A 57,671-nucleotide genomic window follows, 5' to 3' on the forward strand; every position below is an offset into this window, starting at 1 on the left:
CGAAAAAGCCCCCCGGGGCGTGTTGCGCAAATATATCCGCACCGTGGGCTCCGCCAGTGAGGGGTGCATCACCGATTCATAAGCAAGACTATGTTCACGAAGGAAGAACCAGTCCAACTTCTGCAGGAAAAAGCCCCCCAGACCATGTCGGGAGCGGAAATGACGCTGCGTGCGCTGCTGGCTGAAGGTGTAGACACTGTTTTTGGCTATCCGGGCGGGGCTATTATCCCCATCTACGATGCGCTTTTTGACTTCAAAGAGGAGCTAAATCATGTGCTGGTGCGCCACGAGCAGGGCGGTATTCACGCAGCCCAGGGCTATGCGCGCGCCTCCGGCAAAGTAGGGGTGGTGTTTGCCACCAGCGGGCCCGGCGCTACCAATCTGGTCACGGGCCTGGCTGATGCGCTTATCGACAGCACGCCCTTGGTGTGCATTACCGGCCAGGTATTCGCGCATTTGCTGGGTACTGATGCCTTCCAGGAAACCGATATTATTAACATTACGACTCCGGTTACCAAGTGGAATTATCAGGTAACGGAGGCGAGTCAGCTACCGGAGGCGTTGGCCAAAGCGTTCTACATTGCCCGTAGTGGCCGTCCCGGCCCGGTGTTGATTGACATCACCAAAAATGCTCAGCAGCAGAAGTTTGGCTTCTCGGAGTACACGCCCTGTACGCACATCCGCAGCTACCGGCCCGCGCCTATTGTACGCCCCGAATATGTGACTAGGGCTGCTGCGCTAATCAACCAAGCCAAGCGGCCCTTCGTGCTCTGGGGTCAGGGGGTAATATTGGGAGCAGCCGAGCAGGAATTCTGCGCTTTTATTGAAAAAAGCGGCATCCCGGCCGCCTGGACTATCCTGGGCGCTGGCGCTCTGCCTACTGATCATCCGCTAAACGTGGGAATGCTGGGTATGCACGGTAATTACGGCCCCAACATGCTGACCAACGAGTGCGACGTACTCATTGCCATCGGTATGCGCTTCGACGACCGGGTAACCGGCCGCCTCGACAAATATGCCAAGCAGGCCCAGGTAGTTCACCTCGACATCGACCCCACGGAGATTGACAAAAACGTGACTACCACCGTGCCGGTGTGGGGCGATTGTAAAGAAACCCTACCGCTGCTTACAGAGCTGATTGAAACGAAAAGCCACCCGGAATGGCGGCAGCGCTTTGAGCAGTTCCAGACCGAAGAAGTAGCCGCCGTTATTCAGGACGAGCTTTTTCCGACGTCGGATGAGTTGACCATGGGCGAAGTTATCCAGCAGCTAAATGAACTAACTCAGGGCGACGCCATTGTGGTGACGGATGTGGGCCAGCACCAGATGATTGCCTGCCGCTACGCCCGGTTCAACCATTCGCGCAGCAACATTACCAGCGGCGGGCTGGGCACGATGGGGTTTGCCTTACCCGCAGCCATCGGAGCCAAATTTGGTCGCCCCGACCGTCCGGTGGTCGCCATTATTGGCGATGGTGGTATCCAAATGACGATTCAGGAGCTGGGCACCATTATGCAGACCGGCGTGGACGTCAAAATCATCATCCTCAACAACCAGTTTTTAGGCATGGTGCGGCAGTGGCAGGAGCTGTTCAACGACCGGCGCTACTCCTTTGTGAACATCGCCAGCCCCGACTATGTGACCGTGGCCAGTGGCTACAGCATCAGCGGCAAACGCGTTTCGGAGCGCGCAGAGTTGAAAAGCAGCCTCCAGGAAATGCTGCAGCATTCTGGCTCATTTCTGCTAGAAGTAATGGTGACAAAGGAGAACAACATTTTCCCCATGGTGCCGCAAGGCTGTAGCGTCAGCGAAATCCGACTGCGGTAAGCCTAGCGCTGCAATCGTTAAAAGAACGTGTCATGCAGAGCACAGCGAAGCATCTCGCGTGCTGATGCTGGATTACTACTCCCACTAAACACGCGAGATGCTTCGGCTCTGCCTCTGCATGACGTTCGATAATTGAGTAAAAACAAAAGCTATGAGTGAGCAACCCATCGACCGGCAGGAATACAACATCACGGCTTACACCGAGAATCAGATCGGCTTGCTCAACCGCATTGCCATCATCTTCTCGCGCCGCAAAATCAACATTGAAAGCCTGAACACCTCGCCCTCCGAAATCGATGGGATTCACCGTTTCAACATCGTAATTCACGAAACAGAAGACGTGGTGCGCAAGATTGCCAAGCAGATTGAGAAGCAGGTGGAAGTGCTCAAAGTGTATTTCAACACCAACCAGGAAGTGATTTGGCAGGAGATGGCCCTATACAAAGTACCCACTGATATTATTGCTGAAAAAGCCTCCGTGGAGCGCCTATTGCGCGAATACGGTGCCCGCGCCGTTGTGATTCGCCGGGACTATACAGTATTCGAAACCACCGGCCACCGCGAGGAAACCGACAACCTGATTAAAGTGCTGCAGCCTTACGGCCTGATTGAGTTTGTGCGCAGCGCCCGCATCGCCATCATCAAGCACAGCGACGGCTTCAACCGCAAGTTGCGCGAATTCGAGCGCACCGAGCCGGGCTCAGAAGTCATTGAGAACGAGTTTCTCAACGACCGTGACAAGGTCTTTACGATGTAAAAGGGCAGTCATGCAGAGCGGAGCGAAGCATCTCGCTCGCGGTCGTGGAATTACTGACCTGACATCAGCCCGCGAGATGCTTCTGCTCCGCCTCTGCATGACGTTCAAAAAAGCCCCCCAGCCCATAGCAAAACAACTTTAATCATAAAACTCTAACTCCAACAACATGGCAACCATCAATTTTGGCGGCGTAGACGAGACCGTAATTACCCGCGACGAATATCCGCTGTTCAAGGCGCAAGCCTACTTGAAGGACGAAGTAATTGCCGTGATTGGATACGGGGTGCAGGGCCCGGGCCAGGCGCTAAACCTGCGCGACAATGGCTTCAACGTCATCATCGGGCAGCGCCAAGACTCGCCTTCCTGGGAGAAAGCCCTGCAAGATGGGTGGGTAGAAGGCGAAACGCTATTCTCTATTGAGGAAGCGGCGGAGCGCGGCACCATCATCGCCAACCTGCTGTCGGATGCTGGCCAGATTGCGCTGTGGCCTACGCTGAAAGCCCGACTGACACCCGGCAAAACGCTGTACTTTTCCCACGGCTTCGGCATCACTTTCAACGACCAAACCAACATCATTCCGCCCGCCGACGTGGACGTGATTCTGGTAGCGCCTAAGGGTAGCGGCACTAGTCTGCGGCGGCTGTATTTGCAGGGTGGGGGGCTAAATTCGTCGTTTGCCGTGTACCAAGACGCCAGTGGTGATGCTTATGAAAAAGCTATTGCATTGGGCATAGGTGTGGGCTCCGGCTACCTGTTTGAAACCGATTTTAAGAAGGAAGTTTATTCGGATCTGACCGGGGAGCGCGGCGTGTTAATGGGTGCTCTGGCCGGCATCATCGAGGCTCAGTATCAAGTGTTGCGGCAGCGCGGCCACTCGCCCTCGGAGGCCTTCAATGAAACCGTGGAAGAACTAACGCAGAGCCTTGTACCGCTGGTGGGCGAAAACGGCATGGACTGGATGTTCAGCAACTGCTCCGTAACGGCCCAGCGCGGTGCCCTCGACTGGAAAGGCCGCTTCCGCGAAGCCACCTTGCCCGTGCTCAATGAACTCTACAACAGCGTGGCCTCCGGCAAAGAAGCCGAGCGCACTATTGAGCGCGGCTCGACGCCTAATTACCGCCAGGAACTGGAAGTGGAATTGAAGGAAGTTCGCGACTCGGAGCTGTGGCAGACCGGCGCTACTGTGCGCCAGCTTCGCTCCCTGAAAAAGACCCAAGAAGCTGATGCATAGCGAAACTATAGCCACTTCTGCCCCGGCGGTGCTGCTGAAAAATGTAGAGCAAGCTGCCCGCAACCTTCAAGGAGTGATTTATGAAACCCTCCTGCAGCAGAATCTAGGCTTGTCGGCTGTTTACGGGGCCACTATTTACCTCAAGCGGGAAGACTTGCAGGTGGTGCGCTCCTACAAGATTCGGGGCGCTTACAACAAGATTTGCACGCTAACCCGGGAGCAGGGCGCGCACGATGTAGTGTGCGCCAGTGCCGGCAACCACGCCCAGGGTGTGGCCTACGCGTGTCAGTTGCTGGGGCTGAAGGGCTATATTTTCATGCCGGCTAACACACCGGCCCAGAAGGTGAGCAAGGTGCGCCTATTCGGCAAAGATCAAGTAGAAGTCATCCTGACCGGCAATACCTTCGACGACACGTTTACGGCCGCCAAACGTTTCTGCGACGAGCGCGGTAGCACATTCGTTCACCCCTTCGACGACATGGCTATTGTGGAGGGCCAGGCCACCGTAGGCCTGGAAATTCTGCAAGCGTCGCCCGTACCCATTGATTATCTTTTTATGCCCATCGGCGGGGGCGGGCTGGCCTCGGGTGTGGGGGGCGTTTTTCGGCAGTTGAGCCCACATACCATGCTCATTGGGGTGCAGCCACAAGGTGCGCCCTCTATGCAGCAAGCTATTCAGGCCGGGCAACGTCAGGCGTTAGAGAATATCGAGAGCTTCGTAGATGGAGCCGCCGTGAAGTGCCCCGGCGCCCTCACGTTTGAGTTGTGCCGTGAGCTGCTCGATGATGTGGTGCTGGTGCCGGAAGGACAGGTGTGCGAAGATTTGCTTAAAATGTACAACGAAGAAGGCATCGTGCTGGAGCCCGCCGGTACGCTGAGCATTTCCGCCCTGCGCCAGTACGCCGCTAAAATTAAAGGTAAAACAGTGGTGTGCGTGCTCAGTGGCAGCAACAACGATATCACCCGGATGGAGGACATTAAGGAGCGCGCCATGCGTCACCAGGGCCTGAAGCACTACTTTATGGTCACCTTTAATCAGCGCCCCGGTGCGCTCCGCCGCTTCGTGAACCACGTCCTTCACCCCGACGACGACATCATCCACTTCCAGTACATCAAGAAAAACAACAAGGAAAAAGGCCCCGTTTTCGTGGGAATCGAAGTGAAAAAGCCCCACGATATTGAAGGCATTCAGTTTCGGATGGAGACTGAAGGCTTCGCTTATGAGTACCTCAACGGCAAGCAGGATTTCTTAAGCTTGCTGGTGTAAGCTTATATTGAACTAACAGTCTAAGTTTCAGAAAGAACGTCATGCAGAGCAACAGCGAAGCATCTCGCTCGCTCCGTTAGATTAGTAACCTGACATCAGCCCGCGAGATGCTTCGCTGTTGCTCTGCATGACGTTCTTTAGGGGGCATTTTTAGTATATATCCAGCAAAAAAATATAGCCGGTTTAAGCGTTGGCCATTGTATCTGGTATTAATATTAAAAATTGATAATCAATGTGTTATAAGTTGAAAAGTCGCAATTAGAAATAGTAGGCTTCTCGAAAATTCGTTTCTCCTCTCACGTTTTGCCGGTGTACTTGCAATAGCTATCCGCTAAAAGTACCCCGACCTATGGCAGCTGAGAAAATACAAATCTTCGATACCACGCTCCGCGACGGTGAGCAAGTGCCGGGCTGCAAGCTCAACCGCGACGAGAAACTCATTATTGCCGAGCAGCTCGAACGGCTCGGCGTAGACGTTATCGAGGCCGGTTTTCCCGTCTCTAGTCCTGGCGATTTTGAGGCGGTGCAGGCCATTGCAGCCCAAACCCGCGAGGCAACAGTCTGCGGCCTTTCCCGCGCCGTGGAAAACGATATCCGGGTGGCGGCTGAAGCGCTGAAGCCGGCGCGCTATCCGCGCATTCATACCGGCATCGGGACTTCCGAATCGCACATTTTGCACAAGCTTTGCAGCACCCAGGATAAAGTGCTGGAGCGTGCTGTAGCTGCCGTGAAGTTGGCCAAATCCTTTGTAGAAGACGTGGAGTTTTACGCCGAAGATGCTGGCCGCACGGCGAATGATTATTTGGCTCGCGTGTGTGAGGCGGCTATTAAGGCCGGTGCCACCGTCCTCAACATTCCTGATACCACGGGCTACTGTTTGCCCGACGAGTATGGCGCTAAGATCAAATATCTGCGTGAGAATGTGCGGGGCATCGATAAGGTCTGTTTGTCAACGCATTGCCATAACGATTTGGGGCTGGCTACGGCCAATTCCATTGCAGGCGTGCTAAATGGCGCCCGCCAGATTGAGTGCACCATCAACGGGGTAGGAGAGCGGGCCGGCAATACAGCGCTGGAAGAAGTCGTCATGATTTTGCGCCAGCATCCTTACCTGCAACTGGATACCAATATTACCTCCCAGCGTTTGGCTGATACCTCAGCCTTGGTGTCGGCGATGATGGGGATGCCGGTGCAGCCCAATAAGGCCATTGTGGGCTCCAATGCCTTCTCTCATTCCAGTGGCATTCACCAGGATGGGGTGATTAAGAATCGGGAAACCTACGAAATCATTGATCCGCGCACGGTGGGCGTGGCCGATTCTTCTATTGTGCTCACAGCCCGATCGGGTCGGGCGGCGCTGGCATACAGGCTTCAAAAATTAGGATATGAATTTGATCGGCCGGCTCTCAACAAGGCCTATGCTTGCTTTATGCAGATGGCTGATCGTCAGAAGGAAGTAGTAGATAATGATCTGCACTTATTAGTGGAACAGGAAAATTTGGTAGCAGCCAATTAACATGGGTAAAACGTTAGTTGATAAAATCTGGGATGCGCATGTGGTAAAGGCCGTGGGCGATTTGGAGGTGTTTTACATCGACCGCCATCTGATTCATGAAGTGACCAGTCCGCAGGCCTTCGACGAACTCGCGGCCCGTGGCTTGACTCTGCACAACCCCGCCCAGATAGTGGCCACCGCAGACCATAACGTGCCCACGCGCAACCAGCATTTACCTATACAGGACCCGCTTTCGCGCTCCCAGGTTGATAAATTGACTGAAAATTGTGCCAAGCATGGCGTTGAGTTATTTGGTTTAGGCCATGAATACCAAGGCATTGTGCATGTCATTGGGCCTGAGTTGGGTATTACCCAGCCCGGTATGACCATTGTTTGCGGCGATAGCCACACTTCTACTCATGGCGCTTTTGGCGCCATTGCTTTTGGTATAGGTACCAGCCAGGTGACGCAGGTAATGGCTTCGCAGTGCTTGCTGATCAGTCGGCCTAAGCGCATGCGCATTACTGTGGACGGCGAGTTGCGGCCAGGCGTCACGGCCAAAGACTTGATTTTGCATGTGATAGCCCAGCTTGGTACGGGTGGGGCCACGGGCTACTTCGTGGAATACGCGGGCAGCGCCATCCAGGCTCTGAGCATGGAAGGCCGCATGACGGTGTGCAATATGAGCATCGAAATGGGCGCCCGCGGTGGCCTCATTGCCCCCGACACTACCACGTTTGCCTATCTGAAAGGCCGCCCATTTGCCCCCAAGGCGAGCGGTGGGAGCAGGCTGTGGCGTATTGGCAAACGCTGTACTCCGACGCTGATGCCGCCTTCGATGCCGAACTACAATTCGACGCGAGGGGCATTTTGCCCATGATTACCTACGGCACAAACCCTGGTATGGGAATGGCGCTTAATGGCAACATTCCGTTGCAGGTGCTAGAAGGTGAGGCGGTTAGCTTTGATAAGTCCTTGCAGTACATGGGTTTTGCGCCCGGCGAATCATTGCTGGGCAAGCAGATCGACTACGTGTTCATTGGGAGCTGCACCAATTCGCGCATTGAGGACCTCCGCGCTGTCGCGGCCTATGTGAAGGGGAAGCACAAGGCGGCGCACGTGGAGGCCATCATTGTGCCCGGCTCCAAGCTGGTGGAAAAGCAGGCCATTGCCGAAGGCTTAGATCAGGTGTTGACTGCGGCCGGCTTTGAGCTGCGCGAACCCGGTTGCAGCGCCTGCCTAGCCATGAATGACGACAAGATTCCGGCCGGCGCTTACTGCGTCTCTACTTCAAACCGCAATTTCGAGGGGCGCCAGGGACCCGGTGCGCGCACCCTGCTGGCCAGTCCGCTGGTAGCGGCTATAACGGCCGTGGAAGGTCATATCGTGGACATTACCGAATACTTAAACTAGTCCGCGCCCATGGAAAAGTTTCAAACGCTCCGCTCAAAGGCCGTGCCGCTGCCCATCGAGAATATCGATACGGACCAGATCATTCCCGCTCGCTTTCTGAAGGCGACGACCCGCGAAGGTTTCGGTGCCAACCTGTTCAGCGACTGGCGCTATACATCCGATGGTCAGCCCAAACCGGGCTTCGTGCTGAACGATGCTCGCTATGGGGGGCAAATTCTGCTGGGGGGCAAAAACTTCGGTTGCGGCTCCAGCCGCGAGCATGCTGCCTGGGCCCTGTATGATGCTGGTTTCAAAGTGGTCATCTCCAGCTACTTCGCTGATATTTTCAAAGGTAACGCCCTGAACACCGGGCTGTTGCCGCTGCAAGTATCGGATGAAGTTCTGCAAAGACTTTTCAAGCAAGTGGAGCTTGATCCGCAGACGCAACTGATTGTGGACCTGCCGACCCAAACGCTCACAGTACCGCTGTGGGAGGAAAGCTTTGGCTTTGAATTGGACCCTTACAAAAAGGAATGCCTGATCAATGGGTACGACGACATTGATTTTCTCATCAACCAAAAAGCGGCCATTGCCGCTTACGAACAGCAGCGACCATGGGCATACTAAGAAAGCGAATTGTGGTATTGGCCGGCGACGGTATCGGTCCGGAAGTGTGCCAGGAGGGAGTGCGGGTGCTGAAAGCCATAGCCGAGCGCTTCGGCCACGAGTTCATCTTCGACCACCAACTCATGGGCGCCTGCGCCATTGATGCCACCGGCGACCCGCTGCCGGAAAAAACGCTGGCCGCTTGTTGGCAGGCCGATGCGGTGCTGCTCGGGGCCATCGGCGACCCGAAGTATGACAACAACCCCGCCGCCAAAGTACGTCCCGAGCAAGGGCTGCTGAAGCTGCGCAAGTCGCTGGGGCTCTACGCTAACATTCGCCCTGTTACGGCCTATGACCGATTAATTGAGCATTCTCCCCTCAAAAAAGACCGGATACAAGGTGCCGACATGCTCATCTTCCGGGAGCTGACGGGGGCATTTATTTCGGTGAAAAGGGTCGTGCGGAAGATGGTAGTGCTTTCGATCATTGCACTTATAATCGGGGGGAAATTGCTCGTATTGCGCACCGCGCTTTTCAGGCCGCCGAAAACCGTCGGCAGAAGCTGACTTTGGTAGATAAAGCTAACGTGCTGGAAACGTCGCGCTTATGGCGCGAAGTGGTGCAGGAAATTGCCCCCCAGTATCCCAGCGTAATGGTCGATTACCTGTTTGTGGACAACGCGGCCATGCAGCTTATCCTCAATCCGCGGCAGTTTGATGTAATGCTGACCGAGAATATGTTCGGCGATATTCTCTCCGACGAAGCCTCTGTAATTGCCGGCTCTTTGGGCCTGTTGCCTTCCGCTTCCGTCGGCGACCAGGTAGCGTTGTTTGAGCCTATTCACGGGTCATTTCCGCAGGCTAAAGGCAAAGGCATTGCCAACCCGATAGCTACTATCCTATCGGCAGCAATGATGCTGGAACACTTTGGTTTACAAGCCGAAGCCGACTGCGTGAAGGATGCTGTAGATAATGCCCTGGAAAGAGGCGTGCTCACGCCCGAACTGACTTCCGGCGTGCCGTACACCACTGAGCAAGTAGGCAGCTTCATTGCCTACGGCGTGCTGGATCTACAGGATTGTCAGCTGCATAGAAGCAATATTGAACTCGGCTTGAGCACAATTATTTAGATCATAAACTGAAAGGAATAGAAATCACAAGAACGTCATGCAGAGCGGTAGCGAAGCATCTCGCGGGCTGACGCCGGATTAGTACTCCTACTAAACACGCGAGATGCTTCGCTACCGCTCTGCATGACGTTCTTTTTAGATTTAGGTAGCCACTGTACTCAGCCAGAAGTCAAAAAAGCCCCCAGCATACTACTGACGGTATGCTGGGGGGCTTTTTCTGTATTGAAACACAGTAGTTCAGGCAAACATCGCCACCGCATTCTTACTGGGTAGCGCAGTTTTGCCAGTTAAGAAAATGTCTACTTGCCGTGCTGCTTCCCGGCCTTCCGAAATAGCCCAGACTACAAGGGATTGCCCGCGGCGCATGTCGCCGGCCACGAATACATTCGGTAGGCTGGTGCGATAAGTATCGTTGGGTGCGTGCACGTTGCCTCGGCCATCAAGCTCTACGCCAAGCTGTTCGAGCAGGCCTTGATACTGCGGTGAGGCAAATCCGAGGGCTAATAGCACCATGTCGCAAGGTATTTCGCGTTCGGAGCCTTCTATTTCGGTAAAGGCGATGCGGCGGCCGAGTACATCGGTTTCCCAGGTTACGTCGGTAACCAGTACAGCTCGTAATTGGCCTTGCTCATCGCCCAGGAAAGCTTTCGTATGAATACCCCAGTAACGATGGCAGCCTTCCTCGTGGGAGGTGCTGGTGCGGAAAACAGTGGGGTAGCTGGGCCAGGGCGCGTGTGCGGGCCGGTCGGTAGAGGGCTCGTGCATAAGGGCAAATTGGGTAACAGAACTGGCTTGCTGGCGGTTAGCGGTGCCCACGCAGTCCGAGCCTGTGTCGCCACTTCCAATCACAATTAACCGACGGTCGGTGGCCAGAATCGGCTCATTTGTGATGGGCAACTCACTTACCCGGCGGTTGTGCTGGGTCAGGTAGTCCATGGCAAAGTGAATTCCGGACAGTTCGCGGCCCGGAATGGGCAGATCGCGGGCCATAAGGGCGCCACCGGCAAGCACCACCGCGTCGAAGGTGCGGGTTAGCTCGGCGGCGGGCAGATCTTTGCCAATCTCTGTGTTGCAGCGGAACTCAATTCCATCTTCCTCAAGCAGTTGGATACGACGGTCAATTACCCATTTATCCAGCTTGAAATCAGGGATTCCGTAGCGTAAAAGCCCCCCAGGCCGGTCATCGCGCTCGAATACAGTCACGGAGTGGCCAGCCTTCGCTAGTTGAGCCGCCGCCGCTAAACCAGCCGGCCCGGAGCCGACCACCGCCACCGTTTTTCCCGACTTAAGCAGGGGCGCAGATGGCGCCACATAGCCTTTGGAGAAAGCAATTTCGATGATGTGCTTCTCAATTTCCTCGATGGCAACCGGCTCACGGTTAATGCTCAGCACGCACGCGGATTCGCACGGCGCGGGGCAGATACGCCCTGTGAATTCCGGGAAGTTGTTCGTAGAAGATAGGATCTGGTAGGCTTGCAGCCAGTCCTGCTGGTGCACGGCGTCGTTGAATTCGGGAATGATATTACCCAGCGGACAACCAGAATGACAAAACGGAATGCCGCAGTCCATGCACCGCGCCGCCTGCCGATTGAGCTGCTCATCGGTGTAAGTGCTAACAAATTCCTGGTTATGCGCTACCCGCTCCTGAGGCGCTGCCTTGGGGGGCAATTCCCGCTCAAATTCCTTAAATCCTGTGATGTGCGCCATAGCAGTTTTAATGTAGAGACGCGATACTTCGCGTCTTGGCGTTGAACAATTCGCTTTGAGCAGTTAATTAATTTCGTCTGTCATGCAGAGCGGTAGCGAAGCATCTCGCGTGTTTAGTAGGAGTACTAATCCGGCGTCAGCCCGCGAGATGCTTCGACTCCGTCTCTGCATGACAGTTACTTTGGCAACATCAGCAACGAGGAGACGCAAAATTTTGCGTCTCTACACCGTGGCGTACTGCGCGCGTTGCAGCACCTTTTTGTATTCGGAGGGGAAGACCTTGACGAACTTGCCCGCTTCTTCAACCCAGCTATCGAGCAGGTAGGCTGCTAACTGACTTTGAGTGAGTTGTACATGTTTGCGCAGCAGCGCCCGTATCTGATCCTCGTCGTCGGAATCCAGCGGGTCCAGCTCCACCATTTCAGTGTTGCAATTGTCGGGGAAGCTGCCGTCGGGGTCGTAGATCCAGGCGATGCCACCGCTCATGCCGGCGGCAAAGTTGCGGCCGGTTTTGCCCAGAATAAGTGCCCTCCCGCCCGTCATGTATTCGCAGCCGTGGTCGCCCACGCCTTCTACTACAGCCGTGGCGCCCGAATTGCGCACTGCAAAACGCTCCCCGGCCTGACCGCGCACAAACAGCTCGCCGGAAGTTGCGCCGTAGAGGGCCACGTTACCAATAATGATGTTTTGCTCGGGTACAAACTGGCTATTCAGCGACGGAAAAATGGCCAGTTGCGCGCCCGAAAGCCCTTTGCCGACGTAGTCGTTGGCTTCACCCTCAAGAGTAAGCGACACGCCCTTGACACTAAACGCCCCGAAGCTTTGCCCAGCGGAGCCGCTGAATCGGAAGTTTATGGTATTGTCGGGCAGGCCGGCGGCGTGGTAGCGCTTGGTTATTTCGTTGGACAGCAGCGTGCCAATAGTGCGGTCGATGTTGCGAACAGTGAAGGAAGCAAAGACGGGAATGCGCCCATCCAAAGCGGGTTTGGCATGCCGGAGCAACTCCCAGTCAAGAATGTTATCCAGGCCGTGGTCCTGCGTTTCGCTGTTGTATAAAGTGCCCCCCGAAGGATTGGGCGCAGGGTGCAGCAGGCCGCTTAAGTCCAGCGTGCGGGCTTTCCAGTGGCTGATGCCTTCGCGCACCTTCAGAAATTGGGTTCGGCCTACCATCTCGTTTATAGTCCGGAAGCCCAACTCCGCCATGATTTCGCGCAGCTCTTCGGCCAGGAAACGAAACAGATTCACGATATGCTCTGGCTGGCCCGTGAACAGCTTGCGCAGCTCCGGGTCTTGGGTCGCTACGCCGACGGGGCAGGTGTTCAGGTGGCATTTGCGCATCATCACGCAGCCGCCCGCAATGAGGGCAGCCGTCGCCACGCCCCATTCTTCGGCGCCTAGTAAAGCCGCAATAGCCAAGTCGCGGCCCGTTTTAAGCTGACCATCAGCTTGCAGCACCACGCGGCTACGGAGCTGATTACGGAGCAAGGTTTGGTGGGCTTCGGCTAGGCCTAGCTCCCAGGGCAGCCCGGCGTGCTTAATAGAGCTCATGGGCGAAGCGCCCGTGCCGCCATCATAACCAGCAATGAGAATGACATCGGCGTGGGCTTTGGCAACGCCGGCTGCAATGGTGCCGACGCCTGCCTTCGACACCAGCTTCACATTGATGCGGGCCGCCCGGTTGGCGTTTTTCAAGTCGAAGATCAACTGAGCTAAATCCTCAATAGAATAAATGTCGTGGTGGGGTGGGGGCGAGATCAGACCTACCCCGGGTGTGGCGTGGCGCACTTTTGCAATCCATTCATCTACCTTATGGCCAGGAAGTTGGCCGCCTTCGCCCGGTTTTGCCCCTTGAGCCATTTTGATTTGCAGCTCGTCGGCATTGGTGAGGTAGTGAGCCGTGACGCCAAAGCGGGCCGAAGCAATCTGCTTGATGCTGGAGCGCATGGAGTCGCCGTTGGGCAAAGGCTCGTAGCGCATGGCATCTTCGCCGCCCTCGCCGGTGTTGCTCTTGCCGCCAATGCGATTCATGGCAATAGCCAAGGTGCTGTGCGCCTCGTGCGAAATTGAGCCAAACGACATGGCCCCGGTCGCGAAGCGCCGCATGATGCTTTCGGCGGGCTCTACTTCCCCAAGGGCAATAGGCTCGCGGTGGTAAGCAAAATCCAGCAGGCCCCGAATGGTGAACGCACGGGCAGATGACTCATTCAGTAAGCGGGCGTAGCGCTGATACGTCTGGTAGTTGTTGGTGCGCGTAGCGTGCTGGAGCAGGTGTACGGTTTCGGGGTTAAACATATGCGCTTCGCCCCGGCGGCGCCACTGGTACACGCCCCATCGGGCAGAAGCTGCTGCTCCTCCAGCGTGGTGCTGGTGAAGCCCTGAAAGTGCTTATAGAGCGTTTCACGGGCTATTTCATCGAAGCCCAGCCCGCCAATACGCGTGACGGCCCCCGTGAAACAGTAGTCCACCACTTCCTGATTGAGGCCTAGAATCTCAAATACCTGCGCGCCGTGGTACGACTGCAAGGTGGAGATGCCCATTTTGGAGAAGATCTTGAGCAAGCCGTCACAAACCGCCTTCACATAGTTTTTAGCTAGCTGCGGATGATGCTCGGGCGAGTCAAATTGCCCCCCAGCGTGCATCGTCCGTATGGTTGATAAGGCCAAATAAGGGTTGATGGCCGTGGCGCCGAAAGCCAACAGGCAGGCAAAATGATGCACTTCCCACACGTCGCCAGCCTCAACTACCAGGCCCACCGAACCCCGGTAGCCCTTGCGGATAAGGTGGTGGTGCACCGCCGAAACCGCCAGCAGCGAAGGGATGGGGGCATGCTCCGAGTCAAGGGCGCGGTCGGAGAGGATCAGGACCTCAAAGCCGTCGCTCACCGCATCTTCGGCGTAGCGACACAGCCGATCTACGCCATTTTGTAAGGAGCCCGGCTTGCCATCGGCCTTGAAATAACTCATCAGGGTTTTGGCGTGAAACAGCCCCGTATCGATGCTGCGCAGCTTTTCCAGCTCGTGGTTGGTCAGGATGGGCTGGTGCAGGGCCACGCAGTGACAGTGCATTTTGTCCTCATCGAGGATGTTGCCGTTGTTGCCGATGAAGGTAGCCAGACTCATCACCAACCGCTCTCGAATCGGGTCGATAGGCGGGTTGGTGACCTGGGCAAAAAACTGCTTGAAGTAGCTGGATAGGTGCTGGGGCTGGTCGGAGAGCACCGCCAGCGGCACATCCACACCCATCGAGCCGATGGGCTCTTTGCCTTCCACGGCCATGGGCGTGATAATGCTGTCAATATCCTCGCGGGTGTAGCCAAACACCTGGTGGTATTTGAACACCGACTCGGCCGATAAATCGGTGAACATCTGGCGCGGCTCGGGTAGCTCTTCCAACCGAATCTGGTACTCGTTTAGCCATTGGTCGTAAGGCTGCTGACTCGCGGCCTGGGCTTTCAGCTCCTCATCCGTAATAATTTGCCCCCCAACGGTATCTACGAGCAGCATTTTGCCGGGCTGCAAGCGACCTTTCTGCACAATGGTGGCATCGGGGATAGGTAGCACGCCGGCCTCGGAAGCCACGAGTACCCGCCCATCATTCGTTACTACGTAGCGCAGGGGGCGCAAACCATTGCGGTCCAGCATGGCCCCGATCATCTTGCCATCGGTAAAGAGCAAGGCGGCCGGACCGTCCCAGGGGCCCATAAAGGTGGCGTGGAACTCGTAAAACGCCTTTTTCAGCGGGTCCATCTGCGTATTGCCGTCCCAGGCCTCGGGCACGAGCATCATCATCACGTGGGGCAAGGAGCGGCCGGAGTGAAGCAGAATCTCAGCAATGTTGTCGAGGCAGGCCGAATCCGACTGATTGTTGTCGATTACGGGTAGCAGCATGTCCATTTCCTCGTCCGAGAAATAGGGCGAGACGTAGGAGCGGAGACCGGCATAAAACCAGTTCAGATTGCCCCGCAGCGTGTTTATCTCGCCATTATGAGCCAGCAAGCGAAACGGCTGCGCCAGCTTCCACGAAGGAAAGGTATTCGTGGAAAAGCGCGAATGCACCAGTCCAAAACCTGACGTGACCCGCGGATCCGAGAGGTCGGGGAAGTAGTGGCGCACCTGATAGGTAGTCAGCTGGCCTTTATACACAATAACCCGGCAGGAAAGCGAGGCGAAGTAGAAGTCATTTTCCGCCTCCGGTACCGATTCCATAACCGTTTTCGTAATCAGCCGCCGCAGCACAAACAGCTTGCGCTCAAAGTCTTCGCTGTTCGTAATGTCGGTTGGCCGGGCCACAAAAACCTGCTCCATCACGGGCTCCGCTGCCAGGGCCGTTTGCCCGATACCCGCCGCATTCACCGGCACCGGCCGATACCCCAGCAGCTGCATACCCAAGCGCGCAACGGCCGCGTTGATGCTGGCGCGGCAAGCCTCGCGCTGGGGGGCATTTTTTGGCAAAAACACCATGCCCACTCCGTAGCAACCCGGCTCGGGCAGCCTGATATTCAGGGCCGTACACTCTTCCAGAAAAAACCAGTGCGGCACCTGTAGCATCAAGCCGGCCCCGTCGCCCGACTCGGCGTCGCAGCCGCAGGCGCCGCGATGCTCCATGTTCTCGAGCATGGTCAGGGCATCCGCAATCGTTTGGTGCGACTTATGGCCGTTGAGGGAAGTGATAAAACCAGTACCACATGCATCATGCTCGAATTCGGGGCGGTACAGGCCTTGCGGGTCAGTAGATTTCATCACCAGAAGTAGGGCGTTAGAGTTCTGTCGTGCTGAGCATGGAGCAGCAGCACAGGGTTATAAGTGAGGCAGTACCAAAAGAGAAATAGGTGCCGACTGAGGAAAAAATTTCTTCAGTCGGCACCTATTCGGTTACCACAATCGGGTGTCGCTTACGCCAGGCGGCAGAGGCCGCAACTCGGTTAAGCCCAGGATGCACCAGCCAGCTTGCAGGCCAAAAGCGCCGCCTTGCAGCACGTAGCTGATCCAGCGGGCCGTGGAGCGGCCACTGTAGGTCTCGCTTTCTGGTTCATATTCGCACAACTGCACGGCGTCGCCCACTTGATAGTTGCGGTCGTTTTCGCGCACGTCAAACGTCTTGGCCCCCGACAATGTAGCTTCGAAGCAGGCGGGCCAGATTTTGAGCTCGTGGGTGCGGGTGTGCGACAGGGAAGTAGGTTGATCGAGGGTTGCTATATGGGTAATCATGCTGATGGTCATTAGAAGTTGATGTGGAGCCGTGCAGACAAGCACAGCCCATCACGCAGACGTGGGGTCGCAGACCTGCTGGCAGGTCGTCATTTTCAACAAATACAAGTGCCCACACCTGTCACCCGACGTATACCCCAGGCCTGAGCCTGGAAGTCAAGGTTTAAAAATGGTTGCCTTTTAAATGGAAGGCTGAAAAAAGAAAAATGATGGTACAGTTACCCAGCACCATAGCAAAAGGCCGAGCCTTTCGGGTAAGCTGGTTCGCCTGCTCCCTGTTGCAGGCGGAATATTGAGCGGGCCGGGTGGGAGGGCGGCAGCAGCTCCAGAGCGTACGTTGGCTGAATATAAGAAATAAATGATTTAAAACTTCAATACTCTTACTTCAGTGCTGTTTAAATAATGAGTGAATTAGAAAACTAAAAGCCAACAACACAGGCAAGTAGCAAAGCGTGCCATCAAATAACAGATACGCAGTCCAAAACAAAAAGAACGGGCCCTGGGGGCAAAACGAGCGCCGCGGCTGAGTTATTCAGCCGCGGCGCTCGTTTTGCCCCCAGGGCGGTTTCTCTTATTGCAACCTTATAAAAGGAGGTGCCGAACGTAGCAGCAACTATTTGGACTTGGAGCGCCTGTACAGTTGAAATCCGCCTTCCAGCACTAGCTGTTGCATTCTGCGCGTCAGAAAGGCCGACTTGCCGGGCGCGGGAAAAGACTGCTTATAAGGAGAGAGGCCCCACTCATACCGAACATTCAGATCCAGGCGGCCCAGCGTAACGCCTGCCCCGGCCTGCACTGCTACCTGCCACCGCTTGGGATTTGCGTCCAAGGCGCTCATCACGGCCTGCAATTCCGGATCCGGGGAAGTAAAATTTCGCGAATTATAGAGATAGTAACCGATGCTAGGGCCCGCAAACAAGCGCAGCGGCCCAGATTGATAGCCCCCCAGCAGTCGGGCATCAAGGCGCCGGATGCGGCTATTGGCATAAGGATAGGCGCCGGTAGCGTTGGATAGTAAAACCGGAGTTTCCAGAGCCGACATATAGCCCAACTCTGGTTGCACATACCAGCCACCTGCCTGGCCAATCTTCCAGCGACCAAACAGCGTGATGCTGTTGCCCGTCTCATCGTTGGATTGATCGGCCAGCGGATCAATCAAAACGGAGTTATACCGAAAAGCATAACGATCTGCCTTGAGGCGTGCGACATTAAACCCTGCGCTAATGCCGGCAGCTTGTAGCTGCTGGGCGTAAGTGGGCGTTGCAAAGCAATACAAGCCTAGCGCTGCAAGGCTGCTGAGTGTAGCTTTTTTCATTTAGTTGAAGGAAGGATAGATCTAAGAAGAGATGATAGCGAAGACAAATCTTAAAAAAAGCCCCCCAGATATGCTGGCTGACCAACTATGCTAGCGGTATTTTATAGAAGAGCTTACCTGACCATTTAATAGTTGCAGACTAATGGCAGAAATCTCACTGCTTAGAGCCCGGCTTATCAGTAAAGTAGCGCCACAAAAAAGCCCATTCGATCATCGAATGGGCTTTTTTATACCAAGTGAAGCAGACTTATTTGCCCAGCTTAGCTTTCAGATTTTCATCCAGCGCTTCCAGAAACTCTTCGGTGTAGAGGTAGTCTCTGCCGTGCTCTACCTTGTTGCCGTGGATGCAAACAGCCAAGTCCTTGGTCATTTTGCCGCTTTCTACCGTTTCGATACAAACGGCCTCCAGAGCTTTGCAGAAGCCGATCAGCTCCTGATTGTTGTCCAGAATTCCGCGGAACTCCAGCCCGCGGGTCCAGGCAAAAATAGAGGCAATCGGATTGGTCGAGGTAGGCTTGCCGGCCTGGTGGTCGCGGTAGTGACGCGTTACGGTGCCGTGGGCGGCTTCGGCCTCCATCACGGTGCCGTCGGGCGTAACCAGGGTAGAAGTCATCAGGCCGAGCGAGCCAAAACCCTGGGCTACGGTGTCGCTTTGTACGTCGCCATCGTAGTTTTTGCAGGCCCACACAAAGTTGCCGTTCCACTTCAGCGCCGAAGCCACCATGTCATCAATCAGGCGATGCTCATAGGTGATGCCAGCGGCCGTGAACTTGGCGTTGTAATCCTGCTCGTAGATCTCCTGGAAAATGTCCTTGAAACGACCATCGTATTTCTTCAGGATGGTGTTTTTGGTTGACAGGTACAGGGGCCAGCCTTTCATCAAAGCCTGGTTGAAGCAGGCGTGCGCAAACCCCCGAATCGACTCATCGGTGTTGTACATAGCCAGCGCCACGCCGTCGCTCTTGAAGTTGAATACTTCAAAAGATTGGGTTTCGCCGCCGTCCTCTGGGGTAAACGTGATAGTGAGCTTGCCTTTTCCTTTGGTCACGAAATCGGTAGCCCGGTACTGGTCGCCGAAAGCATGACGGCCAATGCAGATGGGAGCCGTCCAGTTAGGCACCAGGCGGGGTACGTTGCTCATCACGATAGGCTCGCGGAAAACAGTGCCGTCCAGGATGTTGCGGATAGTGCCGTTCGGCGACTTCCACATCTGCTTCAGGTTAAACTCTTTCACTCGCTCCTCATCCGGCGTGATGGTGGCGCACTTAATGCCTACGCCGTATTGGCGGATAGCATTGGCGGCGTCGATGGTAACCTGGTCGCTGGTTTCATCGCGGTACTCTATTCCCAGATCGTAATACTTGATGTCGAGATCGAGATAAGGCGTGATCAACTTGTCCTTGATGAACTTCCAGATGATGCGCGTCATTTCGTCGCCATCAAGCTCCACTACCGGGTTTGCTACTTTGATTTTTGTCATTTCCTCTGGGAAAGATGGTTGATGTTTTTCCGCTTAATGTGTAGCCCGAAGATACGGGCCCAAGCTTATCTTGTTCACAGGGCTCCGACAAAATCAACTAACGCGGGCAGGATTGCCCCATCGGGTAGTGAATAGCGGGAAAGAGTGCGGATAAACTGGTCACCCGTGAGGATGAGTGTAAAAAAGCCCCCCATACTTGAATAGTGGTGGTGAAAATAATTATTGCTATTATTTGTTGATATATCAACTATATTTGTATCAAATAAAATACCTATGACCATCGATACTCCCACTCAAACTGTCCTTTACACGCTTGAACAAGCGATAAAAACGTATCGCAGGCTTTGCCAGCAGAACATTGATCGAGTAGTAGACAAGCTCACTGTAGATCAGGCCCTGATCTTAATTGTGCTGGATAAGCACCCTGCTCTTAGCCAGCAACAGATTGCCGAGCTGGTCTTCAAAGACAAGGCATCCCTGACCCGCATCATTGAGTTGTTGGTTCAAAAAGGCTTGCTAACAAGGGGGATGCACTCTGCCGACCGCCGGAAATTCGAGCTGCACCTCACGCCTCAAGGCCAGCACACTCTCGCCCAGCTAACCGATACCATTCTGCTCAATCAGCGAACGGCGCTGGCAGGCCTGAGTGAAGAGGAACTCGTTCAGTTTCACTCGACACTGCAGAAAATCATTGCCAACTGCTCCACGCCGGCCCCATGCGCCTAGCCATTATTGTACTGCTTTTTTGCCTGGGCAGCATCAGTACCAGTGTGGGGCAATTGCACCTGCGGCAGCAGTTAGCAACCTATATGCAAGCCCAACACGACGTGAACCGCTTCGCAGGGGTTGTGCTGATCACGCGTCACGATACCATTTTATTGCACCAAGCCTACGGGCTGGCCGATGCGGAGTGGGCCGTTTCTAACACTCTGGACACCAAGTTTGCCCTGGCCTCCATCACCAAGCACATCACTGCTTTGGCTGTTCTGCAGCTAGCCGAGCACGGCCGGCTCCAGCTCACGGATAAGCTGAGTACGTTTCTGCCGGGCTTCCCAAACGGCGACGCCATATCCTTGCACCAGCTGCTGACCCACACGGCCGGCCTAGCCCTGGATTTTGAAGAACTGTACCTGTACCACACGGCCGTCTCAAAAGATTCTGCCCTGGCGTTTATCCAAAAGCAGCCAGCTCAGTTTGATCCTGGCACCCGCATAGGATACAGTAACGTTGGGTACTTTTTACTGGGCCAGATCATTGAGAAAGCTTCGGGGATGTCGTACGGCGAGTATCTGCAAAAAAATATCTTCGACGTGGCTGCTATGACGAACACCGGCCTGCATAGTAATACCGCCCTCGTGCCCAGCTTGGCCCGGTCATACTGCCGGGAGGGCGAGACATTTGTCAAAAACCCTTACATCAATTGGGACCTCAACGTGGGCCACGACGGGCTGTATTCCACGGCCGGTGATCTGGCAAAACTCGACCGGGCATTGCGGGGCACGGCGCTGCTTTCGGAGGCCTCTAAATCGCTCATGGCCACTCAGCACAACAAGCGGTTTCCGGGCAACGGCTTTCTGGATCATTACGGCTACGGCGTGTTTGTCGACCCCTATTACAGCCACGGCCGCCACCTCTTGACCCACAGTGGGGGATATTTCGGAGCCATGACCACTCTGGACCGATACCCTCAGGATGGAATTTTAGTCACGGTGTTATCGAACAATCAAGCTGAATCGCACTGGATAGGCTATGGGCTGGCTGGCATCCTGTTCGGCAAAGCGGTGGAAGTACCGTACGTCCATCGCCCTATCGCCGTCGCTCCGCCCAAGCTGGCCCACTACGCCGGACACTACAAGGAAATTCGCATCCTCTACATCAATGGCCAGCTGTATCTACAGGATCAGGACACGCCATTAGTGGCTGAATCCCCTCGAAAGTTCTTTAACCAGAACATTCCTGACCGTAAGGTCGAATTCCTGACCAACAAAGCGGGGCGCGTGTATGCCCTGACGCTGACCAAAGGAGGCGTAAAAGACCCTCCCCGGAAAAAAAGCGGTTCCGCCGGACGTTAATAATGTCTGCTGTCTAAGCGCCAGCTTTATGTGGTGATAGTCGCAAACCGTCATGTGGTGCACAAACCGCTTAAACGCAAAAAGCCGCTCTGCATAATGCAGAGCGGCTTTTTATTGCCAAAAACGAGTGGTTAAGTAGTCCGTAGGGGAATCGAACCCCTGTTGGTAGAATGAAAATCTACTGTCCTAACCCCTAGACGAACGGACCAGATGATGTGCCTTACTCGTTTTTAGTGGTGCAAAGATAAGGCAAGGATAATTCAGCGCAATACGTAGCGCCAAAAAAAAAGCCCCCCAGCAGCAAATAGGCTGACTTTCAGGAAGAAATTCTTTTTGTAGGGGGCAAATTTTAAGCTTCAAGCCCGTCGGGAACGGCAAAAAACCGTAAGAAGAAAAGCAAAGCAGATGGCTTAGTGGTTGATTTGGCTATATTCCCTTAGCCCTGTACCTTCGCTGCGCGTTTCCACCAGGGCCCCTCGTGGTCTTCTTAATTCCCAAACCCCAAACCTCTCATCATGGCTAAAATTAAAGTCGCCATCAACGGCTTCGGTCGCATTGGTCGTCTCACGTTCAAGTCTCTGCTCGGCCGCGACAACGTGGAAGTTGTAGCAATCAATGACCTGACTGATAATAAGACGCTGGCTCACCTGCTTAAATATGACTCCGTACACGGCCGCTTCGATGGCACGGTGGAGTTTGATGATAACAGCCTGACTGTAAATGGCCAACGTATTCAAGCGCTGGCCGAGCGTGATCCTAAGCTATTGCCTTGGGGCGAGCTGGGCATCGACGTAGTGCTGGAGTCTACGGGCCGCTTCGTGGACGAGGCTGGCGCTGGTCAGCACCTCACTGCCGGCTGCAAAAAAGTTGTGATTTCGGCCCCTGCCACGGGCAACATTCCAACCGTAGTATTGGGCGTAAACGAAGACATCCTGACCGGCGACGAAACCATTCTGTCGAACGCCAGCTGCACTACCAACTGCCTGGCTCCTATGGCGAAGGTGTTGGACGAGGCTTTCGGCATTGAGAAAGGCTATATCACCACCGTACACGCGTATACCTCCGACCAAAACCTGCAGGACGCACCGCACAAGGATCTGCGCCGCGCCCGCGCTGCTGCATTGAGCATCATTCCGACCAGCACCGGCGCCGCTAAGGCCGTAGGTTTGGTGTTGCCCCAGCTAAAAGGCAAGCTTGATGGTATCGCCATGCGCGTGCCCGTGCCGGATGGCTCTACTACCGACCTGACCGTAATTCTGAAGCAGGAAGTAACGAAGGAGCAAATCAATGAGGCCGTACGCAAGGCCGCTGAAGGCCCCATGAAAGGCATCATCGAGTACTCTACCGATCCGTTAGTAAGCATCGACATCGTAGGCAATCCGCATTCTTGCATCTTCGACTCGCAGCTGACGGCCGCCAACGGTACGCTGGTGAAAGTGGTAGGCTGGTATGATAACGAGTTCGGCTACAGCACGCGCACCGCTGATCTGATTCAGCAGTTGGGCCAGAAAATGGCGAAATAGCTCCTGCTACATTGCTTTCTAACAGAAAAGCCCGCCCACTTTGGGTGGGCTTTTCTGTTAGAAATTTAAAGCGACTGGGGGCTTTTTCGAGTGTTTTGACCAGCATCAGCACCCGGCATTTTACCTCTCGCCGCTTCTACTTATTTCGCTACTCAACCTTGCGCTTCGCGCCGCGTTTCTATCCATCTATGCCCGCCAAGCCGCGTATCTGTTTTATCCTGAATCCTGCTTCCGGCACCAACCGTGCGCAAGATGTGCCGGCCCTGATTGAGCAACACCTCGATCATTCCGCCGTTGACCACGCCTTGCGCCTGACGGCTTATGCCGGGCACGCGGAAGAAATAGCTCGTACGGCCGCCGCTGAAGGGTTTCGTACGGTAGTGGCCGTGGGCGGCGATGGCACGGTAAACGAAGTGGGACGCGGCTTACTGGGTACGAATGCCGCCATGGGGATTCTGCCGCGAGGCTCCGGCAATGGCCTAGCAAGGCATCTGGAGGTGCCATTGGCCCTGCCAGCCGCAATCCGCCGAATGAGCCAGCCCGAGTTTCAGCGTATGGATGTGGGGCGCATCAATGGGCGTCCGTTCTTCTGCACGGCAGGGCTGGGGTTTGATGCCCACGTGAGCAAGTGCTTCGCCACGGCTGGTACTCGCGGCCTAGGTACTTATGTGCGCGTGGCGCTTCGTGAATACCGGACTTTTCAGCCCAAGCCTATAACGGTCACGCTCAACAACCGCACGCTGACCACCGATTGCTACGTGCTGGCTTTTGCCAATGCCGGGCAGTACGGCAACAACGCCTACATTGCCCCCCGCGCCGATATTCGCGACGGCCTGCTTGACGTGTGCCTGATTGATGCGCTACCGCTACGCCGAGCCGTGCGCGTGGCTCTTGGCCTGGCCCTAGGCGATTTGCCCCAGTCGGGAGCGGCAGTATATCATACCTCGCGGCACGTACTGGTAGAGGCCGTCGCGCCTATAGGCTTTCACGTAGATGGCGACTATGCGGGCGAAGCCACTAGCTTTGAAATAGAATTGCTGCCTCTAGCTTTGGAGGTAGCCGTATAGTTTAGATGGCTGAATGGGTGAGAGTTAAATAGCTTATTGCTCTGGCAACTCGTTGAACGATCAGCCATTTAACCCTCACCCATTCAGCCATTTAGCATTCAACCATTTAAAAGCATGAAAGCCGACAAAAACCGCCGCAGCCGCGAAGGCGTGGTGTACTCCACCAACTCCGACTTTTCCTACCAGCACGCCGACGAAGAATCGGTGGTAACCCTGCCGCCCCAGCAACAAAACCTGCGCGTGCACCTCGACCGCAAAAGCGGAGGCAAGCAAGTGACGCTCATCACCGGCTTCGTGGGCCAGGATGCGGACCTGCAAACCTTGGCTAAGCTGCTCAAAACCAAATGCGGAGTGGGCGGCAACGCCAAAGAAGGCGACATCCTTATCCAGGGCGATTTCCGCGATAAAGTGATGGGCGTACTGCTAGATCAGGGCTATAAAGCGAAGAAGTCTGGTGGTTAGAATAGTAGCAATAGCGAAGTCACTTTATTCACCTCAATGGAATCTGTTAACCCACGTGAATTAGCCGAAAGCGGCATTATAAACGCCGTACAGTGGCTTAAGCTGGGTGTCGAAACTATTGGGGCGTTCATTATTGCCCTTGGCATACTGGTGGCGGCCTGGTTGCTGATAAAAGCCTTGATACAGCGTCGTACGGCCAACTTTACGGCCATTCGCCTGACGCTGGCCCGCTACCTGGCCCTGGCGCTGGAGTTTCAATTGGGCGCTGATATACTATCCACGGCTATTGCCCCGAGTTGGGAGCAAATTGGGCAGCTAGGCGCCATTGCCGTCATCCGAACGGGCCTCAACTATTTCTTGACCAAGGAAATGCAGGCGGAAGAACGTCAGAGCGCCGAACAAGCCGTGACGGAGCGAGCCCACCAGCCTCCCGGCACCTAGCAAGCGCGAAAAAGGGCTGGGGGCTTTTATGCGGTCATTTTCAATAACTTCCTGGCCCGCTCCACATCCTCAGGCGTATCGATGCCGATGGTTTCCAGCTCCGTTTCCGCGGTCAGAATGCGAAAGCCGTTCTCCAGCCACCGCAGCTGCTCCAGACTTTCGGCCTGCTCCAGCGAGGAGGGCGGCAGTTTGGTAATAGCGGCCAGCACATCGGGCCGGTAGGCATACAGGCCGATGTGGCGTAGGTAGCGATGGTGTGCAAGCCATTGAACTGATTCATATTGGCGTTGATAGGGCAGGGGATGACGACTGAAATACATTGCGTAGCCCTGGGAATCAAGCACCACTTTGGGCAGATGCGGACTGAATAACTCGTCCTCGCTGAGCACTGGCTTGACTAATGTGGCAAGCTGGGGGGCTTTTTCACCCTCAAAAAGCGCTACGAGAGCATTGATTTGCGCGGGGTGAATAAAGGGCTCGTCGCCTTGAATATTGATGATACAATCGGCAGTTACGCCGAGCTGCTGGTAGGCATCGAACACGCGGTCAGTGCCGCTGGGGTGGTCGGGGTCAGTGAGCACTGCCTCGCCCCCGAAACCGTGCACGTGCTCTAGAATGCGCTCATCATCCGTGGCTACCACCACCCGGCTCAGACTAGACAGCCGCGCCTGCTCCACGACTCGTTGAATCATGGATTTGCCCCCCAGATCAACCAACGGCTTGCCGGGCAAGCGAGTGGAGGCGTAGCGGGCGGGAATAATACCAATGGCGTGGATCATAAAAAGGAGTTTGCGAAAGCTGGATACAAGCTGGGGGGCTTTTTGCAAAGAACAGCGAAAGCCCTGAGTTGCCCGTTGCTTATATGCGGAATGTGGCGTGGTAGGCCAATAAATGAAGCCCGACCACGTTAGGTATAAGTGGCTTATCGGGCATCGTTGAATCATTCAGAAATGGCCTTTTTGGGACTCAGCTGGGATTATTTTTTATCTTTCGGCGCTTTTAGATTTCCCCCTAAGCTGCCCCACCCTGAATTTGGGGCCACTCGTTTTTCGCGAACTGCTCGTATGACCCGTTTTCTGTTGCTGCTGCCTGCGTTTGTTCTCGCTGGTTTTGCCGCCACCGCCGCGCCCCGGCCCATTCTCCCGCCCGATTCCATTGGGGTTGAATACCGTAATAATAAAATGCTCATCAAGCACCGTGTGGTGGCTGGTGAAACCCTTTATGGCCTCTCGCGGCGCTATTCGGTGCCCGTCGAGCAAATTGTGGAAACCAATTCTTCGCTCAAAGGTGCCCTCGTAACGGGACAGATAGTGTTGGTGCCACGCACACGGGTAGTGCTCACAACGCCCGCGCCAACAAGCCCCGCCGCCCGACCATCAGCGCCCGCTAATACCGTTGCCGCCGCCCGCTCTCTGCCCACCGACGACAACGGAAACCGCGTGTACACGGTGCAAAAAGGCCAGACGCTCTACGCCGTGGCACGCCTGTTTCAGCTTGCTCCCGCTGACCTTGCACGCTTTAACGGCCTGCCTGCCACTACGGGCGTAAAGGTCGGACAGCGCCTGATTATCGTGCCGGCAGGCGCGAAGGCGGCCGCAACGGCAACAGCGTCGGCTACTCCTTCCCCTGCACCCGTAGAAACGCCCGCTGCTTCCGCGCCCACCTCCACACCAGCACCTGCCCCGCCAAAGCCAGTTGTGACGGCCCCGGTGCCCGCCCGAACGGCTCCTGTCGCTGCTAATACAAAAGATTCTGTGCGTACGCCGGCCCAGGAAGCGGAGGAGCGCGCCCCCGAGCGGGCTAGTGAAATCGTGCGTAGAGTAACCGAAAGCGGGCTAGCTACCAGAATTGAAGGCACGGGCACCGATAAGTATCTGGCCTTGCACAAAACAGCCGCTGTGGGTACCATTATGCAGGTGCGCAATATCATGAATGGGCAGTCGGTATACGTCCGCGTCATTGGGCAATTGCCTGATACCGGCGAAAACAGCAACATTCTGGTGCGCCTATCACCCCGCGCCGTGCAGCGTCTGTCCACGCCCGACAACCGCTTCCGCGTCGAAACTTCTTACGTGCCGTAGGGGAAGAGCTAGGAGGTATAAGCTGGAGATTGGTCGCCAGTATTCTTTCTGGCTCCTGACTCCTACCACCTAGCTCCCAGCTTCTACCTCCTAGCTCCTAACTCCTTCATTTGAATCACGCTCAGCTCCGGGAGTTTCTCGACGACCACCACGACCGCTACAACCGGCCGGCCTTCATAGCCAACGACCCGATTAGTATTCCGCACCGGTTTTCGCAGCGACAGGACGTGGAAATAAGCGGACTTTTTGCGGCTCTGTTAGCCTGGGGGCGTCGCCCGACCATCATCAGCAAGTGCCACGAGCTCATGCGACGCATGGACGATGCGCCCTACCAGTTCATTACCCAGCACTCCGATGAAGATTTGAAGAAGCTGTTGGGATTCTGCCACCGCACCTTCTGCGACACCGATCTGCTGTATTTCGTGCATTGGCTGCGCTGGTATTATGCCAGCCACGATACGTTGGAAGACGCTTTTTTGCAGGGTAACACTCAGCGCCAGCGTCTCGAAAACTTTCACACACTGTTCTTTAGCTTGCCCGATGCTCCCCAGCGGACCCGCAAGCATGTGGCAACGCCGGCTCGCGGCTCGGCCTGCAAACGGGTGAATATGTACCTGCGCTGGCTGGTGCGCCGCGACGACCGCGGCGTAGACTTCGGCCTTTGGACGCGCCTGCCCATGACCGATCTGGTCTGCCCGTGCGATGTGCACGTGGAGCGCGTTGCCCGCCGCCTGGGCCTGCTTACGCGCCGCTTAGTCGATTGGTCAGCAGCCGAAGAGCTGACCGCGCATCTGCGCGATTTTGCCCCCCACGACCCCGTAAGGTACGATTTTGCCTTGTTTGGGCTAGGCGTGGAGGAAAAGCTGTAAGCATCGGCCTCGCTCACATCTTTTATGGCTGGGCGTACAGCACGCCGCCTTTCATCACCAACTTTACCTGTCGCAGGGCCGCCACATCGCGGGTGGGGTCTCCGGCTACCGCTACCAGGTCGGCAAGCAAGCCGGGGCGGACGCTGCCGCGGTCGGCGAGATGAAAAATGCGGGCGTTGCCGCTGGTAGCCGCGCGCAATACCTCCAGCGGCTGCAGGCCATGATCCTGCACCAGCTGTTCCATTTCGCGCACATTGTCGCCGTGCGTGAATACGCCCACATCACCGCCTATCACTAACTCGACCCCGGCCTTGCGGGCTGCCTGCATGCTGGTACGCTTTTGCTGCACGCGTTCGGGTAGGGGCGAAGTGCCTCTGCGCCAGCCCTGATATTGGGAAATGGCGTCGCCGGCGGCGACCGTTGGGCAGAGAGCTACACCGCGCTGCTTCATCAGTTTAAATATTTCCGGCGTGCCATTATCGCCGTGCTCAATGGTTTCAACGCCGGCTAGTGTGGCCCGCCGCATACCTTCGGGCGTGCTGGCGTGGGCCACTACCGGGCGGCCCGCAGCTCGCGCTGTTTGCACAATCAGGTTCAGCTCGTCCTGCGAAAATGTAGGTCGGGAAGGCTCGCCCTGTCCCCAGCGATAATCGGCGTACACTTTGATGATGTCGGCGCCTTTCCCGATTTGCTCGCGTACGGCCCGCACAATACCGTCTACGCCATCGGCTTCCTGCGCACCCTGGGGGGCATTTACATCCACGGAAAGCTTGGGACCGTAGCTACCGGTGGCTACCAGCGCCAGCGTGGCCACAAGTAGGCGTGGGCCGGGTATAATGCCTTGGTTAATAGCTTGTTTTAAGCCCACATCGGCGTAGCCGGCACCCTCGCTGCCTAGGTCGCGGGCGGTGGTGAAGCCGGACAGCAGCGTTTGCCGGGCGTGGGCAGTAGCGCGGGCCACCCGCAGCGCCTGCGACTCCAGTAGCACTTGGTCATTCCAACTCGTCTCATTATAAGGGTGAAGCAGCATGTGCGAATGCCCCTCAATCAGGCCCGGCAGCAGCGTAAGTCCCGGCAGCTCCAGCGTGCGTGCCCCAGCCGGCGCTGCGACCTGGGCGGCCGGACCAGCGGCCGTAATCTTGTCGCCGCTTACCACTACCACCCAGCCCGAATGCAGGTTCTCCCCATCGAAAACCGCCGCCGGACGCAGCAGCATAGTAACAGCCGACGCAGCTGATGAAGCTTGAGCCAAAACCGCAACAGACCGGCTTACCAAAAATGCAAACAGCAAAAAAACTATACAGCTAAGTGAAGCACTATTCATAGAGAAGAGAGAAAAACGACACAAAGCCAATGGCTGGAACCAGCTTAAAAAGTAAGCTGTGGCTATCAATCGAAAGTAAGGCCAATTAGCTTAGAAAAGGCGCCTGACTAGAAAAGCTACACTCTTCATTGGTTATCTCCTTTAATTCAATCCACTAGCTCGTCTTACAGAGCGGAGCATCTAGCGTGCTGATGGATGGTCGATTAGTAATCCCACTACTGCGAGCGAGATGCTTCGCTGTGCTCTGCATGACACTGATTTTCAACAGGCGAATCAGGAACCATTACTTGGTCTTCTTCAATCGTTTAGTTTTCTTCTTGGCCTTCATCTCAGATGGTGCGGCAACAGGCCCGCTTACAAGCGTCATCTCATTTACTAAGTGCTTAGCCCCGGCATATTTATCGACCACGAACAACATGTAGCGCACATCGAGGGTGATATTGCGGACGCGGTCGGGGTCAAACATGATGTCGCTCATGGTCCCTTCCCAGTTACGGTCGAAGTTGACCCCAATCAGCTCGCCCCGGCCATTGATAACCGGTGAGCCAGAATTGCCCCCGTCGTGTGATTTGTGGCAATAAAGGCCACCGGCACCGTGCCATTTACGGCATAAGGGCCATAGTCTTTCTTCCGGTACAAATCGGTAAGGCGGGCCGGGACTTCGAAATCCGGATTGGCAGAGTCAGCTTTGGCCATGAGGCCATCCAGGGTAGTATAATAGGCATAGCGCACGCCGTCAGCGGGCTCATAGCCAGCTACTTGGCCGTAAGCCACCCGCAAGGTAGAGTTGGCATCGGGGTAAAACTTGCGGTCCGTCTGCATTTGCCGTAACCCCGCCAGATACGTGCGGGAAAGCACGGCTACGTTGTCGGTGGCAATAGTATAGGGCGGCAAAATATTCGCGCGGTAGTTTGTAACGATAGCATTAACAAGCTGATAGGCTGGGTCATTCAATAACGCGCGGGCGTTTCCCTGAGCTACTTCATCGAGCACTGCGTAGGCATCCGCCTGGGTAGTAAGGCGTGATTTTGCATACAGCGTGGAGGCATAGTTGGCCCAGCCCGTGGGGCCGGGATATTGTTTGCGTAGTGCCTTCACGTAGTCGGGAAGCAGAGCGGTGGGAGTGCCGTCCGCGTAGAGGGCAAGTAAGGCCGCCGCCACTTTTTGATCAGTTGGTTTATTGTAATTTCTGAAGAAGCCCACGGCTCCTTTCTTAAGCTTTTCTACTGCGGCAGTAATGTCGGCGGCGGGCGTTTTGGCTGCGGCCATGTCGCCTAAAGCGCTGAGGCTATTAGCGTAAAGCAGTAGTTCCACGCCCATGGCAGCTTCGGTTACGTAGTCGCGGGCCACGGTTAGGTCGCGGAGGCTATTATAGTTTTTCTCGAATTCGGGAAGCAGCGCACCGTAAGTGGCCTTGCGGGCAGCGTCGCTGGTGTTGGCCCACTGCGTAAAACGAGCTTCCTGCTCGCGCTTGCGGGCCACGGCATCCAGCTTTTTAAGGCCCCGATTTTCGCCTATCCACTTTTTCCAGTAGTTGGCTAAGCTGGCATATTTGGCCGCGTACTGAATGCGCACTTTATCCGAAGCCTTCATATCCTGATCCAGAATGTGAAGCTTGGCATCGCGCACCTTGATTTTGGCGGGGTTGGAAAGCGAATACAACTCATCGACGCCCCAGGAAGTCAGGTATTCATTGGTCCGGCCCGGAAAACCGAAAACCAGGGTGAAGTCGCCGGGCTTGACGCCGTTTAGGGAAATAGCCAGGTGATGGCGCGGCTTAAATGGTTTGTTGTCAGGTGAATAGGTGGCTGGCTTGTTGTCAGGCCCGGCATAGATACGGAACAGCGAGAAGTCGCCGGTGTGGCGGGGCCACATCCAGTTATCGGTGTCGCCGCCAAACTTGCCGATGGCCGAAGGCGGTGCACCCACCAGGCGCACATCCTGGAAAACCTCCGTGACGAACATATAATACTCGTTGCCATTGAAGAAGGGTCGCACAAATGCCTGATAATGCGTGCCTTGTACGGCGGCCTGCGCCACGCGCTGCCCGTTCTGCTGCACCAGCCGCTCGCGCTCAGCCTCCCCAAGACCAGTGGCCGGCACGCCGGCTAATACCTGGCTGGTTACATCCTCCATGCGCACGATAAACGTAGCTGTCAGGCCCGGATTGGGCAATTCCTGGTCGCGGCTCATGGCCCAGTAGCCCTTGGTGAGGTAGTCTTTCTCAACGGAGGAGTGGCTTTGAATCTGGCTGTAGCCGCAGTGATGGTTGGTGAGCAAAAGGCCCTGGTCGGAGATAATCTCGCCCGTGCAGCCACCACCAAACTGCACTACGGCGTCCTTCAAGCTGCCTTGATTGACGCTGTAAATTTGCTCTACTGTAAGCTGAAGGCCTTTTTTCTGCATATCCGCCTCGTTTAGCTGCTTGAGCAGCATTGGCAGCCACATGCCCTCATCGGCACGGGCGGGGGCAAAAAGGAGAGTAGCGTGAGGCTCAGCAGAACCAGACGGGCAGCAAATCGGCGTGTAGACATCGGCAAGGAATGGCGAAAGAGTATTGTAGGCGTGTTTGGAGCGCTTTTTCAGCTAAGTAAGTTTGAAAACCAGCCTATTAATTCGTTTGGGGGCAATTCGCACGCAAGAGTCAGCCCTCCGCTGGCCGCCACTCAGGACGACCAGCGGAGGGCTGCAACAAGTGTAAGATACTAAGAGTGACCTAGTTCAGCTACGGCAGGCTGCGACTTATCGGCAACAGCAGGCGCGGAAGGAAGACCGATAACACCATTGTTGGGCGCCGCCGATTTGCTTTCCCAAGCCTGAAAGCGAGCAATCTCACCCTGAAACTTGCCGATAAACCAGCTAATCAGACTCAGATCATCCAGAAAACCGACTACAGGGATAAAATCGGGCACCAGGTCGATGGGCGACAGCACATACAGGAGCACGGCGAGGCCGGAGATGATAGTCGTCGTTTCGATTTGCCGATACGAGCCGCTGACAAAGGCACCTATTAAGCGAATCAGCGTGCGTGCCATATCAATGACCTGTTGTATGGGCCCCTTTTTACTGTCTTTTGCGTCGAGCTTGGAAGCTACTTCGCGCAGGATGAGTGCAACGCGGAACGGCCGTCCCAGCAGTTTGCTGGCCCGGCCCAGGAATACGTTGAAAAGTGCGTTTTTTGAAATGGCGAGGCCTTTTTCGTACAGTGAGGACATGAGCAATATGTTAAGTAAGGGGTTGGTAAAATGGGTACGGTTGAGAACGGGCTGGCGTTGTAGAAGTCTTGCTCGATAGATAATTTTTGAGCGCAAGTTGATGCCTGCAATAGGTTGTCACGATCAAAATGAAGCGCTATAACAGTCTGGGGGCTTTTTTAGGGTAGCAGATCTCAAACCGGGGCTTCCGCTTTCTTCACCTTAAGAAAAAAGCCCCCAGACAACCCCTAGAACAAAGAAGGTCCCACTTACCAAGTAGGACCTTCTTTATTGGGTTGAAACCTGTCAGACGTTCGTCTATTGTTTCACAAACCGCTTTACATAGGTCTGGCCCGGACTTGTAATGCGTAGAATATACACGCCCTCACTGAGGCTAGATAGTTGCTGATTAAGCCGTTGGTTGACTTGCTCCAAAGAGCCCGCCGCCTGTGCCACGGCCCGGCCATCGGCGCTCATTACCTGCATACGCACCTGCTGTCCGGCGGCAGCTGGCAGGCGCAGCTGCACCTTACTGGTAGCCGGATTCGGATAAATATCCAGCTGAGCATTAGCCTTTTGTGCACTGCTGCTGGCCGTTACGTAGCCAAAAGCAAAGCGCGTCAATACAGGATAATGGTCAGAAGTGGTGTTGGCGTAGTTGGGAATTAGGGCCGCCAGATCGGTGCGGAGCTGAGCCGTAGAAGGCAGGTAAAAAGTATTCAGCTCGCTGGACACCACAACGTGGTCGATAACGTCGCCAAAATCGACGGTGGAGCGCTGGCCTGTCTGGCTCAAAGGCAAGGTGAGCGCTGTGTAGTTGGCCACGTCGGTGGTGAAGGCGCTGAACGATGTAGCGGTGGTGTTCACGCCGGAGGCCACGGTCTGGTCGAGGTCATCATTGAAGTCGCCCAGAATAATAACGTTGCCGCTGCCGAAGCGCGTGTCCAGCTCTGCTTTCAGCGCATCGGCTCCCACCTTACGACGGTCGTAGGCCTCCTGAGCATCCGCAACGGAGGTGTTTTCGTTGGCTTTGGCGTGAATAAGCACAAAGTTTATGCGCTTCGTCTGGCCGTTGATAGTTATATCAGCCTCCATTAAATAAGGAAAGCGTCCCGAAGACCAAGCGTTATACTGGGGGCAAGTAGTGGCGTTATTGGGGCAGCGCAACAGTCCGGAGAACGTAGGATTGCTCACGACACCCGTGCGATACACAAAAACCAGCTTCTGGGCCGAAGCATAGTCGGGGTCGTTGTTGTCGGGGGCATTTGAACCGAATTCTGCCACCTTATACTTAAAGCTGCCGGGCAGCTGGCGCACCACCGCACCCAAGCGGGCCGTGTCCACTACTTCCGTCAGCCCATATACATCAGCATTCAGGTTTGTCAGAATAGTCTGTACGTTGGTCTGCTGCAAGTCATCATTGGCAGGTGCCTGCGCTGTAGAGCCAAACCACTCAATATTCCAGTTGGCTACGTCCAGCGTGTTGTCTGGCGCGTACGTATTGCCTGATACGGCTACAGTTACATTGGAGGCGCCTGTGGTACTGGCTGTTAAGGTAGAAGTATAGGAGCGCGCCGTCAGTGTAGGCGTGAAGCGCACGGTTAGGGTGGTGGAAGTGAAATTGGCCTCCTCTACGGTGTAAGTCAGGGAATTAGAAAAGGCAGTAGTGCCGTTTTTGGAGAGCTGGAAGGCTGGGTCAGATGATGTAATGGTTACGGGGCCCGTCAGGTTGCGGAAGGTAGCAGTGAGCGTTTGTTGGGCCGACGCGTTAATTGCCTGATAGCCAAAGGCCAGACTAGCGGGGTTGAGCAGCAAAACCGGGGCGGCTGGTGCATTGGCGTTTTGCAGGCGCAAATCATCCAACGTCCAACGGGCGGCTCCCAACTCCGGGCCACTGGTGTATACAAAAGCTATGTAAACGTTGGGCGCTTTAAAGCGAGTAAGGTCGATATCAGGCGTTAGCGTCCAGACATCGGAGCCACTGCCGGGGAAGTCAGCGTTCAGGTCGGTCCAGGTGACGCCGGCGGCGGTTGGGCTGCCCGTTCCCGAGTAGTTGGTCGAAACCCGCAGCCGCAGCGCCGCACCCGAGAAAGCCACCCGGCTCCAGAACGAGAAAATAGGAAACTGAAAGGTGCTCAAGTCAAAGGCCGGCGAAATCAACCAATCCTCATTGGGTACACTAGCACCCGAAGCAAAACCATTGATCTGTAGTCCATTAGGTGCAGAAGCGCGGTTGGTGGGGTCGTTGCCTGCGCGGCCAAAGGTGGTGCAGCCCCAGGTTTGCGGGCCCGTCACGCTGACGGCCGTCCAGGTATCGAAGCTGGTAGAGCCGCTGGGGCACACGTCAAACGAAAACAGGTTGTTGTTTGGATCGATGCCCGTACCAGAAACGGCTACACTCTTGGCTTCCGCCCCGGTGCTGGTATGCGTGATGGCCCCGCTGGTAGCGCCGCCTGTGGTGGGAGTAAAGCGCACATACACCGTTTGGGCCGTAGCCAACTCAGCGGGCGTAAAAGTGAGCGTAGAAGTGAAGACAGCGGCGGGAGCGTTGCTTTTGGATAAAGCAAAACCAGCTGGGGCCGTGGCTGTTACGTCGGCTGTCAGGCTGCTGCCGGTGATGGTATAGGACTTGAGCGCCGAGTTGGTGTTAATAGCTTGGCGGTCGAAGGCCAGACTGGCTGGGGTTACACTCAGCAGGGGCGAAGGGGTGCCCGCGTTGAACGACAAAGAAAAGTCGTCAATGGCCATTCCGTCATCGGCGCCGGCGGCATTGAAATCGGTCCAGCGAATCCAGAAAGTGGCGTTCGGAGCGATGTTCAGGTTGCTGATGGTGGCCGTGAGCGTAGCCGTATGAATAGGAGTAGCTACCCCGCCACCAATAACAGTTGCGCTGGGCGGATTGCTGTAGTCGAGCGCATCCACATCCAGCCAGCCATCGGTGGTAGTGAGCGAAGTGGCAGACGTACTGTATTGAAAATCAAGTCGGTCGGAGCGGGCAGTGCCGCCAACGCGCCAGGTTTCGCCCTGATACGTCAGGGTGAGGCTAGTGATGGTAGCGCTGGTATTGTTGGTGAAAGAAGCTCCCAGCGTAGGTGTCACGCTACCGCTAAGTAAGCCCCCCAGCGCCCGGTCCGTCGACCCATCGGCTCCGTAGCTATATGTATTGCCGCTATTCAGAGCGCCATTATTGGCCGTATAGGTAGTATTTGCTGCCGTTCCCACCTCCGCGAAATCCCAGCCAGTGGGAAGCGTAGTTTTCTCATTTGTGCCGGTAGCAGGCAGCAAATCAAAGTTTTGGGTGTAGGGGCTGGTGGTGAGGGGCGCCTGTGCCCATGCACCGGCCCCGTGCGCGAGTAGAAGGCAGCAAAGCAGCCGAAAAAGTAGAGTCTGTTTCATGAGACAGGTGTTTGGTGACGGATAAACAATCTACGTTCTTGTATTAAGAATAGATATTATTTTTATACTACAAATTCGCCCCGATTTCTGACGCTAAACTTCTCCTCAAACCTCTCCGCGAAACAATTCCTTTGGGCCCACAAACGAAAAAAGCCCCCTGGGGGGCTTTTTTAGCTAACAACCTGTGAATGAAGTGAACAGACTCATTCGAACAGGCACACTGTGCCGCCCACCCAATCTTTATTTTTATTAAAATCAACCCCAATCATTTCGCCCCGACTCAGGCGACCCAGATTGGTGAGCAAGAGCGGCCGTGGCGCCTGCTCCGGCCAGCCATACAGCATCCTGATTTCGCATTTCACCAGCCCGTCCGGCGACTGCACCACGGGCTCGTACTGCACTTTGCGTTGCAGCAGGTAGTTCTGCTTATCCGTAATGGCATCAAGGTCGGCAGCGGTTATGTGCAGGCGCACGCCGCTGCCGGCAAAGGAAAATAGCGGCTTAAGGACATAATTTTCCAGATCAGCGGGATAGGTAGTCAGCGTGTGCAGGAAGTGGCTTTCGGGCACAAACGGACTGTGCAGCAAGGGCATAGTGTACTTGCTGATGCGGAAAAACCAGTTCGGGTGCCCCACCCACGTAACGTCCACATCGTCGGTGAGCTGAAACTCCGTTTTCAGATCGGGGTGCTGATCCAATTCGTCGAAAATCAGGCGGTTATAAATGCGCTTGATAGGAACATGACGGCCTTCTTTCTCATAGTACAGCTGCCGTCCTTGCTTGCGAACCTTGGTCAGGCAAACAACCTCAATCCCCAAAGCCCGGCGCGTCAGCTCGAAGTCGAGACGGGTTTTCTGCTTTTCCGGAAATAGCTCCAGTAAGATCACCTGCTCCGGATTTTCATCGGCTACAATCAGCTGCCGCAAATGCTCGATGTAAGCGGCGCTCCCACCCGGCTGAAACACATGCGAAACCGAATCGGGCACCGGAAAATGCTCCCGAAACACCCGCGGCAGAAAGTCCTGAAACGCATAAAGCGATGGAAAGCCCTGTAGCTCAATTAGCTGAGGCTCCAGGTCGCCTTGCGCATTGCGGCAAACGGCAAAGTCAATTGCCAGGAAAGAAGTGTGCTCGTTTTCATTGGGCACGCGCTGGCGAGGCGGCACAGCCTGCTCGGTAAGCGATTTGAAATTGGGAGCCGTAAGCACATCAATGATGCTTTCGCCGGCGCTGATGAGCTTATCCCGCAGGGCAGCAGGTACAAAAATGGGCGTTTCAGCAATTCGGAAATCCGGCAGGCCAGGCAACTCACGCTCAATGGCTTCGAGCATTTCCTGGTAGCGCGATACGCTAAAGGCTTGGTTGTACGCTTGGCGGATTTCGGGAATCATAGCTAAGGAATAGAAGCGGAGTGGAAAGTAAAGGTTGGGCAAGTGTACGCAAAATAAAGAACGTCAGGCTCCACCTGCATGGCGCCTGACGTTCATTTAACTAAATGCCTGTGCTGATGCTTGCTATGCTGGTTGCAATGTAGCCTCAGGCGCTGATAGCGCGGTAATAGCTTCGCGTAGAAATGTGGGCACCACCACTGACTCCGTTAATTCGATGGTGCCAGGGTCCTGAAGCAGGCGCACCATATCGTTGTACTTGTCTTCGCCATGTTCCTGCACAATCTGCTGGCGCTTCGCATCGGTCAGGAAGTATCGCAGCATGCCTTCGCCATCAGCCTCCGGATGAAACTGAGTGCCAACTATTTGAGGCGTAAACCGGATGGCCATGATGGCCCGCTCCAATGGTACGTGTGGGCGTTCTTTTTCTAGGCACAATACCTTGATGCCCAGGTCTGCCATGTGGTTAGCATCAGGCTCAATTACCTGATAGTCGCGCGAATCGACGGCGTAGAACGGGGCCGGCAATGACGCAAACAAGGAGTCGTTATTGCCATCGCTTGTTTTGGTGATAGGAAAAATGCCAAACGAAGTGGACTTGCGCTTACTTAGCGTGCCAACACCTAAGTGCCGGCTTACCAATTGGAAGGAGTGGCAAATGAGCAGTAAGTGCTTTTTGCGTACATGAATGCTGTTCCAAGCAAAAATGCTGTCAATCAGCGCGAAATAGGGCTGCTCCCAAGCCTCATCGGAAGGAAGCGGGCTGCCCGGACCTCCCGACGAGATGTAAATATCGTAGTCCAACGTCGGCAACTCACTATTGGCCCGGACGTTAAAAATGTCGAAATACAAAGCCGCACCATCAGACTGAGCCTGACGAATTAACCGCAAAATACAACGCATGCCTTCGTTAGGCCGGTTGTCGTACATATCTAAAATGGCAATCTTCAAAAACTTCATGCAACGGTGCTTACTACAGAGAATCAGCCAATTATTGGAAAAAATTAGACCTCAGCAGTTGCCCAATGGGTCTGTGAGGTCTACACTCATTGGCAAGATACAACGCAGTTGTCTGTCAGTACGTTTTTATCCAATTATCATAACAAAAATCAAAGACCGAAACTGGTTTCCGCGACAATAAAGTCAACTACCTGCTTCAGGTCGCCTGTCTGACGGAATACGGCCAGCTGACGGTCGGCGCCGGTGCCCATTTCCAGCATTTTCAGCACGTACTCTACTTCCTGGCGGCTACCCAAATCATCTACCACATCATCCACAAAATCAAGCAGTTCGAGGATGAGCGTGCGGGTCGGAATCTCTTCCTGCTTGCCAAAGTCAATCATTTTGCCGGCAATGCCGTAGCGGGCGGCCCGCCACTTATTCTCATTGATGAGCGCCTTACGGTACTGCCGAAAGCTTAAGTTGCTGATTCTGAGCTTGTAAATTTTGGCTACCAATGCCTGCATCACAGCTGCCAGCGCAATGGCTTCATCGGCGCGCAGCATCATGTCGCAGACGCGGTACTCGATGGTGTTGAAGAACGGATGGAGGCGCAAATCCCACCATATTTTCTTGCCATTATCAATGCAGCCCGTTTTTACCAGCAAGGCAATGTACTCATCATACTCGCTGGCGCTGGCGAAGTGCTCCGGAATGCCCGTGCGCGGAAACCGCTCGAACACCTTGGTTCTGAACGACTTGTAGCCCGTTTCGCGACCTTCCCAAAAAGGTGAGTTGGTTGATAAAGCGAAAATGTGCGGCAAGAAATACCGCAGCGAGTTCATCATGTACACGCCCAGTTCGCGGGTTTCGAGGCCCACGTGCACGTGCATACCAAATACAAGGTTGGAGCGGGCGGCATCCTGCAGCTCCTCCACAATCTTGTCGTAGCGTACGTCAGCGGTGATGGGCTGATCTTGCCAGCGCGAAAACGGGTGCGTGCCCGCGGCGGCAATCTTCAGCCCAACCTTATCGGCCAGCTCAATCACCTGCTGGCGCAGATGAATCACCTGATGGCGTGCTTCCTCGATATTCTGGCAAATAGTAGTGCCCACCTCGACCACCGACTGGTGCATCTCGGCCTTCACCTGCTCCTGCAGAATCATTTGGCCCCCTTCCACAATCTGCGACATGTGAGAGCGCAAATCGCGGGTTTCCGGATCAATCGTTTGAAATTCTTCCTCTATTCCGAGCGTAAAAACAGGCTTAGCCATAACGTTACTTACTTATCAATGGGAAGAGATGCCGCGAAAAGTGCTGGGGGCTTTTTCTACTTTAATTCCTTAGAAAAAGCCCCCCAGATACTATTCCTGAGCTTTTTTAGCTTTGGGGGCTGCGGCCTTGGGAGCGGCTGCCTTCTTAGGAGCGGCCGCGGCCTTTGGCGCCGCAGCTTTTGCAGCGGTTGGCTTTTTAGCAGCCACCGTTTTGCCGGCCGGAATCGAATCCTGGAAACCGTTCTGAGCCGAACGTTGCACGAACGTGCCCCAGGTTAGGTTGTCGCGGCCGGGCTGGTAGGCGCGGGCCTTCTCGATGGCAAGGTTGGCGGCGGCTTCCACTACCCACTCAAAATTCTGCTGACCTACGGAGTTCACGTCAGCATCAGGAGCAGGGTTGCCAAAGTCAATGGCGATTGGAATACCGTCGCGCACGGCAAATTCTACGGTGTTGAAATCGTAGCCCAAGCCTTTGTTGAGGCGCAGTACATAATCTTTAATGGTAGCCAGAAGCTTTTCGCCGGCCGGGCCGGTGGTTTTCATCTGGGTGGCGTAGCGCTGATGAAACTCGTTGCGGGGCTCGTAAGGCATGATGAGCACCTCTTTGCCGCCGATGCAGTAGCAGCGGAAATAATCGTCGAACTCAATGGCTTCCTGAAGCAGCATTACCAGTTGGCCGGTTTCGGCGTAGGCGCGGAAAAACTCTTCGGGGTTGTGGAGCTTATACACGCTTTTCCAGCCGCCGCCGGAGTGAGGCTTCATAAAGGCTGGAAACCCGATTTTCTCGAAAGCCATGTCCCAATCCATCATTCGCAGATTGCGAAACGACCGTTCGCTGGTGTCGTCGGGGCGCTCTTTGGAGGGCAGCAGTAGGGTACGCGGCACGGGCACGCCAAGCTGCACAGCCAGGGCATTGTTGAAAAACTTCTCGTCGGCGCTCCACCAAAAAGGGTTGTTGATGACGGCGGTGCCGGTCAGAGCCGCGTTTTTGAGGTAGGCCCGATAAAAAGGGACATCCTGGGAAATGCGGTCGATGATGACGGCGTAGTCGGTGGGTACGTTCTGCTCGACCTGGTCGATGGAGACAAACTCGGCGGTGAATTCGCCGCCGGCTTTTTCATTTACCCGATCGACAAAAGCCTGCGGGAACGTGTTTTCCTGGCCAAAGAGGATTCCGATTTTTTTCATGGTGTAGAGGTTAAAGACTTAGGGAGGTGTTCAATATGAAAGGGCGTAGGGCAAAGCCCGACGCTGTGAACGGGCTTGGGGGCTTTTTTACATCTGGGACAAGTAGTGCGGAAACATTTCGCGCCAGATGGGCCAGTCGTGGCTGCCGTTGGGCCGGATGTCGAGCCAGTGCCGGATGCCCTTGTTGTGCAGAATGCCCGACATTTCCTCGTTGCCGGGGCGGCAGAAGTCGTGCTCCGCAGTGCCGAGCACGATATTCATCTGATGAAAATGCTCGTTCTGGGCATCGGGCATGTACTGTGGCGGATTGTTGTAGTACACGTCTTCGTCGTAGTGCCCATCCAGAAAGCGCCGCATATCGAAAGCAGCGCCCATCGTAAATAGATAAGCTACCTGCTCGGGGTGGCGGAAGGCGAAGTTGAGGGCGTGAAAGCCGCCGAAGCTGCATCCGGCTACGCCAATCTTATCGACGTGGCACTCCTGCTGAAGCGCGGGCACGAATTCCTGGCTAAGGAAACGGTCGTAGCGGTTGTGGTTTTGGACCCGCTCACCGGGGTGCAGGTGCTTGCCATACCAGCTGTCGTGGTCACGGCTATCGAGGCAAAAAAGCTTGATTTTGCCCGACTCAATAAACCAGCGTACCGATTCGACCAGCAGAAAATCCTTGGCTTCGTAATAGCGTCCGCCCGAGGTGGGGAAAATGACGATAGGGTACCCGTGCGTACCAAAAACCAGCATTTCGATGGCATGGCCAAGATGCTGGGAGTGAAAGGTGCGGTATTCTTCGTGCAAAATGGTCAGGACTTAGAGGGAGAGGAGAGTTGGAGAAAAGTAATGAAATATTTCATTGCACCATGTAAGCATGAGCTAAGAACCGGAAAAAGGTACCTTGCAAGCCTAACATAGCGTCCGCCGATTTAGCTTTTAGTAATGAATCAGTCACTTTTTTCGCCTTCCCAAGCCGCCACCGTACAAATAGTACGCGACGAAACGCTCAGTTCAGCTTCTTTAGAGCGTACGGTGCGGCTGGATGTGGTGTTGCCGCCGGCCTTCGATCCTGCCGGGCACGGGCCTTATCCGGTTTTGTATCTGAACGATGGCCAGGATTTGCGGCGCCTGCGCCTAAAAGCCACCCTCGATGCGCTGTATCAGCAGCAGGCGCTGCGGCCGTTCGTGCTGATTGCCATTCACGCCGGCGACCGCATGCACGAATACGGCACCGCCGGCCGCCCCGATTACCTGGAGCGCGGCAACAAAGCGCACCTCTACACCGATTTTGTGCTGGAAGAATTGCTGCCCTATGTGCAGCAGAAATACCACGTGACCTCCGACCCGGAGCAATCCGTTTTTGCGGGGTTTTCCTTAGGCGGGCTCATGGCTTTCGACCTGGTGTGGCGCAACCCGGACGCGTTTGCGTGGGTGGGCGTTTTTTCCGGCTCATTCTGGTGGCGGCGCAAAGCCTTTGACGATGGCTACATCGATGCCGACCGCATCATGCATGCGCTCGTGCGCTCGGGCCAGCCGCATCCCAGCCACCGCTTCTGGCTCCAAACCGGTACGCTGGACGAGACTAACGACCGTAACAAGAACGGCATCATCGACTCCATTGAAGATACGCTGGACCTGCTGGCGGAACTGACTCGGCAGGGTGTTCCCGATGAGCATATTCGCTACGTAGAAGTGGCTGGCGGCCGCCACAACCAGGAAACCTGGGGCCGCATTATGCCCGACTTTCTGCGCTGGGCCTTCGGCAAAACACCATCCCGGCCCTCCGATGCCTGGCTGCCCGCCGGCGCTCTGCCTTCCAAGCGGAACTGGGGCAGCTCTCAGCGTCTGAACCGGCAGCGGCGGCTGGCACCCAAAAAAGCCCCCCAGACCGCTGAAACCCCAGTGCCAGCGGAGTCAGTTGTAATTAAGCAGCCCATCAGCGGCGAATATCCCGCGTATTACGAAAACTACCTCCGGCACGTACCCGACAGCATCGATCCGGTGGAGCTGCTGGAAAAACAAGGCGCCCACGTTCGGGCTTTGCTAGGCGCCCTCACCGATGAGCAGGCGCTGCTGGCATACGCCCCCGAAAAGTGGACCATTAAGGAGATGATTCTGCACATACTGGACTCAGAGCGCATTTTTGCCTACCGCGCCCTGTGCATTGCTCGCGGCGACCAGCAGTCGTTGCCGGGCTTTGATGAAAACGCCTACGCCCAGGCTTCGGAAGCCAACACCCGCCCGCTGGCAGATTTGCTGGCCGAGCACGCCGCCGTGCGCGCCAGTACCGTAGCGCTGTACCGGTCATTTGCCCCCCACATCCTCGACAAGGTGGGTATGGCCAACGAGCACCCCATCAGTGTGCGGGCGCTGGTGCATGTGGTGCCGGGCCATGAAGCGCATCATTTAACAATTTTACATGAACGGTATTTGCCGTTATTGTAGCTTTAAAGCGCACAACACAAGCGAAGCTGCCTGCGTTAATACGTCCACCTCTCACCTTCATCTGTTCTAGTCATGGCTAAAGCACAAGACGCCCGCAAAGAGAAAAAGAAAGAGCCGACCAAGACGGCCAAAGAAAAGAAAGCCGCCAAGGACGAAAAGAAAAAATCGCGCGAGAGCAGCAGCGAACTGTAAGCTGCTTACGCCCGAAAAAGCCCCCAAGTGTCAATTGGGGGGCTTTTTTGTGTTCGCCTAAATCAGGCGGTCATGCAGAGCGCAGCGAAGCATCTCGCTCTCGGTCGTCTGATTACTAATTCTACTAAACACGCGAGATGCTTCGCTTCGCTCTGCATGACTGCCTTTTATAATCACTTTATAACGTATAATACACTTCCTTCTGCTTGTCGTGATGGCGCAGATAACCGTGCAGAACGAGCTTGATGAGGGTGCGGTAGGCGCGGCGCTGTCCTACATTGATGAGTTTTTGGTATTGGGCCAGCGTGATGCGCGGATTGGTGCGCAGGTAATCGAGCACGGCCAGCTCATCTTTGTTCAGCGGGATTTTCTCGAAGGTTGGCTCTTCGCGTTGCAGCACTTTTTCGGTGAGGCTGCTGGTTTGCACGCTCTGGTCGCGCACGCGCACGTAGCCGCGCCAGTCGCCCTCGGCCACTTGAGCGCGGTGGGGCTTGTGGGCGCTTTCGCGCACCGTCACGATGAGTACTGTCCGGTTGTCTTCTTCTACTTCTTTGAACGTGAGCAGGATAGGCGGATCTACGTAATGGGTGGCCGCCTCGCGCAGCACATGTATTTCCTCCGCGGCATCGCGCACGCCCACAATTCGCCCGTCATCATCGACGCCGACCAGCACGTAGCCACCGCGCGTGTTGGCCAGGGAAGCCAGGGTGCGCGAAATGCGCGTCGGGTGCGTGGTCTTTTTTTTAAATTCCACCTGCTCCCCTTCGCCTTCCCGAATCAACTCCTGTAGCGTAGGCATGGGCTATGCACTAATGTTGAACTAAAAACTTGCCCTGAAGAGCCAGCTAAGAAAATCAAACGTGCTGATAATTAACTACTTATCTGTTATTCCACGCCCGTTTCCTCCTGCGAGAGGCGCCAGAGGCGGGCAGATTCGGGGCGGCTCTGGGAGCGGCCGGAGGCACGGCTGGGTTTGCGGTTTTTGAAATACTTGCCGCTAACTCCTTCCACCTCAGGCGAAGAGGCCAGGTAGATGCTGGTTTGGGCGCCTTTCTCGGGCTGATCATAAATGGCCGGGCGGCCCACCACATGGCTTTCATCAAGGGTGAACTTCCAGGATGGACCAAGCCCGTATCTACCATGCCGGGGTGCAGGCAGTTGGCCGTTACCTTCGTGAGGTCTAGGCGGTGAGCTAACTCGCTCGTGAACATGATGTTGGCTAGCTTGGAGTCGCAGTAAGCCGTGAACGAGCTGTATTTTTCGCGCGCATTGCGGGCTTCGGCCGAAGTCTCTATCTCACCCAGCCAGTGCGCTTCGGAGGCTACGGTAAGAATACGCGCTTTCGGAGCTTCCAGCAGCTGCGGCAACAGCAGATTGGTCAGCGCAAATACGGCCAGATGATTTGTGGCCCAGCTCAGCTCGTGGCCTTCTTCGGTGATGGTAAGCGGGCCCGGAAATATGCCGGCGTTATTCACCAGAATATCAAGCTGATCGAAGCGGCGGCTTACTTCCTCGGCCAGGGTGCGCACGTTGGCCAGCAACGACAGGTCGCAGAGCAGCAAATCGAGCTGAGCGTCGGCACCGATGGCTTCGCGGATGGCCGTGCGGGCTTGCTCGCCGCGCTCCGGGTTGCGGCACACCATTATTACGCGGGCGCCGCGCCGTGCCAGCTCGCGAGCCGTTATCAGCCCGATGCCGCCGGAAGCGCCAGTAATGAGGGCCGTTTTACCGCGCAGGGGAGGAGAATTTGATTCAGAGGACGCGGTCATCAGAAAAAAACAAAATCAGTAGTGGGGGGCAAAAATTGAGGTAACGTACGCTTTAGAAGGGCAGACGTTGAAAAACAGGCAGTGGTTAGGCAGTAAACGGCTTTTCAAGATGAAAAAGTGTCTTTGATCAAAAAGGCATGCGATAAGTAATGAAAGCAAAAAAGAACGTCATGCAGAGCGCAGCGAAGCATCTCGCGTGCTGATGTGAGGTTAGTAACCCAAATCAACACGCGAGATGCTTCGCTCCGCTCTGCATGACTCAAGACCATCATCTGAAACAAAATCTAAGTAAAAAAGCCCCCCAGCCGAAAAAAACAATGCCGCCCTCGGTAGAAGGCGGCATTGAGAAGATTTCGCAAAGCAGAGCGCTTAGAAAGGAAGATCGTTGTCGTCGTCGCCGGCGATAGGAGCGGCGGGCTGAGCGCGAAGGTTCGGGTTTTGGTTCTGAGCGGGGGCCGCAGCGCGGGGAGCCGCTTGCTGCTGATTGCCATAGTTGCCGCCAGCAGCGGGAGCACCGCCACCTGCACCAGCTTCGATGCGCCAGGCTTCCAGGTTAGTGAAGTACAGCATCTGGCCGTTTTTGTTGAAGCCGCGGCCACGCAGATTAAACGTCACTTTTACCTCGTCGCCGATTTTGAAAGGATCTATCAGGGCTGTCTTATCCTGCACCAATTGGAACTTGATATGCTCGGGGTACTGGCCCTCCTGGACTTCCAGCACGAACTCGCGCTTGCGGAATTTTTCACTCACCTGCTGTTCGTCGAAAATCTCGTGCAGGCGGCCGGTAGCGTCGTAAGCCATAAAAAAGGAATAGTTGAAATGATGAAAATGGGAAGTCAAACGTACGAAAAAAAACCCGTTTCGGTTAATAAAACGGGTCGAACTCCGGTCCGTTGAATGCGTACCTAGTAGGACCAGGAACACCCGAAACTGGTTCCCGAAGCTACCCAGGGTTTGTCTATATTTTGCGCTTTCAGGCGTATCCACCCATTTCTTGCTTATGAAATCCACCTTTGCACTGGCCATACACGGCGGGGCCGGCACCATCTCCCGCGACCAAATGACCCCCGAAAAGGAGCAGGCCTACCACGCCGCGCTCCGGCAGGTGCTCGAAGCGGGCCACGACGTATTGCGCCAGGGCGGCGCCGCCCTCGATGCAGTAGAAGCGTCGGTGCGTGTGCTCGAAGATTCACCTTTGTTTAACGCTGGGCGAGGAGCCGTATTCACCCATGATGGTCGCCACGAAATGGATGCGGCCATCATGGACGGGCGAGACCGAAGCGCAGGCGCCGTGGCAGGCGTGCGCAATCTGCAAAACCCGATCAGCGTAGCTCGCATGGTGATGGAAAAGTCGGACCACGTGCTGCTGGCCTGGCCGGGTGCGGAGGATTTTGCCCGCGAGCACAACCTGCCCACCCAGCCCGACGAGTACTTTTTCACCCAGCATCGCCACGACCAATTGCAGGAAGCGCTGGAGTCGGGGGGAATTCAGCTTGACCACAGCGAATCGAAAAAAGCCCCCCAGCCCAAGAAAATGGGAACCGTGGGTGCGGTGGCCCGCGACCAGCACGGCAACCTGGCCGCGGCCACCAGCACCGGCGGCATGACCAACAAGCGCTACTCCCGCATCGGCGACTCGCCCATTATTGGGGCCGGCACCTTCGCCGACAACCGAACCTGCGCTATTTCCTGCACTGGCTCGGGCGAATACTTTATGCGTGCCGTAGCTGCCTACGATGTAGCCTGCCTCATAGAATACCGTGGCCTGAGCTTAGCCGAAGCCTGCCGCATCGTGGTGCACGATAAGCTAGAGCCAGTAGGGGGCGAAGGTGGATTGATAGCGGTAGATGGCGCCGGTAATCTAGCGCTGCCCTTCAATTCAAGTGGCATGTATAGAGGCACCATCACTTCCGAAAGCCCACTTTTCACCGCTATTTATGAGGATAAATAGCTGCATTCAGACTGCGACATATATATAAGGAGTGGTACGCTGACCTTAGATATCGAGCTTTGTCAATTAAAAAGGCCGCGCTTCCTTGGAAGCGCGGCCTTTTTAGTGAAGAAACAAGAAGTATTCTACCTCACCTGCGACTCAGGCTTGGGCGAAGCTATGGGGGGCAAAACTGCCTTACTTGGGTAGAACTTGCGCTCCTCTATATTATACACGTTGCCTTTGATGAGCACATGCAGCACCATGTTTTCGATGGAAAGGGCTGCGCCTTTCTTCGCTAGGCTGGCGTTGTTATGCTCCAAGTTGTGCCCGTCCATAATCACGACCAGGTTGGAGCCGATGGTTTCAATCAGATTGCCCTCCGTGATAAGTATACCGGTGTCCTCACCCAAACCGATACCGATGAGCTTGGGGTATAGGGCAACGGCCTCAATGAGCCGGCCGAAGCGGCCGCGCTTCACGAAATGAGAGTCAATGACAACTTTAGGCATCAGGGCGAGGCCCGTACCCATTTTGACGGCACCTTTCATTAGGGCATCGGGCACGCTGCCGCCCCGAATCATGACTTTTGACATGGCCATGGCCCCGGCGCTAGTGCCGGCGATGATAAAATTGGGGTGGTTGTGGTAGCGCTCCGTAAGCACACGCAGAAACTCGGTGTTGCCGAACATTTCGGTCAGCCGCGACTGATTGCCCCCGCTAAACATGATAATGTCGGCGTCGCGCAGGCGGTCCAGGTGCTCAGGCCGGTCAGTATCCTCGGGCACCCGGATATCAAACACCCCCACGTTCAAGCAATTGAGCATGGCAAAGGAAGCCACATAAATGCGGGCTACCTCTTCCGGAATCATGGAGGCAGTGGTAACAACCTCAATGCGCGGGTCGGCTTTCCCCGATTCGGTTACAATGCGTTTCAGAATACCTAACTCAAAGAAGTTGAGGTAATATTTCTTCTTGGTGCGGGGGTTGGGGTAAGTGCCTTTATCTTCATTGCCACCGATGGCAATCAGTTTACCGAGAGGTTTTAGATTTTCCAATACCAACATTCTATACTAGTTCAACACAAAAAACAACAGAGCAGTCAGCTCCAAATTCAAGCAAGCTTCGGGCCATGCGTGGCCTAGGGTAGCTCCCCTGGCAGAGCGGGTAACTGGTCGCTTAACAACTCAACAACTCAAATCTCTTACTTTCGGCCCTTTTTCTTCTTCAGATTTAGGCCGGGCGGCCCAGTAGCGCATCAAATGTGCTGGTAGCTACGGCGTGATAGTTGGGCCGGGCGCGGGCATAGATTGCCTGGGCGCGGGCCAGCCCATCGGGGAGGGCCAGAAGCGCTTTATAAAGAGGAGTTAAAAACTTACGTCGGCCTACACGCAGCAAAAAACGCTGGGTAGCTTCCTCGGCCGGCAGATGGCCGGTTGCCAAAGCAACCGGCAGCCAGGCAGTCAGAATTTCGGCGTTGCCGGATTGGGTGAGCGCGAAGGCCGCATCCAACTCTGAAATTTGCCCCCTGGACAAATCCGTAGGCAGCCCCTGTATAAAGTACACCCACTCATGCGTGCTCCACTCCGACACCACCAGGTCGGCGGCCGGCGTGCCACGTTCCCACTGCCGCCGCGCGGCATCAACCGCCGCGAAGCGCTCGGATGTTACGGCCGGGGCCCCGCTCGGAATACCGGACCCGTTGATCCAGGCGTCGAGCTGCAGCTTTTCTTCGAGGCCGGGCTCCCGATCCAGGAGCTCACGGCGCAGGTAAGCCACAAAGGAAACCGTGTCCATGCTCTGAAAACTGTGCTGCGCGAAGTACTCCTTAATAAAGGCGTCGAGGCGGGAGCGACCTATAAGGCTCTCCAGGGTGAGGAGGAGGTAATTGCCTTTTTCGTACGCAATATCATTAAGGCCATCATCTGGGTCGCGGCCGGCAAGGTTGAGGTAGAGGTGGGTGTCGGGGCTTTGGGGGCCAATTTCCTCTATGGTATGGAGCAACGACTTATAACCCAGCATCTGAAGCATAGCGGCGTAGGCGGGGCCATATAGCTTCTCCATTATCCGCCGCTCAAAATAGACCGTGAAGCCTTCATTTAGCCAGAAATCATTCCACGTTGCATTTGTAACCAGGTTGCCCGACCAGGAGTGAGCAAGCTCATGCGCTATTAAGCTGGTCAGGCTACGGTCGCCGGTGATTACGGTAGGTGTTACAAATGTTAATCTTAAGTTTTCCATTCCACCAAAAGGAAAGCTGGGGGGCAAAACCAACAAATCGTATTGTTCCCAGCGGTAAGGTCCGTACAAGCCCTCGGCTGTTGCTACCATTTTTTCCAGGTCTCGGAATTCCGAGGCAGCCGCTGGCAAGCTTACAGGTTCGGCATAAATGCCAGTGCGGGCACTGATGGGAGTGTAGCTTAGGTCGCCCACAGCCAGCGCCATGAGATACGCAGGAATGGGCTGCGTCATCCGAAAGTGGTACTCGCCCTGCGGGTCCTTTGCCTGCGGATTCTCGGCGCTCATCAGCGCCAGCAGATGGGCCGGCACCCGCACCCAGGCATTGTAAGTGAAGCGCACGCCGGGCGAGTCTTGGCAGGGAAGCCAGGTGCGCGCCAGAATTGCCTGCGACTGGGTAAACAAAAATGGCTGCTCCCGGCCGGCGGTTTGGATAGGAGGCAGCCACTGCAAAGCGGCTGCCTCGGGTGAGGTCTGATACCGAATGGTGACAGCCGTAGTCGCCGGCTTCACGGCTATGCGCAAGGCCTGACCCAGCACCTCGTCGGGGGCTCCCAACTCGTAGGTGGTAGCCGGACCATCAGGGCCGTCGAGCAAGACGGACTCTATCAGAAGGTCGCGGGCATCCAGATAAATATCGGGGGCACCGCCGGGGTTGCTAAACTGCCACGTGGCCTGACCCGTGAGTGCCTGCGCCGTAAAGTCAACGCTTAGCTCAAGGGTTAGGTGATGAACCCGGGCTTCGGCAGGGCGGGCGTAGCTGTGCGGATCGGGGCTGGGGAAAGAAGCAGGAGCAGAGGAAGTGGGCATTGGCAAAATCCAAAAAGTGCGATTTAATCTTTTCCTCAAAAAGGAGGGCGAGGAAAGTAAAGGTAGCCAAAACCCTCGCTGGGGAGCAGCAACGCAGTATACAAGTGTGGAAGCAAAACATGTATATTGCCAACCGAGGCGTATTCGTAACCCTGCGGAAACTTCGCGGGGCCGAATGCAGTAGAACGCCCAAGCCGCCACCAGGGACCTATCTTAGGTTCAGGTTTGTTGAGGAGGTTGCTTGGTACTATTTGCGTTTTCTGTCGCTTCTTTATTTACATATGAAATCTCTCTTTCGCTTTTCTTTTCTCTCCACCTTCATGGTTTGGCTGCTGGGCCTTGCGGTGCTTGCCACGTCCTCATCATGCAGCCAGGATCAGAAGGATCAAATTAAAGATGCTCTCCCCGGTGCGCTCACTAAAGCAGGTGGCCCTCAGCCCAAGCTGGACAGCACCTACGTAATTCGACAGATGAGCGCTGAGCCTGCTTTCAAGGAGCACATCGATTGGGGCAAAAAGTTTTATAAGGAGCGGGACTACCGCCTGGGCTGGTTCCGAAACCATGAGCTGGTGCCGCAGGCCAAAACAATGCTTGGGGTGCTGGAAAAAGCCGCCGATGAAGGCCTGAATCCTAAAGACTACAAAATCAAGGACTTCGATAAGCTTTTTGCCGATCTGGAGGCAGTGCAATCCGATTCGACCAAGCGCAATGCCTTGGAAAAGGAGATTGATGTAGCCTTATCGAGCACGTATTTCAACTGGGCCTCCGATTTTTATCGGGGGACGGTAAGCCCGCGCGAAGTCAAGAATATAGATTGGCGCGTAAAACGTAACAAGATCAAGCTGCACAAGGCCCTGATGACGATCCTTCAGGAGCGGGAAAGCACCTATCCTTACTACGAATTTGAGCCACTGCACCCGGAGTATAATGCCCTGAAAAAGGCCTTGGCTGACTACCGGGCGTTGCAGCGCAATGGCGGCTGGCCTATCATTCCGGCTGGCACCAAGTTGAAACCAGGGAGTTCATCGCCGGCCGTTGCGCAGTTGCGGCAGCGTCTGCTGGGGGCAAAGCTGAGCCTGAAGTGACGCCGGTGCAGCCCGTAAATAACAACGGCGCCGCTGCTGCACCGACCGCTAATACGAGTCCGGCCGCTGTCTATGAAGGCGAGTTGGTAGATGCCGTGAAGGCCTTTCAAACGCAAAATGGCCTCAAGCCCGACGGCGTAGTTGGAGGAGAAACCTTGCGTCTTCTCAATGTGCCGCTGGCCGATCGCATCGATCAGATCATGCTGAACATGGAGCGCTGGCGCTGGATTCCCAAACGATTTGAACCAGATTATTTACTGGTTAATATTCCCGATTATAAGCTTCACGTTATTGAGGACAACAAGGAAGTGTTCAATATGCGTGTGATTGTGGGCAAGACTTTGAACGCCACGCCGGTGTTCAGCGACAAGCTGGAATACGTGGTTTTGTCGCCTTACTGGAACGTGCCCATGAGCATCATCCAGAAAGAATTGGCTCCTAAACTGGCCAACGATCCTAGCTACCTAGACCATCTGGATATGGAAGTGGTGAAGGGATACGGAGCCAAAGCAGTGCCCGTCGATCCCGGTTCTATTGACTGGACCAACGTGAACGAGAAGACGTTTAAGTATACACTGCGTCGTCGTCCGGGCCCTAAAAACGATTTGGGTGAGGTGAAATTTATCTTCCCGAACTCCGACGATATCTACCTCCACGACACTCCCAACGATGAGTTGTTTAACCAAACCAAGCGTGGCTTTAGTCATGGTTGTGTGCGGGTAGAGGAGCCCATCAAGCTGGCGGAATATCTGCTTCGCAACAAGCCCGGCTGGGACCGGCAGACTATCACGGATACCATACAGGCCCGCAAAGAGAAGTACATAACACTAAACGAAAAGCTGCCCGTGTATTTGGTTTACTTCACAGCGTGGGTAGATGAAGGTGGGAGCGTGCATTTCCGCGACGACATCTATGGGCATGATAAGGTGCTAGCTCAGCAGTACTTCAACTAAGGATTTCGTACTTAGGCTGTATCTTCTTCGAGTGTATTAGATAAGGTTCTTAGCCAAAAAAGCCCCCCGCGACTTAGCGTTCGTGGGGGCTTTTTGCTGCTGTAAATTTTAAGATCTGCCTCTTTGACCATCCTTTACCTGCTCCTGATGAATCTGTGTGGATAACAGCAAAATCAGCTTACAGTAGGCGCACGTAATTCTATATGAGTTTATATTTGACATTTGTAAACAGCTGTACTATTATTTACTGTTGTTAACATACGTAACGCAATGAGCATGTATAGTTTATAAATGTAACTAGTATCGTGATGCACCAATGATTCCTTCATACTCGTACATTTGTAAATCATTAGTCCAGCACATATTATGGTTGAGCGCATCCGGCAGATTTTACAGACCCGACAGTTGAGTCCTACTCAATTTGCCGATGCGCTGGGCCTGGCGCGTCCTATTATAAGCCATGTGCTTAGTGGGCGCAATAAGCCAAGCCTTGAGGTTGTCCAGAAAATAATCGCAGCCTTTCCAGACATATCATTGCCGTGGCTCCTGAGTGGGCAAGGCCCCATGATGGCTTCTGTTGCTTCTCAACCTGCTACCCTAGCTCCAGCCGCCCTAGAAAGCACCGCAATACCCGTTAGCCCAGGTCCAACAGCGGCTAAGCCACGCCCTAAACGCACGGCAGCACATGCCCAAGAAGCCACTGTGCCCGTTGCTACGGCCGCCCCGCCTGCACAGCCAGCATCATCTACTCCTGCCCCGCCGGCTCCAGTGTACGCCGCTCCTGCGCCCGAAAGCATGGAGGCGCCTCGGCCAGCTTCACCGGAGGTGGCCACTCAGCCTGCACTTGCTCCATCAGCGGCTGTTGCTGCGCCGCAAAACGCCCCCCAGGCACCTGCTACCCCGGCGCCCGCTTCCCCCGATTTGCTGTCAGCTTTCGCGGAGCCAGGCAAAACGATTCGCCGCATCGTGATCTTTTATCATGATGGCACCTTTTCTGCATACCAGCCGGAAATGCCCGGTTAGGGTATTGCTCTTGCCTGCTTAAGGTAGCCAAACTACTTAACCAACTCCCGGCGTATATCCCTCTGAAACCGCCTGCGTGAGGCGTTTTCAGATACGTATATAGCCCTGTTTTTTAGCCCTACAAGACACAAATATTTAAAATGCTGTATAAGGGGTATGCAGCCTTTTATACCAACCGAAGTACAATCAGGTCTGACCTGTTTTTATGGGTTTTTGGGCTGTGCGTAAAAGGTGATTTATCCATAGGATACGCATGAAAATTATGTCTGTATCAATAAGGATAATCATAGTTGAAAGCAGGTATATGATATAGATATTGTTTTGCAGATATTTTAATCATATATACCGAATAATCAGATGTTTACAGCAATTTTATCAAAGTAATACTAGTAGTATTCGTGTGCTGTTTTGGAGGCTGTGAGTTTATTGCTTGATTGCAAAAGAAGGGCTATAATTAATTGGTTGTCATTGCTGCGCTGATTTTAAGAGATTACTAAGCCTTTTGACATGGTTAATTCATGTTAAAAGTGAAAGTGACAGGAGGGTGGCAGGGCGCTAAAGGCTTTAGTACTAGCTCTTGAATGTGCCGCGAGTTTGAACGCATAGTGAGACCATCTATCAGGCCTGCCTACACGGCTTTTTTATCGGTCTTAATATGCTCGCTCTTTCGTCTTAGTTTTCAAATGTTATCTGGCGGAAGGGTGTGGGCAGGTGCATTGCTACCTCACTTGGTATATGGGATTAGCCATACATAACTTGTTGCGTTCTCAAAGCTGCTTTTTCGTTTAGCATAGCAGTTGGGAGTTTTGACGGGGGTGCTTACCTTTGGCGCATGAAAAAATTCCGTCTGCTTCTGCTGTTTGCTTCCTGCGCCTCGATCCTCATGACGACGTCTTGCTCAGTGCCCCAAACGCTGAGGAAGATCCCAACGCCGATGCGGCCTACAAGCGTGCCCACCGCACGGAGATGTACCGCAAGGCACAGAGCAGCGAACCTTCCATTCAACAGTAGTTACTTCAAGGCCGGCCGCTATACTGGCCCGGCGTAGTAGATAGACCTCAGAATATAACACAGAAGCCCCACCCGACTTATGTCAGGTGGGGCTTCTGCATTGCTAGTCAGTTTGCCTATGAGAGTTAGCCCTTGTTATTAGTCGACCAACACCGTTGCTAGTTGCTCGGTGGTGGGAACCGGAGCGGGCTGGGGGGCAAAATCGGGGAGGCTGATGTCGGCTAGTAAAGAGTTTTCCAACAAGTCGGCCCAAGTGCGCAGGTAGAGTACAACGTCGTCGCGCTGATTGTGGCGGAGAGCATTGCGACGCTCAAAGGGAATTGCCGCCCGAATGGTAGGGTCGGCGAGGCGTTCGAGGTGCGTCAGATCTTCGCGCGAGAAGCCTAAAGCCAGCATTTCGTCAATGGTTTGATCGATGGGCAGGCCGCTGGTGGGGCAATAGTCGATTAGTTGGCGCTCCCAATCGCCGTAGCGCTGCATGGCGCGGGCGTGAATCTCAGCTTTCGTGAGGCGCGTGACAGTTTGGGCAAGGTGGCCGCAGTTGCAGCTGCCCATGTGGCCCCATTGATAAGGAGCCTGAGTAGCGAGGCGCTGAGCCGTGTCGCGCAGGGCCTGAATAACGGGAAGAGTGCTCTTAGCCATAAAAGGGTAGATCGGGTTGAGACAAGTACTGGACGACTTCCAAGAATATAAGGCTAAAGAACACCGTTTTGTTTCACAAAAAAGCGGGGCCGACTACTTGTCGGCCCCGCTTAGTGTTAGCTTGCTGAGTGGCTATCGGCCATTTCCGCCGCTGCCGTAGCGACGACGATTTTGCCCCCCACCACTGCTACCGCTGCTCGTGCGCTCGCCACCGGCGGGCCGGGGGAAGAAGAGCGCGGACCAGCGGCCTGGCGTCCTTGACCACCGCGGCTCGCTGACTCAGCGCCAGCACGGGCTGGGCGTCCACCGCCGCCACCCTCGCGGCCGGGCCGCGCTGGGCGACCAGCCGGGCCCTTCGGACGCGGAATGGATTCGCGACCGTTTAGCAGCACGGGCGCAATAGCCGTGGAGCGGAAAGGGTGCGTAGCCACGTCGATCTGGCGGCGGATCAGCTTCTGAATGTCCTGAAGGTAAGCGCGCTCTTCGTCTTCGCAGAAGGAAAGGGCAATACCATTGGCTCCGGCCCGGCCCGTGCGACCAATGCGGTGCACGTAGGTTTCGGGCTCGTTGGGGATTTCGTAATTAATAACGTGCGTCAGCTCATCCACATCAATGCCGCGGGCGGCAATGTCGGTGGCGACCAGCACGCGGATGCTGCCAGCCTTGAAGTTGGACAAAGCGCGCTGCCGGTGATTCTGGGACTTGTTGCCGTGAATAGCTTCGGCGGCAATGTCGGCCTTCACCAACGTTTTTACCACTTTATCAGCGCCGTGCTTGGTGCGCGTAAATACGAGTACCCGGCGGATATTCTTGTCAGAAAGCAAATGCTCCAGCAAGTCGGCTTTATCGTGCTTATCAACCATGTACACGGCTTGGGCCACCGTATCGGCCGTGCTTGACACGGGCGTAACGGCCACCTTCACCGGGTTTGGCTTCAGAATCGTGCTGGCCAACTCCTGAATAGGACCAGGCATAGTAGCCGAGAAAAACAACGTCTGGCGAGCGGTCGGCAGCTTGGGCAGAACACGCTTGATATCGTTGATAAAGCCCATATCCAGCATGCGGTCGGCCTCGTCGAGCACGAATACTTCCACGTGGCGCAGGTCCACGAAGCCTTGGTTCATCAAGTCGAGCAGACGACCGGGCGTAGCAATGAGCACTTCCACGCCGCGACGCAGGGCGTTGGTTTGGGGCAATTGGCCTACGCCACCAAAAATAACGGTGTGGCGCAGCGGCAAGTGGCGACCGTAAGCCGCGAAGCTTTCGCCAATCTGTATGGCCAGCTCGCGGGTAGGTGTAAGCACCAGGCAGCGAATGCGCGAGTGCGACACGTGCGCTACTTTGGCCGTCTGGGTCAGAATTTGAAGAATCGGAACAGTAAAGGCAGCGGTTTTGCCGGTGCCCGTTTGGGCAACGCCCAGCAAATCGTGGCCTTCCAGCACCTGCGGAATGGCTTGCTGCTGGATAGGGGTGGGCGTGGTGTAGCCTTCCTCGTGCAAGGCACGGAGGATAGGATCAATCAGATTGAGTTCGTCGAATGACATTGAAAAAGATAAAAGGAGCCACCCCTAACTAGTACAGCAGGCGGCAGCCGACAAGAAACGCGGCTTCAGAAACCGGTCGAAAAAGAGAAAAAGCCCCAGCGTTGCCGGGAGCGTAAGCGGATTGCGGCGGTTGAACGTATAACCAGAGCCAGGCGCCGCGCCTGGTTCAGTTATTTCCGATAAAATCCAACGTTTTTACGCCAAGCTTACGCCCTATGAACATAAAGGACCGGAAAATCCTCTACAAAGGCTTTTACAAACTTAGTGAACTCACGGTGCAGGATGGCCCCGAGGAGTACCAGCGCATCCGGTTCGAGCCCGGTGAGGCCGTAGCGGCCTTGGTGCTGGATACCACCCGCCAACGTTATCTACTGGTCCGTCAGTTCCGTGTAGGTGCCGAGGCCGACGTATTAGAGCTGCCAGCCGGCATGCTCGACAAGGAAGGGGAAAGCCCGGAAGAGGCGCTGCGTCGTGAGATCAAAGAAGAATTAGGGTACAAAGTTGATCATTTAGAACAAATAATCCAGATGTATCCATCTCCGGGGGCCAATGCGGAGCGCATTACCATCTATTATGCGGAGGTAAGCCAGCAAATCGCCCCCGGCGGCGGTGAGGCCAGCGAGGGCGAAAAGTTGACGGCGGAAGAATTTAGCTGGGAAGAGCTGATTGCCGAACCCCTGCAAGATGCCAAAACCATTATAGCCGTGCAGTGGGCCCAATTGCGGAAGGCAAAAGGATAAGAACGTAGTGAACGTCAGGCAGAGCGGCAGCGAAGCATCTCGCGTGTTTTGCAGGATTAGTAATCCAGTGTCAGCACGCGAGATGCTTCGCTGCCGCTCTGCCTGACGTTTAAATTAACCCTGCGGATCTACCACGTACTCGAAGTTCTGCTGGAGCTTGGAGTCGGTGATGATAACGGTGAGGGGCTGTGGCGTTTCGGTTTTAACAAATGGAATAGTCCGCTCGCTCTTGTAGAGGTCACGGTTCCAGAAGCGGCCATTACCAGCGGCTGGGGTTTGGCTGAATACTTCTTCCCCGGCTTTATTCTTGGCCGTGATGGTAAGCAGGCTAGGGTCGGCGTTCTGAGCACCACGCCGATACATGGTTACCACCAAGTTGCCACCGGCGGGCAGGCTGTTGAAACGGCGCTGATATGTCGTGTCGGCCCAGTTATTCATCTTGCGCAGGGCGTTGATTTCGGTCAGCAGCTCCTCGTAGGGGCGATAAGCCAGGCGCGTGGCGGTGCCAGCGGCTTCGGAGTCTTCGCCCGTATTCTTAGTCACGTTGGAGATATAAGCGCAGTCTTTATCCTTTTGGGGAATCATATAGCGCTGTTTGCGCTCTTCCTTCTCCTTTTCTTTGTCCTTGGACTTTTGGCTTTTTTGGGCCGTAGCAGCAAAGGATGATACG

42 protein-coding genes, 1 tRNA gene and 5 pseudogenes (2 of these 48 only partly in view) are annotated in these 57,671 nt (G+C 55.2%); 24 read left to right on the forward strand and 24 right to left on the reverse strand.

What is annotated here, in order from left to right:
* The 9 genes and pseudogenes from ilvD to leuB form a co-directional block, all read left to right on the forward strand.
* Positions 1 to 82 (forward strand): annotated as a pseudogene (gene ilvD, locus H9L05_RS15160) (dihydroxy-acid dehydratase) (it extends 1,590 nt beyond the left edge of the window).
* 8 nt (positions 83 to 90) lie between these two features.
* On the forward strand, positions 91 to 1,827 hold the full coding sequence (gene ilvB, locus H9L05_RS15165; RefSeq protein ID WP_187731656.1) for a biosynthetic-type acetolactate synthase large subunit: 1,737 nt from the start codon (positions 91 to 93) through the stop codon (positions 1,825 to 1,827).
* Between the two features lie 151 nt (positions 1,828 to 1,978).
* Positions 1,979 to 2,584 (forward strand): acetolactate synthase small subunit, encoded by a 606-nt coding sequence (ilvN, locus tag H9L05_RS15170; protein WP_187309164.1) that lies wholly within the window; start codon positions 1,979 to 1,981, stop codon positions 2,582 to 2,584.
* A 166-nt stretch (positions 2,585 to 2,750) separates the two neighbouring features.
* Positions 2,751 to 3,815, forward strand: a complete 1,065-nt coding sequence (ilvC, locus tag H9L05_RS15175) for a ketol-acid reductoisomerase (protein WP_187731657.1) — start codon at positions 2,751 to 2,753, stop codon at positions 3,813 to 3,815.
* Positions 3,808 to 5,082 (forward strand): threonine ammonia-lyase IlvA, encoded by a 1,275-nt coding sequence (gene ilvA / locus H9L05_RS15180; protein ID WP_187731658.1) that lies wholly within the window; start codon positions 3,808 to 3,810, stop codon positions 5,080 to 5,082. Before ilvC ends, ilvA begins: the two co-directional genes overlap by 8 nt.
* A 349-nt stretch (positions 5,083 to 5,431) precedes the next feature.
* Positions 5,432 to 6,598 carry a 2-isopropylmalate synthase gene (locus tag H9L05_RS15185; protein ID WP_187731659.1) on the forward strand — a complete coding sequence of 389 codons (1,167 nt, stop codon included), beginning with the start codon at positions 5,432 to 5,434 and terminating at the stop codon, positions 6,596 to 6,598.
* A 1-nt stretch (position 6,599) separates the two neighbouring features.
* Positions 6,600 to 7,990, forward strand: a pseudogene (gene leuC, locus H9L05_RS15190) (3-isopropylmalate dehydratase large subunit).
* A gap of 9 nt (positions 7,991 to 7,999) precedes the next feature.
* Positions 8,000 to 8,596, forward strand: coding sequence for a 3-isopropylmalate dehydratase small subunit (gene leuD, locus H9L05_RS15195; protein WP_187731660.1), 597 nt, complete (start codon positions 8,000 to 8,002; stop codon positions 8,594 to 8,596).
* Positions 8,584 to 9,704: pseudogene (gene leuB / locus H9L05_RS15200) on the forward strand (3-isopropylmalate dehydrogenase). The gene leuD and the pseudogene leuB overlap by 13 nt, the downstream one beginning before the upstream one ends.
* Positions 9,705 to 9,941: 237 nt before the next feature.
* Here the strand turns inward: leuB and H9L05_RS15205 are convergent.
* The 5 genes and pseudogenes from H9L05_RS15205 to H9L05_RS15225 form a co-directional block, all read right to left on the reverse strand.
* Positions 9,942 to 11,411 carry a glutamate synthase subunit beta gene (locus H9L05_RS15205; protein ID WP_187731661.1) on the reverse strand — a complete coding sequence of 490 codons (1,470 nt, stop codon included), beginning with the start codon at positions 11,409 to 11,411 and terminating at the stop codon, positions 9,942 to 9,944.
* 222 nt (positions 11,412 to 11,633) lie between these two features.
* Positions 11,634 to 16,150, reverse strand: a pseudogene (gene gltB / locus H9L05_RS15210) (glutamate synthase large subunit).
* Between the two features lie 132 nt (positions 16,151 to 16,282).
* Positions 16,283 to 16,618, reverse strand: a complete 336-nt coding sequence (locus H9L05_RS15215; RefSeq protein WP_165963526.1) for an ASCH/PUA domain-containing protein — start codon at positions 16,616 to 16,618, stop codon at positions 16,283 to 16,285.
* A gap of 613 nt (positions 16,619 to 17,231) precedes the next feature.
* Positions 17,232 to 17,933 carry an outer membrane beta-barrel protein gene (locus H9L05_RS15220; RefSeq protein ID WP_187731662.1) on the reverse strand — a complete coding sequence of 234 codons (702 nt, stop codon included), beginning with the start codon at positions 17,931 to 17,933 and terminating at the stop codon, positions 17,232 to 17,234.
* 247 nt (positions 17,934 to 18,180) lie between these two features.
* Complete coding sequence (locus H9L05_RS15225) at positions 18,181 to 19,413, reverse strand: NADP-dependent isocitrate dehydrogenase (protein WP_187731663.1); 1,233 nt, start codon at positions 19,411 to 19,413, stop codon at positions 18,181 to 18,183.
* A gap of 273 nt (positions 19,414 to 19,686) precedes the next feature.
* On the opposite strand from H9L05_RS15225, the gene H9L05_RS15230 reads away from it, so the two are divergent.
* Together H9L05_RS15230 and H9L05_RS15235 are read left to right on the forward strand one after the other, a co-directional pair.
* Complete coding sequence (locus tag H9L05_RS15230) at positions 19,687 to 20,139, forward strand: MarR family winged helix-turn-helix transcriptional regulator (RefSeq protein WP_187731664.1); 453 nt, start codon at positions 19,687 to 19,689, stop codon at positions 20,137 to 20,139.
* Positions 20,130 to 21,485 carry a serine hydrolase domain-containing protein gene (locus tag H9L05_RS15235; RefSeq protein ID WP_187731665.1) on the forward strand — a complete coding sequence of 452 codons (1,356 nt, stop codon included), beginning with the start codon at positions 20,130 to 20,132 and terminating at the stop codon, positions 21,483 to 21,485. The genes H9L05_RS15230 and H9L05_RS15235 overlap by 10 nt, the downstream gene beginning before the upstream one ends.
* Positions 21,486 to 21,621: 136 nt before the next feature.
* Here H9L05_RS15235 and H9L05_RS15240 read toward each other — a convergent pair.
* Positions 21,622 to 21,693: transfer RNA gene (locus tag H9L05_RS15240), tRNA-Glu, on the reverse strand.
* Positions 21,694 to 22,000: 307 nt separating this feature from the next.
* Between H9L05_RS15240 and gap the strand changes: the two genes are divergently transcribed.
* The 4 genes from gap to H9L05_RS15260 all read left to right on the forward strand — a co-directional run bounded on the left by gap (position 22,001) and on the right by H9L05_RS15260 (position 24,978).
* A complete protein-coding gene (gap, locus tag H9L05_RS15245) occupies positions 22,001 to 23,008 on the forward strand; it encodes a type I glyceraldehyde-3-phosphate dehydrogenase (RefSeq protein WP_187309187.1) in 1,008 nt (335 codons plus the stop codon).
* A gap of 95 nt (positions 23,009 to 23,103) precedes the next feature.
* Positions 23,104 to 24,075 carry a diacylglycerol/lipid kinase family protein gene (locus H9L05_RS15250; protein ID WP_223284483.1) on the forward strand — a complete coding sequence of 324 codons (972 nt, stop codon included), beginning with the start codon at positions 23,104 to 23,106 and terminating at the stop codon, positions 24,073 to 24,075.
* A gap of 114 nt (positions 24,076 to 24,189) precedes the next feature.
* Positions 24,190 to 24,537, forward strand: a complete 348-nt coding sequence (locus H9L05_RS15255; RefSeq protein WP_187309189.1) for a translation initiation factor — start codon at positions 24,190 to 24,192, stop codon at positions 24,535 to 24,537.
* Positions 24,538 to 24,573: 36 nt separating this feature from the next.
* The gene (locus H9L05_RS15260; RefSeq protein WP_187731666.1) at positions 24,574 to 24,978 is read left to right on the forward strand and encodes a DUF1622 domain-containing protein; all 405 of its coding nucleotides are present in this window, start codon (positions 24,574 to 24,576) and stop codon (positions 24,976 to 24,978) included.
* A gap of 26 nt (positions 24,979 to 25,004) precedes the next feature.
* On the opposite strand, the gene kdsB is transcribed toward H9L05_RS15260, so the two are convergent.
* Complete coding sequence (kdsB, locus tag H9L05_RS15265) at positions 25,005 to 25,757, reverse strand: 3-deoxy-manno-octulosonate cytidylyltransferase (protein ID WP_373285383.1); 753 nt, start codon at positions 25,755 to 25,757, stop codon at positions 25,005 to 25,007.
* 285 nt (positions 25,758 to 26,042) lie between these two features.
* Between kdsB and H9L05_RS15270 the strand changes: the two genes are divergently transcribed.
* Both H9L05_RS15270 and H9L05_RS15275 read left to right on the forward strand, forming a co-directional pair.
* Positions 26,043 to 27,059, forward strand: a complete 1,017-nt coding sequence (locus tag H9L05_RS15270; RefSeq protein ID WP_187731667.1) for a LysM peptidoglycan-binding domain-containing protein — start codon at positions 26,043 to 26,045, stop codon at positions 27,057 to 27,059.
* 110 nt (positions 27,060 to 27,169) lie between these two features.
* Entirely contained in the window at positions 27,170 to 27,928 is a 759-nt protein-coding gene (locus H9L05_RS15275; protein WP_187731668.1) for a TIGR02757 family protein, read from the forward strand.
* A 22-nt stretch (positions 27,929 to 27,950) separates the two neighbouring features.
* Here H9L05_RS15275 and H9L05_RS15280 read toward each other — a convergent pair whose 3' ends face one another.
* From H9L05_RS15280 to H9L05_RS15320, 9 genes and pseudogenes are all read right to left on the reverse strand, one after another.
* Positions 27,951 to 29,144 (reverse strand): metal-dependent hydrolase family protein, encoded by a 1,194-nt coding sequence (locus H9L05_RS15280; RefSeq protein WP_223284484.1) that lies wholly within the window; start codon positions 29,142 to 29,144, stop codon positions 27,951 to 27,953.
* Between the two features lie 391 nt (positions 29,145 to 29,535).
* A pseudogene (locus tag H9L05_RS15285) lies at positions 29,536 to 31,700 on the reverse strand (S46 family peptidase).
* Between the two features lie 257 nt (positions 31,701 to 31,957).
* On the reverse strand, positions 31,958 to 32,467 hold the full coding sequence (locus H9L05_RS26980; RefSeq protein WP_187731670.1) for a YkvA family protein: 510 nt from the start codon (positions 32,465 to 32,467) through the stop codon (positions 31,958 to 31,960).
* A gap of 297 nt (positions 32,468 to 32,764) precedes the next feature.
* A complete protein-coding gene (locus H9L05_RS15295) occupies positions 32,765 to 35,842 on the reverse strand; it encodes a T9SS type A sorting domain-containing protein (RefSeq protein WP_187731671.1) in 3,078 nt (1,025 codons plus the stop codon).
* A gap of 203 nt (positions 35,843 to 36,045) precedes the next feature.
* Entirely contained in the window at positions 36,046 to 37,233 is a 1,188-nt protein-coding gene (locus tag H9L05_RS15300; RefSeq protein WP_187731672.1) for a hypothetical protein, read from the reverse strand.
* A 123-nt stretch (positions 37,234 to 37,356) separates the two neighbouring features.
* Positions 37,357 to 38,190, reverse strand: coding sequence for a type 1 glutamine amidotransferase (locus H9L05_RS15305; RefSeq protein ID WP_187731673.1), 834 nt, complete (start codon positions 38,188 to 38,190; stop codon positions 37,357 to 37,359).
* Positions 38,191 to 38,339: 149 nt separating this feature from the next.
* Positions 38,340 to 39,443, reverse strand: a complete 1,104-nt coding sequence (locus tag H9L05_RS15310; protein ID WP_187731674.1) for a carboxylate-amine ligase — start codon at positions 39,441 to 39,443, stop codon at positions 38,340 to 38,342.
* Positions 39,444 to 39,533: 90 nt separating this feature from the next.
* Positions 39,534 to 40,631 carry an ATP-grasp domain-containing protein gene (locus tag H9L05_RS15315; protein ID WP_187731675.1) on the reverse strand — a complete coding sequence of 366 codons (1,098 nt, stop codon included), beginning with the start codon at positions 40,629 to 40,631 and terminating at the stop codon, positions 39,534 to 39,536.
* A gap of 87 nt (positions 40,632 to 40,718) precedes the next feature.
* A complete protein-coding gene (locus tag H9L05_RS15320; RefSeq protein ID WP_223284485.1) occupies positions 40,719 to 41,423 on the reverse strand; it encodes an esterase family protein in 705 nt (234 codons plus the stop codon).
* A gap of 138 nt (positions 41,424 to 41,561) precedes the next feature.
* Between H9L05_RS15320 and H9L05_RS26310 the strand changes: the two genes are divergently transcribed.
* The gene (locus H9L05_RS26310; protein ID WP_308422034.1) at positions 41,562 to 43,064 is read left to right on the forward strand and encodes an alpha/beta hydrolase-fold protein; all 1,503 of its coding nucleotides are present in this window, start codon (positions 41,562 to 41,564) and stop codon (positions 43,062 to 43,064) included.
* A 370-nt stretch (positions 43,065 to 43,434) separates the two neighbouring features.
* Here H9L05_RS26310 and H9L05_RS15330 read toward each other — a convergent pair whose 3' ends face one another.
* The 3 genes from H9L05_RS15330 to H9L05_RS15340 form a co-directional block, all read right to left on the reverse strand.
* On the reverse strand, positions 43,435 to 44,055 hold the full coding sequence (locus H9L05_RS15330; protein ID WP_187731676.1) for an AlbA family DNA-binding domain-containing protein: 621 nt from the start codon (positions 44,053 to 44,055) through the stop codon (positions 43,435 to 43,437).
* A 79-nt stretch (positions 44,056 to 44,134) separates the two neighbouring features.
* The gene (locus H9L05_RS15335; RefSeq protein ID WP_187731677.1) at positions 44,135 to 45,025 is read right to left on the reverse strand and encodes an SDR family NAD(P)-dependent oxidoreductase; all 891 of its coding nucleotides are present in this window, start codon (positions 45,023 to 45,025) and stop codon (positions 44,135 to 44,137) included.
* 369 nt (positions 45,026 to 45,394) lie between these two features.
* Complete coding sequence (locus H9L05_RS15340) at positions 45,395 to 45,826, reverse strand: DUF3127 domain-containing protein (protein WP_133272501.1); 432 nt, start codon at positions 45,824 to 45,826, stop codon at positions 45,395 to 45,397.
* 199 nt (positions 45,827 to 46,025) lie between these two features.
* Here H9L05_RS15340 and H9L05_RS15345 point away from each other — a divergent pair, with 199 nt between their 5' ends.
* Positions 46,026 to 46,976: an isoaspartyl peptidase/L-asparaginase family protein gene (locus H9L05_RS15345; protein WP_187731678.1), complete on the forward strand. Its 951-nt coding sequence runs from the start codon at positions 46,026 to 46,028 to the stop codon at positions 46,974 to 46,976.
* A 125-nt stretch (positions 46,977 to 47,101) separates the two neighbouring features.
* Here H9L05_RS15345 and H9L05_RS15350 read toward each other — a convergent pair whose 3' ends face one another.
* Together H9L05_RS15350 and H9L05_RS15355 are read right to left on the reverse strand one after the other, a co-directional pair.
* Entirely contained in the window at positions 47,102 to 48,022 is a 921-nt protein-coding gene (locus H9L05_RS15350; protein WP_187731679.1) for a cyanophycinase, read from the reverse strand.
* A 166-nt stretch (positions 48,023 to 48,188) separates the two neighbouring features.
* Complete coding sequence (locus H9L05_RS15355; RefSeq protein ID WP_187731680.1) at positions 48,189 to 50,003, reverse strand: M1 family metallopeptidase; 1,815 nt, start codon at positions 50,001 to 50,003, stop codon at positions 48,189 to 48,191.
* Positions 50,004 to 50,284: 281 nt separating this feature from the next.
* Here H9L05_RS15355 and H9L05_RS15360 point away from each other — a divergent pair, with 281 nt between their 5' ends.
* The 4 genes from H9L05_RS15360 to H9L05_RS15375 all read left to right on the forward strand — a co-directional run bounded on the left by H9L05_RS15360 (position 50,285) and on the right by H9L05_RS15375 (position 54,075).
* A complete protein-coding gene (locus tag H9L05_RS15360) occupies positions 50,285 to 51,088 on the forward strand; it encodes a L,D-transpeptidase scaffold domain-containing protein (protein ID WP_187731681.1) in 804 nt (267 codons plus the stop codon).
* Entirely contained in the window at positions 51,085 to 52,041 is a 957-nt protein-coding gene (locus tag H9L05_RS15365; RefSeq protein WP_187731682.1) for a L,D-transpeptidase family protein, read from the forward strand. Before H9L05_RS15360 ends, H9L05_RS15365 begins: the two co-directional genes overlap by 4 nt.
* A 366-nt stretch (positions 52,042 to 52,407) precedes the next feature.
* Complete coding sequence (locus tag H9L05_RS15370) at positions 52,408 to 53,064, forward strand: helix-turn-helix domain-containing protein (RefSeq protein ID WP_187731683.1); 657 nt, start codon at positions 52,408 to 52,410, stop codon at positions 53,062 to 53,064.
* 825 nt (positions 53,065 to 53,889) lie between these two features.
* On the forward strand, positions 53,890 to 54,075 hold the full coding sequence (locus tag H9L05_RS15375; RefSeq protein ID WP_187731684.1) for a hypothetical protein: 186 nt from the start codon (positions 53,890 to 53,892) through the stop codon (positions 54,073 to 54,075).
* 138 nt (positions 54,076 to 54,213) lie between these two features.
* Here H9L05_RS15375 and H9L05_RS15380 read toward each other — a convergent pair whose 3' ends face one another.
* Positions 54,214 to 54,717 (reverse strand): hypothetical protein, encoded by a 504-nt coding sequence (locus tag H9L05_RS15380; RefSeq protein WP_187731685.1) that lies wholly within the window; start codon positions 54,715 to 54,717, stop codon positions 54,214 to 54,216.
* Positions 54,718 to 54,833: 116 nt separating this feature from the next.
* Positions 54,834 to 56,261 carry a DEAD/DEAH box helicase gene (locus H9L05_RS15385; protein ID WP_187731686.1) on the reverse strand — a complete coding sequence of 476 codons (1,428 nt, stop codon included), beginning with the start codon at positions 56,259 to 56,261 and terminating at the stop codon, positions 54,834 to 54,836.
* 215 nt (positions 56,262 to 56,476) lie between these two features.
* Between H9L05_RS15385 and H9L05_RS15390 the strand changes: the two genes are divergently transcribed.
* Entirely contained in the window at positions 56,477 to 57,001 is a 525-nt protein-coding gene (locus tag H9L05_RS15390; RefSeq protein ID WP_187731687.1) for an NUDIX domain-containing protein, read from the forward strand.
* A gap of 114 nt (positions 57,002 to 57,115) precedes the next feature.
* On the opposite strand, the gene H9L05_RS15395 is transcribed toward H9L05_RS15390, so the two are convergent.
* A protein-coding gene (locus H9L05_RS15395; protein ID WP_187731688.1) for a hypothetical protein crosses the window boundary here: on the reverse strand, positions 57,116 to 57,671 show its 3' portion. It continues 29 nt past the right edge of the window; only the last 556 of its 585 coding nucleotides appear in the window; its start codon lies beyond the right edge, outside the window; its stop codon occupies positions 57,116 to 57,118.

Source organism: Hymenobacter qilianensis, assembly GCF_014489555.1.
GTDB lineage: Bacteria > Bacteroidota > Bacteroidia > Cytophagales > Hymenobacteraceae > Hymenobacter > Hymenobacter qilianensis.

Excerpts from the sequence above, each read along its gene's own strand:
- ilvA (WP_187731658.1), top strand. The coding sequence starts at position 3,808 with ATGCATAGCGAAACTATAGCCACTTCTGCCCCGGCGGTGCTGCTGAAA.
- H9L05_RS15185 (WP_187731659.1), top strand. The coding sequence starts at position 5,432 with ATGGCAGCTGAGAAAATACAAATCTTCGATACCACGCTCCGCGACGGT.
- H9L05_RS15300 (WP_187731672.1), bottom strand. The coding sequence starts at position 37,233 with ATGATTCCCGAAATCCGCCAAGCGTACAACCAAGCCTTTAGCGTATCG.
- kdsB (WP_373285383.1), bottom strand. The coding sequence starts at position 25,757 with ATGATCCACGCCATTGGTATTATTCCCGCCCGCTACGCCTCCACTCGC.
- H9L05_RS15340 (WP_133272501.1), bottom strand. The coding sequence starts at position 45,826 with ATGGCTTACGACGCTACCGGCCGCCTGCACGAGATTTTCGACGAACAG.
- H9L05_RS15345 (WP_187731678.1), top strand. The coding sequence starts at position 46,026 with ATGAAATCCACCTTTGCACTGGCCATACACGGCGGGGCCGGCACCATC.
- H9L05_RS15360 (WP_187731681.1), top strand. The coding sequence starts at position 50,285 with ATGAAATCTCTCTTTCGCTTTTCTTTTCTCTCCACCTTCATGGTTTGG.
- H9L05_RS15270 (WP_187731667.1), top strand. The coding sequence starts at position 26,043 with ATGACCCGTTTTCTGTTGCTGCTGCCTGCGTTTGTTCTCGCTGGTTTT.
- H9L05_RS15330 (WP_187731676.1), bottom strand. The coding sequence starts at position 44,055 with ATGCCTACGCTACAGGAGTTGATTCGGGAAGGCGAAGGGGAGCAGGTG.
- H9L05_RS15230 (WP_187731664.1), top strand. The coding sequence starts at position 19,687 with ATGACCATCGATACTCCCACTCAAACTGTCCTTTACACGCTTGAACAA.
- H9L05_RS15315 (WP_187731675.1), bottom strand. The coding sequence starts at position 40,631 with ATGAAAAAAATCGGAATCCTCTTTGGCCAGGAAAACACGTTCCCGCAG.
- ilvN (WP_187309164.1), top strand. The coding sequence starts at position 1,979 with ATGAGTGAGCAACCCATCGACCGGCAGGAATACAACATCACGGCTTAC.
- H9L05_RS15215 (WP_165963526.1), bottom strand. The coding sequence starts at position 16,618 with ATGATTACCCATATAGCAACCCTCGATCAACCTACTTCCCTGTCGCAC.
- H9L05_RS15235 (WP_187731665.1), top strand. The coding sequence starts at position 20,130 with ATGCGCCTAGCCATTATTGTACTGCTTTTTTGCCTGGGCAGCATCAGT.
- H9L05_RS15355 (WP_187731680.1), bottom strand. The coding sequence starts at position 50,003 with ATGCCCACTTCCTCTGCTCCTGCTTCTTTCCCCAGCCCCGATCCGCAC.
- H9L05_RS15310 (WP_187731674.1), bottom strand. The coding sequence starts at position 39,443 with ATGGCTAAGCCTGTTTTTACGCTCGGAATAGAGGAAGAATTTCAAACG.
- H9L05_RS26310 (WP_308422034.1), top strand. The coding sequence starts at position 41,562 with ATGAATCAGTCACTTTTTTCGCCTTCCCAAGCCGCCACCGTACAAATA.
- ilvB (WP_187731656.1), top strand. The coding sequence starts at position 91 with ATGTTCACGAAGGAAGAACCAGTCCAACTTCTGCAGGAAAAAGCCCCC.
- H9L05_RS15335 (WP_187731677.1), bottom strand. The coding sequence starts at position 45,025 with ATGACCGCGTCCTCTGAATCAAATTCTCCTCCCCTGCGCGGTAAAACG.
- H9L05_RS15390 (WP_187731687.1), top strand. The coding sequence starts at position 56,477 with ATGAACATAAAGGACCGGAAAATCCTCTACAAAGGCTTTTACAAACTT.
- H9L05_RS15255 (WP_187309189.1), top strand. The coding sequence starts at position 24,190 with ATGAAAGCCGACAAAAACCGCCGCAGCCGCGAAGGCGTGGTGTACTCC.
- H9L05_RS15370 (WP_187731683.1), top strand. The coding sequence starts at position 52,408 with ATGGTTGAGCGCATCCGGCAGATTTTACAGACCCGACAGTTGAGTCCT.
- H9L05_RS15380 (WP_187731685.1), bottom strand. The coding sequence starts at position 54,717 with ATGGCTAAGAGCACTCTTCCCGTTATTCAGGCCCTGCGCGACACGGCT.
- leuD (WP_187731660.1), top strand. The coding sequence starts at position 8,000 with ATGGAAAAGTTTCAAACGCTCCGCTCAAAGGCCGTGCCGCTGCCCATC.
- H9L05_RS15280 (WP_223284484.1), bottom strand. The coding sequence starts at position 29,144 with ATGCTGCTGCGTCCGGCGGCGGTTTTCGATGGGGAGAACCTGCATTCG.
- gap (WP_187309187.1), top strand. The coding sequence starts at position 22,001 with ATGGCTAAAATTAAAGTCGCCATCAACGGCTTCGGTCGCATTGGTCGT.
- H9L05_RS26980 (WP_187731670.1), bottom strand. The coding sequence starts at position 32,467 with ATGTCCTCACTGTACGAAAAAGGCCTCGCCATTTCAAAAAACGCACTT.
- H9L05_RS15350 (WP_187731679.1), bottom strand. The coding sequence starts at position 48,022 with ATGTTGGTATTGGAAAATCTAAAACCTCTCGGTAAACTGATTGCCATC.
- H9L05_RS15260 (WP_187731666.1), top strand. The coding sequence starts at position 24,574 with ATGGAATCTGTTAACCCACGTGAATTAGCCGAAAGCGGCATTATAAAC.
- H9L05_RS15220 (WP_187731662.1), bottom strand. The coding sequence starts at position 17,933 with ATGAAAAAAGCTACACTCAGCAGCCTTGCAGCGCTAGGCTTGTATTGC.
- H9L05_RS15295 (WP_187731671.1), bottom strand. The coding sequence starts at position 35,842 with ATGAAACAGACTCTACTTTTTCGGCTGCTTTGCTGCCTTCTACTCGCG.
- ilvC (WP_187731657.1), top strand. The coding sequence starts at position 2,751 with ATGGCAACCATCAATTTTGGCGGCGTAGACGAGACCGTAATTACCCGC.
- H9L05_RS15225 (WP_187731663.1), bottom strand. The coding sequence starts at position 19,413 with ATGACAAAAATCAAAGTAGCAAACCCGGTAGTGGAGCTTGATGGCGAC.
- H9L05_RS15305 (WP_187731673.1), bottom strand. The coding sequence starts at position 38,190 with ATGAAGTTTTTGAAGATTGCCATTTTAGATATGTACGACAACCGGCCT.
- H9L05_RS15385 (WP_187731686.1), bottom strand. The coding sequence starts at position 56,261 with ATGTCATTCGACGAACTCAATCTGATTGATCCTATCCTCCGTGCCTTG.
- H9L05_RS15205 (WP_187731661.1), bottom strand. The coding sequence starts at position 11,411 with ATGGCGCACATCACAGGATTTAAGGAATTTGAGCGGGAATTGCCCCCC.